The 55,129-nt window shown below is 31.6% G+C and carries 67 protein-coding genes, 1 tRNA gene and 1 pseudogene (1 of these 69 cut by a window edge); 38 read left to right on the forward strand and 31 right to left on the reverse strand.

Annotated features, from left to right (window positions below; all coding sequences use genetic code 11):
• Window positions 1-45: 45 nt before the first annotated feature.
• The 3 genes and pseudogenes from GFJ94_RS03060 to rpmH all read right to left on the reverse strand — a co-directional run bounded on the left by GFJ94_RS03060 (window position 46) and on the right by rpmH (window position 4,620).
• Window positions 46-1,154 (reverse strand): annotated as a pseudogene (locus GFJ94_RS03060) (IS3 family transposase).
• A gap of 237 nt (window positions 1,155-1,391) precedes the next feature.
• Complete coding sequence (gene carB, locus GFJ94_RS03065) at window positions 1,392-4,247, reverse strand: carbamoyl-phosphate synthase large subunit (protein ID WP_153200124.1); 2,856 nt, start codon at window positions 4,245-4,247, stop codon at window positions 1,392-1,394.
• Window positions 4,248-4,458: 211 nt separating this feature from the next.
• Window positions 4,459-4,620, reverse strand: a complete 162-nt coding sequence (gene rpmH / locus GFJ94_RS03070) for a 50S ribosomal protein L34 (RefSeq protein WP_007136275.1) — start codon at window positions 4,618-4,620, stop codon at window positions 4,459-4,461.
• A gap of 168 nt (window positions 4,621-4,788) precedes the next feature.
• On the opposite strand from rpmH, the gene GFJ94_RS03075 reads away from it, so the two are divergent.
• Together GFJ94_RS03075 and GFJ94_RS03080 are read left to right on the forward strand one after the other, a co-directional pair.
• Window positions 4,789-5,304, forward strand: coding sequence for a DUF2892 domain-containing protein (locus tag GFJ94_RS03075; RefSeq protein WP_153200125.1), 516 nt, complete (start codon window positions 4,789-4,791; stop codon window positions 5,302-5,304).
• A gap of 139 nt (window positions 5,305-5,443) precedes the next feature.
• A complete protein-coding gene (locus GFJ94_RS03080) occupies window positions 5,444-6,142 on the forward strand; it encodes a redoxin domain-containing protein (protein ID WP_153200126.1) in 699 nt (232 codons plus the stop codon).
• A gap of 102 nt (window positions 6,143-6,244) precedes the next feature.
• On the opposite strand, the gene GFJ94_RS03085 is transcribed toward GFJ94_RS03080, so the two are convergent.
• From GFJ94_RS03085 to GFJ94_RS03095, 3 genes are read right to left on the reverse strand one after another with little or no spacing between them, the layout of a single operon-like run.
• Window positions 6,245-6,613 (reverse strand): sulfite exporter TauE/SafE family protein, encoded by a 369-nt coding sequence (locus GFJ94_RS03085; protein WP_153200209.1) that lies wholly within the window; start codon window positions 6,611-6,613, stop codon window positions 6,245-6,247.
• A 7-nt stretch (window positions 6,614-6,620) separates the two neighbouring features.
• A complete protein-coding gene (locus GFJ94_RS03090; protein WP_153200127.1) occupies window positions 6,621-7,514 on the reverse strand; it encodes a lytic transglycosylase domain-containing protein in 894 nt (297 codons plus the stop codon).
• A gap of 2 nt (window positions 7,515-7,516) precedes the next feature.
• The gene (locus tag GFJ94_RS03095) at window positions 7,517-8,179 is read right to left on the reverse strand and encodes an alpha/beta fold hydrolase (RefSeq protein ID WP_203228640.1); all 663 of its coding nucleotides are present in this window, start codon (window positions 8,177-8,179) and stop codon (window positions 7,517-7,519) included.
• A 51-nt stretch (window positions 8,180-8,230) separates the two neighbouring features.
• On the opposite strand from GFJ94_RS03095, the gene GFJ94_RS03100 reads away from it, so the two are divergent.
• The gene (locus GFJ94_RS03100; protein ID WP_153200129.1) at window positions 8,231-8,512 is read left to right on the forward strand and encodes a GNAT family N-acetyltransferase; all 282 of its coding nucleotides are present in this window, start codon (window positions 8,231-8,233) and stop codon (window positions 8,510-8,512) included.
• A 48-nt stretch (window positions 8,513-8,560) separates the two neighbouring features.
• On the opposite strand, the gene GFJ94_RS03105 is transcribed toward GFJ94_RS03100, so the two are convergent.
• Both GFJ94_RS03105 and GFJ94_RS03110 read right to left on the reverse strand, forming a co-directional pair.
• Window positions 8,561-8,794: a hypothetical protein gene (locus tag GFJ94_RS03105; protein ID WP_153200130.1), complete on the reverse strand. Its 234-nt coding sequence runs from the start codon at window positions 8,792-8,794 to the stop codon at window positions 8,561-8,563.
• A 120-nt stretch (window positions 8,795-8,914) separates the two neighbouring features.
• Complete coding sequence (locus tag GFJ94_RS03110) at window positions 8,915-10,078, reverse strand: class I SAM-dependent RNA methyltransferase (protein WP_153200131.1); 1,164 nt, start codon at window positions 10,076-10,078, stop codon at window positions 8,915-8,917.
• A 110-nt stretch (window positions 10,079-10,188) separates the two neighbouring features.
• Between GFJ94_RS03110 and GFJ94_RS03115 the strand changes: the two genes are divergently transcribed.
• From GFJ94_RS03115 to GFJ94_RS03145, 7 genes are all read left to right on the forward strand, one after another.
• Window positions 10,189-10,932: a cyclopropane-fatty-acyl-phospholipid synthase family protein gene (locus tag GFJ94_RS03115; protein ID WP_153200132.1), complete on the forward strand. Its 744-nt coding sequence runs from the start codon at window positions 10,189-10,191 to the stop codon at window positions 10,930-10,932.
• The gene (locus tag GFJ94_RS03120) at window positions 10,932-11,666 is read left to right on the forward strand and encodes a ZIP family metal transporter (RefSeq protein WP_153200133.1); all 735 of its coding nucleotides are present in this window, start codon (window positions 10,932-10,934) and stop codon (window positions 11,664-11,666) included. Before GFJ94_RS03115 ends, GFJ94_RS03120 begins: the two co-directional genes overlap by 1 nt.
• A 64-nt stretch (window positions 11,667-11,730) precedes the next feature.
• The gene (gene murQ / locus GFJ94_RS03125; protein WP_153200134.1) at window positions 11,731-12,549 is read left to right on the forward strand and encodes an N-acetylmuramic acid 6-phosphate etherase; all 819 of its coding nucleotides are present in this window, start codon (window positions 11,731-11,733) and stop codon (window positions 12,547-12,549) included.
• 7 nt (window positions 12,550-12,556) lie between these two features.
• The gene (locus GFJ94_RS03130) at window positions 12,557-13,024 is read left to right on the forward strand and encodes a hypothetical protein (RefSeq protein WP_153200135.1); all 468 of its coding nucleotides are present in this window, start codon (window positions 12,557-12,559) and stop codon (window positions 13,022-13,024) included.
• Window positions 13,024-13,260, forward strand: coding sequence for a DUF6095 family protein (locus tag GFJ94_RS03135; protein ID WP_153200136.1), 237 nt, complete (start codon window positions 13,024-13,026; stop codon window positions 13,258-13,260). Before GFJ94_RS03130 ends, GFJ94_RS03135 begins: the two co-directional genes overlap by 1 nt.
• Window positions 13,261-13,284: 24 nt before the next feature.
• Complete coding sequence (locus tag GFJ94_RS03140; RefSeq protein ID WP_153200137.1) at window positions 13,285-13,671, forward strand: DNA topoisomerase IV; 387 nt, start codon at window positions 13,285-13,287, stop codon at window positions 13,669-13,671.
• Between the two features lie 32 nt (window positions 13,672-13,703).
• A complete protein-coding gene (locus tag GFJ94_RS03145) occupies window positions 13,704-14,474 on the forward strand; it encodes a TerC family protein (RefSeq protein WP_153200138.1) in 771 nt (256 codons plus the stop codon).
• Between the two features lie 50 nt (window positions 14,475-14,524).
• Here the strand turns inward: GFJ94_RS03145 and GFJ94_RS03150 are convergent, their stop codons facing one another.
• Both GFJ94_RS03150 and GFJ94_RS03155 read right to left on the reverse strand, forming a co-directional pair.
• The gene (locus GFJ94_RS03150) at window positions 14,525-17,242 is read right to left on the reverse strand and encodes a DNA gyrase/topoisomerase IV subunit A (protein WP_153200139.1); all 2,718 of its coding nucleotides are present in this window, start codon (window positions 17,240-17,242) and stop codon (window positions 14,525-14,527) included.
• Window positions 17,243-17,316: 74 nt separating this feature from the next.
• Entirely contained in the window at window positions 17,317-19,173 is a 1,857-nt protein-coding gene (locus tag GFJ94_RS03155; protein WP_153200140.1) for a DNA topoisomerase IV subunit B, read from the reverse strand.
• 258 nt (window positions 19,174-19,431) lie between these two features.
• Between GFJ94_RS03155 and GFJ94_RS03160 the strand changes: the two genes are divergently transcribed.
• From GFJ94_RS03160 to GFJ94_RS03195, 8 genes are all read left to right on the forward strand, one after another.
• Entirely contained in the window at window positions 19,432-20,319 is an 888-nt protein-coding gene (locus tag GFJ94_RS03160; RefSeq protein ID WP_238989429.1) for a WG repeat-containing protein, read from the forward strand.
• A 20-nt stretch (window positions 20,320-20,339) separates the two neighbouring features.
• Entirely contained in the window at window positions 20,340-21,071 is a 732-nt protein-coding gene (locus GFJ94_RS03165; RefSeq protein ID WP_153200142.1) for a hypothetical protein, read from the forward strand.
• A gap of 43 nt (window positions 21,072-21,114) precedes the next feature.
• The gene (locus tag GFJ94_RS03170) at window positions 21,115-21,855 is read left to right on the forward strand and encodes a hypothetical protein (RefSeq protein ID WP_153200143.1); all 741 of its coding nucleotides are present in this window, start codon (window positions 21,115-21,117) and stop codon (window positions 21,853-21,855) included.
• Between the two features lie 20 nt (window positions 21,856-21,875).
• Window positions 21,876-22,232: a hypothetical protein gene (locus tag GFJ94_RS03175; protein ID WP_153200144.1), complete on the forward strand. Its 357-nt coding sequence runs from the start codon at window positions 21,876-21,878 to the stop codon at window positions 22,230-22,232.
• 21 nt (window positions 22,233-22,253) lie between these two features.
• Entirely contained in the window at window positions 22,254-23,036 is a 783-nt protein-coding gene (locus GFJ94_RS03180; protein ID WP_153200145.1) for a hypothetical protein, read from the forward strand.
• A gap of 12 nt (window positions 23,037-23,048) precedes the next feature.
• Window positions 23,049-23,801: a toxin-antitoxin system YwqK family antitoxin gene (locus GFJ94_RS03185; protein ID WP_153200146.1), complete on the forward strand. Its 753-nt coding sequence runs from the start codon at window positions 23,049-23,051 to the stop codon at window positions 23,799-23,801.
• A 64-nt stretch (window positions 23,802-23,865) separates the two neighbouring features.
• On the forward strand, window positions 23,866-24,225 hold the full coding sequence (locus tag GFJ94_RS03190) for a hypothetical protein (protein WP_153200147.1): 360 nt from the start codon (window positions 23,866-23,868) through the stop codon (window positions 24,223-24,225).
• Complete coding sequence (locus GFJ94_RS03195) at window positions 24,225-24,641, forward strand: hypothetical protein (protein WP_153200148.1); 417 nt, start codon at window positions 24,225-24,227, stop codon at window positions 24,639-24,641. Before GFJ94_RS03190 ends, GFJ94_RS03195 begins: the two co-directional genes overlap by 1 nt.
• Window positions 24,642-24,692: 51 nt before the next feature.
• Here GFJ94_RS03195 and GFJ94_RS03200 read toward each other — a convergent pair whose 3' ends face one another.
• The 3 genes from GFJ94_RS03200 to GFJ94_RS03210 form a co-directional block, all read right to left on the reverse strand.
• Window positions 24,693-25,358, reverse strand: coding sequence for a hypothetical protein (locus GFJ94_RS03200; RefSeq protein ID WP_153200149.1), 666 nt, complete (start codon window positions 25,356-25,358; stop codon window positions 24,693-24,695).
• 116 nt (window positions 25,359-25,474) lie between these two features.
• Window positions 25,475-26,569, reverse strand: a complete 1,095-nt coding sequence (gene ychF, locus GFJ94_RS03205) for a redox-regulated ATPase YchF (RefSeq protein WP_153200150.1) — start codon at window positions 26,567-26,569, stop codon at window positions 25,475-25,477.
• A 152-nt stretch (window positions 26,570-26,721) separates the two neighbouring features.
• Window positions 26,722-27,072 (reverse strand): 4Fe-4S dicluster domain-containing protein, encoded by a 351-nt coding sequence (locus GFJ94_RS03210; RefSeq protein WP_008253861.1) that lies wholly within the window; start codon window positions 27,070-27,072, stop codon window positions 26,722-26,724.
• Window positions 27,073-27,209: 137 nt separating this feature from the next.
• Between GFJ94_RS03210 and GFJ94_RS03215 the strand changes: the two genes are divergently transcribed.
• The 6 genes from GFJ94_RS03215 (at window position 27,210) to GFJ94_RS03240 (ending at window position 32,031) form a co-directional block, all read left to right on the forward strand.
• Window positions 27,210-28,268, forward strand: coding sequence for an acyl-CoA reductase (locus GFJ94_RS03215; RefSeq protein WP_153200151.1), 1,059 nt, complete (start codon window positions 27,210-27,212; stop codon window positions 28,266-28,268).
• Between the two features lie 234 nt (window positions 28,269-28,502).
• Window positions 28,503-29,573, forward strand: coding sequence for a 3-phosphoserine/phosphohydroxythreonine transaminase (gene serC, locus GFJ94_RS03220; RefSeq protein ID WP_153200152.1), 1,071 nt, complete (start codon window positions 28,503-28,505; stop codon window positions 29,571-29,573).
• A gap of 62 nt (window positions 29,574-29,635) precedes the next feature.
• Window positions 29,636-30,592, forward strand: a complete 957-nt coding sequence (locus GFJ94_RS03225) for a D-2-hydroxyacid dehydrogenase (RefSeq protein ID WP_153200153.1) — start codon at window positions 29,636-29,638, stop codon at window positions 30,590-30,592.
• Between the two features lie 38 nt (window positions 30,593-30,630).
• Window positions 30,631-31,185, forward strand: a complete 555-nt coding sequence (locus GFJ94_RS03230) for a DUF937 domain-containing protein (RefSeq protein WP_153200154.1) — start codon at window positions 30,631-30,633, stop codon at window positions 31,183-31,185.
• A gap of 78 nt (window positions 31,186-31,263) precedes the next feature.
• Window positions 31,264-31,695: a DUF6146 family protein gene (locus GFJ94_RS03235; protein ID WP_153200155.1), complete on the forward strand. Its 432-nt coding sequence runs from the start codon at window positions 31,264-31,266 to the stop codon at window positions 31,693-31,695.
• Between the two features lie 3 nt (window positions 31,696-31,698).
• On the forward strand, window positions 31,699-32,031 hold the full coding sequence (locus tag GFJ94_RS03240; protein WP_153200156.1) for a DUF6787 family protein: 333 nt from the start codon (window positions 31,699-31,701) through the stop codon (window positions 32,029-32,031).
• A gap of 10 nt (window positions 32,032-32,041) precedes the next feature.
• On the opposite strand, the gene GFJ94_RS03245 is transcribed toward GFJ94_RS03240, so the two are convergent.
• From GFJ94_RS03245 to msrA, 3 genes are read right to left on the reverse strand one after another with little or no spacing between them, the layout of a single operon-like run.
• Window positions 32,042-32,356 (reverse strand): hypothetical protein, encoded by a 315-nt coding sequence (locus GFJ94_RS03245; RefSeq protein ID WP_153200157.1) that lies wholly within the window; start codon window positions 32,354-32,356, stop codon window positions 32,042-32,044.
• Window positions 32,357-32,403: 47 nt separating this feature from the next.
• Window positions 32,404-33,072, reverse strand: coding sequence for a GTP cyclohydrolase I FolE (gene folE, locus GFJ94_RS03250; protein ID WP_153200158.1), 669 nt, complete (start codon window positions 33,070-33,072; stop codon window positions 32,404-32,406).
• A 15-nt stretch (window positions 33,073-33,087) separates the two neighbouring features.
• A complete protein-coding gene (gene msrA, locus GFJ94_RS03255; protein ID WP_203228642.1) occupies window positions 33,088-33,615 on the reverse strand; it encodes a peptide-methionine (S)-S-oxide reductase MsrA in 528 nt (175 codons plus the stop codon).
• 280 nt (window positions 33,616-33,895) lie between these two features.
• Between msrA and GFJ94_RS03260 the strand changes: the two genes are divergently transcribed.
• Both GFJ94_RS03260 and GFJ94_RS03265 read left to right on the forward strand, forming a co-directional pair.
• Window positions 33,896-34,561, forward strand: coding sequence for an ABC transporter ATP-binding protein (locus GFJ94_RS03260; protein WP_153200160.1), 666 nt, complete (start codon window positions 33,896-33,898; stop codon window positions 34,559-34,561).
• Window positions 34,562-34,664: 103 nt separating this feature from the next.
• The gene (locus GFJ94_RS03265; RefSeq protein ID WP_153200161.1) at window positions 34,665-35,429 is read left to right on the forward strand and encodes a TIGR02757 family protein; all 765 of its coding nucleotides are present in this window, start codon (window positions 34,665-34,667) and stop codon (window positions 35,427-35,429) included.
• 31 nt (window positions 35,430-35,460) lie between these two features.
• On the opposite strand, the gene GFJ94_RS03270 is transcribed toward GFJ94_RS03265, so the two are convergent.
• Window positions 35,461-35,534, reverse strand: a tRNA-Ala gene (locus tag GFJ94_RS03270).
• A 92-nt stretch (window positions 35,535-35,626) separates the two neighbouring features.
• Between GFJ94_RS03270 and GFJ94_RS03275 the strand changes: the two genes are divergently transcribed.
• From GFJ94_RS03275 to GFJ94_RS03295, 5 genes are all read left to right on the forward strand, one after another.
• A complete protein-coding gene (locus GFJ94_RS03275; protein WP_153200162.1) occupies window positions 35,627-36,199 on the forward strand; it encodes a pentapeptide repeat-containing protein in 573 nt (190 codons plus the stop codon).
• Window positions 36,200-36,325: 126 nt separating this feature from the next.
• Window positions 36,326-36,904 (forward strand): cytochrome b/b6 domain-containing protein, encoded by a 579-nt coding sequence (locus GFJ94_RS03280; RefSeq protein ID WP_153200210.1) that lies wholly within the window; start codon window positions 36,326-36,328, stop codon window positions 36,902-36,904.
• Between the two features lie 174 nt (window positions 36,905-37,078).
• On the forward strand, window positions 37,079-37,615 hold the full coding sequence (locus tag GFJ94_RS03285; RefSeq protein ID WP_153200163.1) for a DUF2975 domain-containing protein: 537 nt from the start codon (window positions 37,079-37,081) through the stop codon (window positions 37,613-37,615).
• A 3-nt stretch (window positions 37,616-37,618) separates the two neighbouring features.
• The gene (locus tag GFJ94_RS03290) at window positions 37,619-37,825 is read left to right on the forward strand and encodes a helix-turn-helix transcriptional regulator (protein ID WP_153200164.1); all 207 of its coding nucleotides are present in this window, start codon (window positions 37,619-37,621) and stop codon (window positions 37,823-37,825) included.
• A gap of 88 nt (window positions 37,826-37,913) precedes the next feature.
• On the forward strand, window positions 37,914-38,228 hold the full coding sequence (locus GFJ94_RS03295) for an HPF/RaiA family ribosome-associated protein (protein WP_153200165.1): 315 nt from the start codon (window positions 37,914-37,916) through the stop codon (window positions 38,226-38,228).
• A 40-nt stretch (window positions 38,229-38,268) separates the two neighbouring features.
• On the opposite strand, the gene GFJ94_RS03300 is transcribed toward GFJ94_RS03295, so the two are convergent.
• The 8 genes from GFJ94_RS03300 to GFJ94_RS03335 form a co-directional block, all read right to left on the reverse strand.
• Complete coding sequence (locus tag GFJ94_RS03300) at window positions 38,269-38,763, reverse strand: hypothetical protein (protein WP_153200166.1); 495 nt, start codon at window positions 38,761-38,763, stop codon at window positions 38,269-38,271.
• A 152-nt stretch (window positions 38,764-38,915) separates the two neighbouring features.
• The gene (locus GFJ94_RS03305) at window positions 38,916-39,203 is read right to left on the reverse strand and encodes an antibiotic biosynthesis monooxygenase (RefSeq protein ID WP_153200167.1); all 288 of its coding nucleotides are present in this window, start codon (window positions 39,201-39,203) and stop codon (window positions 38,916-38,918) included.
• A 207-nt stretch (window positions 39,204-39,410) separates the two neighbouring features.
• On the reverse strand, window positions 39,411-40,184 hold the full coding sequence (gene mazG / locus GFJ94_RS03310; RefSeq protein ID WP_153200168.1) for a nucleoside triphosphate pyrophosphohydrolase: 774 nt from the start codon (window positions 40,182-40,184) through the stop codon (window positions 39,411-39,413).
• Between the two features lie 140 nt (window positions 40,185-40,324).
• Window positions 40,325-40,756, reverse strand: a complete 432-nt coding sequence (locus GFJ94_RS03315) for a DUF5606 domain-containing protein (RefSeq protein WP_153200169.1) — start codon at window positions 40,754-40,756, stop codon at window positions 40,325-40,327.
• 115 nt (window positions 40,757-40,871) lie between these two features.
• Entirely contained in the window at window positions 40,872-41,459 is a 588-nt protein-coding gene (gene def / locus GFJ94_RS03320; protein WP_153200170.1) for a peptide deformylase, read from the reverse strand.
• Window positions 41,460-41,553: 94 nt separating this feature from the next.
• Entirely contained in the window at window positions 41,554-41,964 is a 411-nt protein-coding gene (gene ruvX, locus GFJ94_RS03325) for a Holliday junction resolvase RuvX (RefSeq protein WP_153200171.1), read from the reverse strand.
• Between the two features lie 31 nt (window positions 41,965-41,995).
• Window positions 41,996-42,451, reverse strand: a complete 456-nt coding sequence (locus GFJ94_RS03330; protein WP_153200172.1) for an META domain-containing protein — start codon at window positions 42,449-42,451, stop codon at window positions 41,996-41,998.
• Between the two features lie 160 nt (window positions 42,452-42,611).
• The gene (locus GFJ94_RS03335) at window positions 42,612-44,093 is read right to left on the reverse strand and encodes a malate:quinone oxidoreductase (RefSeq protein WP_153200173.1); all 1,482 of its coding nucleotides are present in this window, start codon (window positions 44,091-44,093) and stop codon (window positions 42,612-42,614) included.
• 222 nt (window positions 44,094-44,315) lie between these two features.
• Here GFJ94_RS03335 and GFJ94_RS03340 point away from each other — a divergent pair, with 222 nt between their 5' ends.
• Both GFJ94_RS03340 and GFJ94_RS03345 read left to right on the forward strand, forming a co-directional pair.
• On the forward strand, window positions 44,316-45,131 hold the full coding sequence (locus GFJ94_RS03340; protein ID WP_153200174.1) for a 2,3,4,5-tetrahydropyridine-2,6-dicarboxylate N-succinyltransferase: 816 nt from the start codon (window positions 44,316-44,318) through the stop codon (window positions 45,129-45,131).
• 4 nt (window positions 45,132-45,135) lie between these two features.
• Window positions 45,136-46,188, forward strand: coding sequence for a glycosyltransferase family 9 protein (locus GFJ94_RS03345; RefSeq protein WP_153200175.1), 1,053 nt, complete (start codon window positions 45,136-45,138; stop codon window positions 46,186-46,188).
• On the opposite strand, the gene GFJ94_RS03350 is transcribed toward GFJ94_RS03345, so the two are convergent.
• The 4 genes from GFJ94_RS03350 to GFJ94_RS03365 are packed head-to-tail and all read right to left on the reverse strand — an operon-like array spanning window position 46,178 to window position 49,571.
• Entirely contained in the window at window positions 46,178-47,122 is a 945-nt protein-coding gene (locus GFJ94_RS03350; protein ID WP_153200176.1) for an NAD(P)-dependent oxidoreductase, read from the reverse strand. The genes GFJ94_RS03345 and GFJ94_RS03350 overlap by 11 nt on opposite strands.
• A 5-nt stretch (window positions 47,123-47,127) precedes the next feature.
• On the reverse strand, window positions 47,128-47,946 hold the full coding sequence (locus GFJ94_RS03355) for a glycosyltransferase family 2 protein (protein WP_153200177.1): 819 nt from the start codon (window positions 47,944-47,946) through the stop codon (window positions 47,128-47,130).
• A 23-nt stretch (window positions 47,947-47,969) separates the two neighbouring features.
• Window positions 47,970-48,782, reverse strand: a complete 813-nt coding sequence (locus GFJ94_RS03360) for a glycosyltransferase family 2 protein (protein WP_153200178.1) — start codon at window positions 48,780-48,782, stop codon at window positions 47,970-47,972.
• Window positions 48,783-48,806: 24 nt separating this feature from the next.
• Window positions 48,807-49,571, reverse strand: coding sequence for a Kdo domain containing protein (locus tag GFJ94_RS03365; protein ID WP_153200179.1), 765 nt, complete (start codon window positions 49,569-49,571; stop codon window positions 48,807-48,809).
• A gap of 216 nt (window positions 49,572-49,787) precedes the next feature.
• Here GFJ94_RS03365 and GFJ94_RS03370 point away from each other — a divergent pair, with 216 nt between their 5' ends.
• Window positions 49,788-50,228, forward strand: coding sequence for a hypothetical protein (locus GFJ94_RS03370; protein ID WP_153200180.1), 441 nt, complete (start codon window positions 49,788-49,790; stop codon window positions 50,226-50,228).
• Between the two features lie 337 nt (window positions 50,229-50,565).
• The gene (locus GFJ94_RS03375; protein WP_370513787.1) at window positions 50,566-51,333 is read left to right on the forward strand and encodes a class I SAM-dependent methyltransferase; all 768 of its coding nucleotides are present in this window, start codon (window positions 50,566-50,568) and stop codon (window positions 51,331-51,333) included.
• 20 nt (window positions 51,334-51,353) lie between these two features.
• Here GFJ94_RS03375 and GFJ94_RS03380 read toward each other — a convergent pair whose 3' ends face one another.
• Both GFJ94_RS03380 and GFJ94_RS03385 read right to left on the reverse strand, forming a co-directional pair.
• Window positions 51,354-52,232, reverse strand: coding sequence for an ATP-grasp fold amidoligase family protein (locus GFJ94_RS03380; RefSeq protein WP_162523782.1), 879 nt, complete (start codon window positions 52,230-52,232; stop codon window positions 51,354-51,356).
• A 7-nt stretch (window positions 52,233-52,239) separates the two neighbouring features.
• Window positions 52,240-53,346, reverse strand: coding sequence for a glycosyltransferase family 4 protein (locus GFJ94_RS03385; RefSeq protein ID WP_153200183.1), 1,107 nt, complete (start codon window positions 53,344-53,346; stop codon window positions 52,240-52,242).
• Between the two features lie 95 nt (window positions 53,347-53,441).
• Here GFJ94_RS03385 and GFJ94_RS03390 point away from each other — a divergent pair, with 95 nt between their 5' ends.
• The 3 genes from GFJ94_RS03390 to GFJ94_RS03400 all read left to right on the forward strand — a co-directional run.
• The gene (locus tag GFJ94_RS03390) at window positions 53,442-54,311 is read left to right on the forward strand and encodes an ATP-grasp fold amidoligase family protein (RefSeq protein WP_153200184.1); all 870 of its coding nucleotides are present in this window, start codon (window positions 53,442-53,444) and stop codon (window positions 54,309-54,311) included.
• Between the two features lie 8 nt (window positions 54,312-54,319).
• The gene (locus GFJ94_RS03395) at window positions 54,320-54,886 is read left to right on the forward strand and encodes an L-threonylcarbamoyladenylate synthase (protein ID WP_153200185.1); all 567 of its coding nucleotides are present in this window, start codon (window positions 54,320-54,322) and stop codon (window positions 54,884-54,886) included.
• 65 nt (window positions 54,887-54,951) lie between these two features.
• Window positions 54,952-55,129: the start of a CCA tRNA nucleotidyltransferase gene (locus GFJ94_RS03400; protein WP_153200186.1), read on the forward strand. Its footprint extends 1,238 nt past the window's final position; 178 of the gene's 1,416 nt are visible here — the first part of the coding sequence; the start codon lies at window positions 54,952-54,954; the stop codon falls past the right edge of the window.

Below are 55,129 nucleotides of genomic sequence, written 5' to 3' on the forward strand. Positions count from 1 at the left end.
TGAGTTGTCCTATAAAAGGTTGACTCGTTAATAATTCAAATATAGTTAAATCGTAACAGAATTAATTCTGTTACGATTTATTTTTTTCCATTGTTTTAAATGGATTGTTTTTTGTTGATGTGCTTGGTTTGGAGTTATCATATTAATTGATATATGTATTCTAATATTGTTTTTCTTTAACAAATCGGTATACTCGTTACTGCAATATTGTAAACCTCTATCAGAATGGTGAATGAGTTGATTTTTAGTTTTTCTGTCAATAAAAGCCATTTCTAAAGCTTTTACTGTAGTTGAACTCATTAAATTATCTGATAGTTGATAACCAACAATTTTCTTGGAACAAGCATCTGTGAGTAAATGCAAATAATATGTTTTCTCTTTTGTTCGTAAATAAGTTATATCAGCAACCCAAACTTGCTCAGATCTGTTAAGTACTAAATTGCTAATTAAATTTGGATAGCGATTCATCCAATGTCTTGAGTTTGTTGTTTTGTAATATCTTCGAACTTTAGGAACTTGTAAATATTCCAATTTTAAAAAATCTAAAAAATTATCTCGACCAATTGATATATCATATTTTATAAATTCATCCTGTAACATTACATGAAGTTTTTTACCACCTGTTCGGGGTAATTGCTTACGAATATTAACTACTAAACTTCGTAATAATTCTGAATTGTATTTAGGTCCTTTTACCTTTGACTTTCGCTTGTAAAATGCTTGTTTTGTGTATCCAAATAGTTCGCATAACTCATAAGTAGTTAATGAACTATTTACATTTATTTCTTCGACTGCTTAGAACCAGACTTTTTTACAATATCAACTTTAAGTTCACGTTCGGTTATTTCAATAAATCGTTTGAATACTTTTAATTATTCTTCTTTTTTTGCCAATTGAGCTTCTAACTCTTTTATACACTGTTGTTGAGGATCTTTCATAGGACGACCAATAGTTAATTTATCTTCATAGGTAAATTTACCATATTTTTTTTTCCATCTTGGTATACAACTACTACCTAAAATAGTGTAGCGTCTTCGAAGCTCGGCTTTTGTGAATAAACCCCTTTCAAATTCACTTACAACTTGACGTTTAAATGCTTCGTTATAAATTTGTGGGGTACTCGGAATTTTTGAAATTTTCTTTTTTGTTGACATATTAAGTAATATTTAGTCAACTTTTTTCAGGACGAGACAACACTAAAAGACCTCATTTTAGTTTAAATATGAAAACACCTAACTTTGTATACGAAAAAACCAGTGAAGTTAACGTCACTGGTTTTAATTAATTTATTGTAAAATTTGTCAACCTATTTTAGGACGACTCAAAAACAAGATATCTATCCTTCATTATTAGGTACAGCCATGTTAGTTTTTGTAAAATTGGATGGCATATTACTTTGTTAAGTACATTTTTCTTCGAGCATACAAATCATAGAATTGATCGTCTTTTAAATCGTCTATGAATAAGATGCTTTCTCCGGTTGATTTCATTTCTGGTCCTAATGCTTTGTTTACATTTGGAAATTTACTGAAAGAGAATACCGGTTGCTTAATCGCATATCCTTTTAATTGTGGATTGAAATCAAAATCGGTTACTTTATTGTGACCTAACATTACTTTTGTGGCATAATTTACATACGGTTCGCCATATGCTTTTGCAATAAACGGCACCGTACGAGAAGCTCTTGGATTGGCTTCAATAATATAAACTGTATCGTCTTTTATCGCAAACTGAATATTGATTAAACCTACTGTTTGTAGAGCTCTTGCGATTTTTTCCGTGTGGTCTTTAATTTGTTGCATTACAAATTCACCCAAGTTAAATGGTGGCAAAGTCGCATTACTATCACCCGAGTGTACTCCACAAGGCTCAATGTGCTCCATAATTCCTATGATGTACACATTTCCATCAGCATCACAAATGGCGTCTGCTTCTGCTTCGATAGCGCCATCTAAATAATGGTCTAACAGTAATTTATTTCCTGGAATCGATTTTAATAAATCAATTACGTGTTCTTCTAATTCTTGTTTGTTGATTACGATTTTCATTCCTTGTCCACCTAATACATACGAAGGACGAACTAATAATGGGAAGTCTAACGAATCTGCTAATACCGAAGCTTCTTCCGCACTTTCTGCAATTCCAAACTTAGGAAATGGAATGTTTAATTTGGTTAACAAATCTGAGAAACGTCCTCTATCTTCCGCTAAATCCAAAGCATCGAATGAAGTTCCTAAAATTTTGATTCCGTATTTGGCTAATTTTTCAGCTAATTTTAAAGCTGTTTGTCCACCCAACTGAACAATTACACCTTCTGGTTTTTCGTGTTGGATAATGTCGTAAATATGCTCCCAAAAAACAGGTTCGAAATATAATTTGTCTGCCGTATCAAAATCGGTAGAAACCGTTTCTGGATTACAGTTAATCATGATAGTCTCATAACCACATTCTTTAGCAGCTAAAACCCCATGAACACAAGAATAGTCGAATTCAATTCCTTGTCCAATTCTATTTGGTCCCGAACCTAAAACTACTACTTTTTTCTTATCAGTAACTATACTTTCGTTGTGAACGTATTTAGTTCCGTCTGCTTTTTCAATTTCGGCTTCAAAAGTCGAGTAGAAATAAGGTGTAACTGCTTTAAATTCTGCCGCACACGTATCTACTAATTTATAAACACGTTTGATATTTTGCTCTTCACGCAATTTGTGAACTTGACTTTCCAAACAACCCATCATATGAGCAATTTGACGGTCACCGTAGCCTTTTTGTTTTGCTTCTAAAAGCAATTCTCTTGGTAACGTATCAACTTTATAATTCGAAATTTCTCTTTCTAAGTGAAATAATTCTTCATATTGCTTTAAGAACCACATGTCTATTTTAGTAATCTCATGAATTCTGCTTAATGGAATTCCCATTGCAATTGCATCATAGATTACGAAAACACGGTCCCAACTCGCGAAAGTTAATTTTTCGATAATTTGTTCGTAGTTTTTATAACCTTTTCCATCTGCACCTAACCCGTTGCGTTTGATTTCTAACGACTGAGTAGCCTTATGAAGCGCTTCTTGGAACGAACGTCCAATTCCCATTACTTCCCCTACCGATTTCATTTGAAGTCCTAACGTACGGTCTGAACCTTCAAATTTGTCGAAGTTCCATCTTGGTATTTTTACGATTACATAATCTAACGTTGGTTCAAATAAAGCCGAAGTTGATTTTGTAATTTGATTTTGTAACTCATCTAAGTTGTATCCTAAAGCTAATTTCGATGCGATTTTAGCAATTGGGTAACCCGTAGCTTTTGACGCTAATGCCGAAGAACGCGATACACGAGGATTGATTTCAATCGCTACAATATCTTCTTTATCATCAGGTGAAACGGCAAATTGAACGTTACAACCTCCAGCAAAATTTCCGATAGAGCGCATCATTAAAATCGCCATATCACGCATTTTTTGGAATGTGGTATCTGATAATGTCATAGCTGGCGCAACTGTAATCGAATCACCAGTATGAATTCCCATTGGGTCCATATTTTCAATCGTACAGATAATAACCACGTTGTCATTACTATCGCGTAATAATTCCAACTCATATTCTTTCCAACCCATTAAAGCCTTGTCAATCAATACTTCGTGAATTGGTGATGCTTCTAAACCATAGGTTAAGGCACCGTCAAAATCTTCTTTTTTGTAAACAATTGCTGCTCCAGTTCCTCCTAAAGTAAACGAAGGACGGATTACTAATGGAAAACCAAATTCCTGAGCTATTTCTTTTCCTTGTAAGAAAGAATTAGCCGTTTTAGCAGGTGCTTGCGGAATTCCGATTTTATTTAATAGATTTTTGAATTGTTCTCTATCTTCGGTAATATTGATGGCATTGATATCTACACCAATTAAACGCACTCCAAAATCTTTCCAAATTCCTTTTTCATCTGCTTCAATCGCTAAATTAAGTGCAGTTTGACCTCCCATTGTTGGTAAAACAGCATCAATTTGCGGATGTGCTTTTAAGATTTCGATGATTGATTTTGTAGTAAGCGGTTTTAAGTAAACATGATCGGCCATTGATGGGTCGGTCATGATGGTTGCAGGATTCGAGTTAATTAAGATAACTTCAATTCCTTCTTCACGAAGTGAACGAGCCGATTGAGAACCTGCGTAGTCAAATTCGCAAGCTTGACCAATAACAATAGGTCCTGATCCAATAATTAATACCGATTTGATTGTTGTGTCTTTAGGCATTTTTTGTTGTTTTAATTCCGCTACGCTCCATTCAGTTCGGCGCGCCTCGGGTGTTGTTGTGGGTTGTAGTTATATTTCGATTATAAAATTACTAATTTCCAAAGAGTTGCATTAAATTGAACATCAAAACTTATTCAAATTTTATAAACAGTTTAAAAAAAAGCCGCTACTAATAAAAGTAACGGCTGATATATTGTTTTAAGCTAAAACATTATTTTTTGTGTCTTGGTTCGCAAGAAACAGTTAACTTATGTCTTCCTTTAGCTCTTCTACGAGCAAGCACTTTTCTTCCATTAGCAGAAGCCATTCTATCCATGAAACCGTGCTTATTTCTTCTTTTTCTTTTTGATGGTTGAAACGTTCTCTTACTCATTGTAGTATCTTTTAAAATCTATAAATAAAAATCTTTTTTAAAACTCATAGGTTTCCTATCCTGAAAACCGAGTGCAAATATACAAAGACTTTTTTCATTCGCAAGTACTTTTTTAAAAATATTTTTAATTCATTTTATTATCTTTGCAGTCAACAAATATACACTATAATGTTTCATAAAAATATCAAATTAGTTCTTGCCGCTTTAATTATAGCATTTGGAATTTATCAATTTACAGAAAGTAATATCGGAAATGGTATCTTTTTGTTGTTATTCTCTACTATTTTTATTTTCTTATACTTTAAAAATGAGTTTATTTTATTGGCGTTTTTAAAATTAAGAAAACAAGATTTCCCTGGCGCACAAAAATGGTTGTCTTACATTAAAAACCCTGAAGCTGCTTTAGTACAAAAACAACAGGGTTATTTTAATTACCTTCACGGATTAATGGTTTCGCAAACAAATTTAAACGAAGCTGAAAAATATTTCAAAAAAGCTATTTCATTAGGATTATCAATGGATCAAGATTTAGCTTTGGCAAAATTACAATTAGCAGGAATTGCAATGACACGTAGAAGAAAAATTGAAGCTACTAATTTATTGAATGAAGCCAAAAAATTAGACAAGCAAAATATGCTAAAAGATCAGATTAAAATGATGAAAGAACAAATGAAAAAAATGTAACTATTTCATTTTCAACACACAAAAGCACCTTAAAAGGTGCTTTTTTTGTTGATTTAACGAGTATTTTGTGCTTTTGAACGAGTTTTAAATAGTTAACTAATTAGATTTCATAACTTTATGTTGGAAAAATATAAAAGCTATGAAAAAATTATACTTACTTCCGCTATTAATATTTTATTCTTTGAGTTGTTTTGCAACAAAAGATTCTATTGTTACATTCTCAACAGCTATTAAAAAAAATATTAAACAATATATTAGCTATAGCAACAAAGCTTATTCAAAAAAAGAATACTCAAAAGCTACATTTCTATATGACTCATTAGTTTCTAATACATTAATTGGAACAAAATTCGATGATTTTTCGTTTAAAAGAATTGGAAAAAAGAGATTACAATTGAGTTCAATTAAAATTCCAAGTTTAATTTTTACTTATGCCTCATGGTGTGTTATTGAAAAAGGAGAAATTTCGGCATTGAATAAAATGGCACAAGACTATAAAGGAAAAATTAAAATTGTTGTTATTTTTTGGGATAAAAAGCAAAATATGAAAAAGATAGCTCAAAAATTTAATAATCAAATTGAAGTTTGCTATGCTCATGAATGCTATACCAAAGATCAATTAGCCATAAAACTATTAAAAAAAACACTAGGATTTCCAACATCTTATTATTTAGATGCTACAAAAACCGTAGTTTCTATTAAAAAAAGAAGCTCAAAACCATTGTATAAAATAGATTTTAAAAGTTCATTTGATAATTGTTTGACAGCTTTGAATACAGACATAAATTCATTATTGGTTGCCAATAGTTTAAACGAAACAAGATTAGCTACGCATTAATAATTTTATTTTCTTCCACATAGAAAACAGTTTAGAGACATTACAATGTTTTCATAGTCTCATCCTTTAATTACAATACAACTGACTTTCTATGTGGATTTTTTATTTTTCTAAAAGCATTTTTCCAGCGATCAAAAGCAAGATAACACCAAATATTTTCTTTAACATTTTTTGATCTAATCCAATAGCTATTTTACTTCCAAAAAAACCACCAATTACAAAAAATACTGCAATAATTGCAGCATAACGCCAATCTATGTGACCTTCTTTATAGTAAGTATAAACCGCAACTGCTGTAACAGGAACGACTAAAACCGCTAAACTAGTTCCCTGTGCTTGATGTTGATTAAATCCTAAAAGTAAAACCAACAAAGGCACCATAACTACACCGCCTCCTACTCCAACCAATCCGCTTAAGATTCCTGCTAAAACACCTATTAATACTAAAGATAGAACTACTTGAATATCCATTGGGCGCTTATTGTTTGTTATATCCTGAAGTTGGGATTTCGATTTCATATTTTTTACCTGTTGTAACCGTTAATTTTTTATCTCGCAACCAAGGATTGTGAATTTTTAAAATCTTATAATTCACACCTTGTGTTTTGGCAAATTTTGCTAAATCAGTTATTGTTGTATCAATTACAATTTTTTTAGTTGGAATAGCGTAATATAACGCTTCATTAGGGATTTTAAATCCGTATTTATCTGAATTTTTCATAATTTCTTTCAGAGCTAAAATTCGGAAAACATAACGCGAAGTTTCTTCTGTAAGCAATAAATCATAGTAATTATCTACTTGTTGTTCTTTCATTTTATTACTAATTCCTGCCATTCCACCATTATAAGAAGCTGCAGCTAATGTCCAAGAACCAAATTTTTCTTTAGCACTTAATAAATATTTACAAGCTGCTTCAGTAGATTTTTCCAAATGATAACGCTCGTCTACATCAGCGCGAACCTCCATACCAATTTCTTTTGCAGTTGCAGGCATAAATTGCCAAACCCCTCTTGCTCCAGCGGGCGAAACAGCATTTACCAGACTACTTTCAATTACTGCCAAATATTTAAAATCATCGGGAATTCCATATTTTGTTAAAATAGGTTCAATAATAGGAAAAACTTTATTCGCACGTTTGATAACCAAAGTAGTATTGGTATGATAATTCATATTGGTAATCATTTCTTTATCCAAACGCTCCTGAACATCAGCAATGAATGTTGGTACCTCCTCTCCAGAAAAATCCATTTTCAAATTATATCCTACAGGAGAAAACTTTGCTTTATCTGAAACTACTCCATAAATAAGGAAACTTGCCAATGCAGCAACCATTCCAATAATTACGCCCTTCTTCGTCATATACTTTTTCATCTTTATTCGTTTAGAATTAATTTAGGCAATTTTTCGTTCAACCACTTGAACTTATTAATTATCATAATATGTGTTCCGCCTTTAATCACAATACAGTTTAGAATGTGTTTTATTGGAAAAACTTCATCTGCATCACCATGAATATGAATTACGGTTTCGTTTACCTCTTTTTGTTTCCAACACAATATAGTCTCAATTGCCCAATCTAAATATTTCTTATCTCGAACCGATAGATATTTTTCATATAACTTCAATCGTTTGGCTACAATATTATCACCAAATGCATATTTAACCAATTTTTCAATATCTGCCAAGAGTTGGGTTGGAATTAACTTATACGCTTTTGTCGTCTTCGCGACTTTAAAACGAGGAGGAAATTCGGTATTTGATTTAACGCTTGAAATAATGATTACTTTTCGCGTTTTAATATGCTTTGCCATTTCCTGAACTAAAACACCACCAAAAGAAACTCCAACTAAAACCGGATTTTCATCTTGAATTTTCTCAGTCATTCGGAGCGCGTAACTTTCGATACTTTCTTTATCATTGGGCAAAAACCATTCCAAAAAATGCATTTCAAATTGGTCTTCTGGTAATTTTATGTTTTCAAAAATTGTTGGACTTGCCGCCAAACCTGGCATGAAATAAACTGGAATCTTACTCATTACCATTATATTAAAAAAGTTTCGTAAATTTGCACTCTAATTGAAGTTTTCATGGAAATCAAAGATAATGAACTTTTAAGACAATTTGAAATTATTACAGAAACTGGTTTGGTTGCAATTGAGTACTCTGTACAAGAACGCAAACTGTTTTTAACCAAATTTTGCAATAACAATAATGAAGATGAAGAGTTGCATCATGAATTTATTAAAACCGTACTAGAACTAGCTGAAGAACGAAAACTAAAAGTGGTGCCAACGCACGCAAAGTTCATAAGTTTCTTTAGAAAAAACAGAAAATATCGAGAGCTTTTGCCTCCTGGTATTAAAATTTAATTTTTTATTAAAAACAAATAAAATCACTTCCCTTATTAGTTTTTTTTACTATTCAATTTCTTTCACACCTTTAATAAAAAACCACTTCATGTAGATTTTTTCACCGTTGTGGGTTTTAATCGCTTGGAACTTAGGAGCTAAAATTAAAGCTACCATAAAAGCGGTCATTGGTATCCAAAGTCCATTCAAATGCGTAAATTCATCTACCAAATATAATGTTGGTAAATAAATCACGACAAATCCTAAGAAGTTATATAAGAATGATTTTACTTTTTTGCTCATTGTTTATAATGTTTAATTGTTAAATCGATAAATTGTTGAATCGAAAACGTATCTGTCATTCTGAACTCGTTTCAGAATCTATCTAAAGAAGCTGAAACGAGTTCAGAATGACAAAAAATGTTACTCTTCAGTATTCATATACTTTCCTTTCTTACTGCCTTCGTACATTTCGTATTTCACCAAACGTGCTTCAAGCTTTCCATTGAAAAGTTTAATTTTTCTACTTGGTTTTAAGCCTACGAATTTCAAAGCTTCTAAATTGGCTGTGATGAACCAAGCGTTGGTATTTGGATAATTTTGTTTTAAAGTGTCACCAATTTCTCTGTAAAAACGCTCCATATCTATATCCAAACGCTCACCATAAGGCGGATTGAATACCATGTATAATGGTCCTTCGGTTTCTTTTTTAGAATCGAAGAAGTTTTCGTTGGTAATCGTAATATATTCGTCTAAATTGGCGTTTCTAACATTGTCTTTTGCTTTAGCAACCGCACTTGGCGCTTTGTCATAGCCTGTAATCGTATAATGAAATTCGCGTGTTTTCTTTAATAACGATTCCATAATATTATCAAATAATTCCGCATCCCAATCTTTCCATTTTTCAAAACCAAATTCCTTACGATTAATATTCGCTGGTACGTTACAAGCAATCATTGCAGCTTCTGCCAAAATAGTTCCTGAACCACACATTGGGTCTAGGAAATGGCTTTTCCCTTCCCAACCCGATAAAATCAACATTCCTGCTGCTAAAACTTCGTTTATTGGAGCAATATTCGTAGCCGTACGATAACCTCTATGATGCAACGAAGCACCCGAAGAATCTAAGGAAACCGTCACATTATCTCTATCAATATGCACATGAATTTGTAAATCTGGAAAATCTTTATCAATACTTGGACGCTTTCCGTTCAAATCTCTAAATTGATCCACAATCGCATCTTTGGTTTTCAAAGCCACAAACTGACTGTGATTGAAGTTTTCAGAATGCAACGTAGTATCTACTAAAAACGTATTGTGTTCAGTCAAATAATCCGACCAATCAATCGCTCTAATACCTTCATACAAGGCTTTGTCGTTATGCGCTTTAAAGGTTTTGATAGGTTTTAAGATTTTTAAAGCCGTACGAAGCGCCAAATTGGCTTTGTACATAAATCCTTTATCGCCTTTAAAACTCACCACACGTGTACCGATTTCCACTTGTTGTGCGCCAAGAATTTGCAATTCTCTAGCTAATATTTCTTCAAAACCAAAGAAGGTTTTGGCAGTCATTTTATAATTTTCCATTCTTAAATTTCAAGTTCAATTGCAAAAAACAATTGCAATAGCAATAATTAAGGTATTCTTTTGCAAAAATACATTAAATTTGCAAGATTAATTTGCCAGAAAAAGAATAAATGTCAGAAATTCAAAAGCCTGTATCGGAAAATTGGTTCGAATCTTGGTTTGATACCGAATATTATCACATTTTATATAAGGAACGCAACGACGAAGAAGCGCAATTGTTAATGGATAATTTGACGCATTATTTAAACCTTCCAGAAGACGCTAAAATCTTAGATTTAGCTTGTGGAAAAGGTCGTCATGCGATTTACTTAAATTCGTTAGGTTTTGATGTTACTGGTGCTGATTTATCTGAAAACAGTATTAAAGAAGCATCTGAATTTGCGAATGAAAAACTGCATTTCAAAGTGCACGATATGCGCGAAACGTGTAACGAAAAGTACGATGCTATTTTCAATTTATTCACCAGTTTTGGTTATTTTGAAGACGATGCCGACAATTACAAAACCATCAAAGCCATTCACAATAGTTTAACTGAAACAGGTTTTGCAGTAATCGATTTTATGAATGTGGATTATGTTTTGGAAAATTTGGTTGCAGATGAAGTAAAATCGGTAGACGGGATTGATTTTCACATCAAACGTTATTTGAAAGACGGACATATTTATAAAGAAATTGATTTTGAAGATAAAGGTGAAAAGTTTCATTTCACCGAAAAAGTGCAAGCACTTCGTTTAGAAGATTTTGAAAAAATGATGGAAGAAGCTGGCATTTATCTTTTGGATATTTTTGGCGATTATAAATTGCGAAAATTCTTTAAAACACAATCTGAACGTTTAATTATGATTTTTAAATAATGCAATATATCATCACCTTTTCAGCCGTTATTTTAGGGTTTTTAATCGCTTTGTTTTTAAAACCTCAAAAGAAAAAAAACATCAAGTTATTGTTGGCATTTAGTGGTGCGTTTTTACTTTCGCTTACTGTTTTACACTTACTTCCCGAATTATTTAGCGAAGGACATAATCACAATCACGAAGGAGAAGAAGCGCATGCCACATTACCGGTTGGTGTATTTATCATGATTGGTATTTTGTTCCAAATCTTATTGGAATTTTTCTCAAAAGGTGCTGAACATGGTCACGTTCACGTACACACCGATGAACATAACGAATTGCATCACATTCCGTGGTTGTTGTTTATTAGTTTGTGTATTCACGCCTTGTTAGAAGGTTTTCCAATTCACGAAAACAACAATTTAGCCTACGGAATTGCGGTTCACCACTTCCCTATCGCAATTATTTTGACTTTATTTTTCGTCAATGCGAAGATGAATAAAATGATGATTTTTGCTTTTATGTTTTCCTTCGCATTAATGACACCGCTTGGAACTTTATTAGCGGAAAAAATGCATTTTGCCCAACATTACTCTAAAGAAATTTCGGCTGTGGTAGTTGGGATTTTATTTCACATTTCGTCTACTATCATTTTTGAAAGCAACGAAGGTCACAAATTCAATTTAGCAAAAATTACCATGATTGTCTTTGGTTTTGTTTTGGCTTACATTATTGAAATGGGACATTCTCATTAATCGTTGACCAATTCAAAACATTTGAAAATAACTTTGTAACTTAGCTACTTTGTAACTATAAAACATGAACTTTACCAAAACCACTGAACAAGCTTCCAAATACGAACATTTAGAAAAAATGTCGGTTACTGATTTGTTGACGAATATCAACAACGAAGACAAAACAGTTCCGTTAGCTGTAGAAAAAGCATTGCCACAAATTGAAAAATTAGTGACTGAAATCGTTTCGAAAATGAAACAAGGTGGTCGTTTGTTTTACATTGGAGCAGGAACTTCAGGACGTTTAGGAATTGTAGATGCTTCAGAATGTCCGCCTACGTTTGGAGTTCCGTTTGATTTGGTTATTGGAATTATTGCTGGTGGTGATACTGCGATTAGAAAAGCAGTAGAATTTGCCGAAGACGACAGAGAACAAGCTTGGAAAGATTTACAACATTGGAACATCAATGAAAATGATATAGTTGTTGGAATTGCAGCTTCAGGAACGACACCTTATGTAATTGGTGGATTGGAAATGTGCAATCAAAATAACATCAGCACCGGAAGTATAAGTTGCAATGCCAAAAGTCCTTTATCAAAAACAGCACAATTTCCGATAGATGTGGTAGTTGGACCTGAATTTGTAACAGGAAGTTCACGCATGAAAGCTGGAACGGCTCAGAAGTTGGTTTTGAATATGATTTCGACTGCAACTATGATTCAATTAGGCAAAGTAAAAGGCAACAAAATGGTCGATATGCAATTGAGCAACACCAAATTAATTGATAGAGGCACGAGAATGATAATGGAGGAAATTCCAGTAAGTTATGAAGAAGCCAATCAATTATTAACCACACATGGAAGTGTTAGAAATGCAGTAGAATTTTATAATAACAACAAATAAAAACATCATGAAACAATTCTTTTTAATCGTAGCAATATTAGGTTTTTCAATATCTTTTGCTCAAAAATTAGAGTATACAAACGGCAAAATCTTTCAAGATGGAGAGCAATTATCTTCATTTGAAACCAAAAATATCATGAAAACCGATTTAAAAGCGTTGCATTTATTCAAAAAGGCAAAAACTAAAGAATCGCTTGGAGGCTTTATTTTAGGATTAGGAATTGGAGGAACTGTTGCCGATTTAGTAATGGGATTAACATCTGAGAATAAAAAATATCCTTCAGCAATTACATATGCTGGTGTTGGATTAATGGCAGTTTCAATCCCTATTTTATCTGGAAGAAAGAAAATGATTGAGAAAAGTATTGATACATATAATAGCGGTTTACAAGAACAACAAAAAACATTAGGCGATAATTTTGAATTAAATATTGTAAATAATTCTAATGGTGTTGGACTTCGAATCAATTTCTAATGGCAACCGATAAAAACATATTAGCAAAAGGAGTAAAATACCTTTCAGGCGCTTTGCCTTTATTATTTCTTGGGCCAATAATTATAAATAGTGCTTTTAAAAACCAAGAAAGCCCATTGTATCCTTATGTTTTAGGATTAGGAATCATAATTGCATTAGCTGCTATGCTTTTAATTTTTAAAGGAATTACAACTTTGGTAAAAAGTATGTTTGATGGAGATAAACAAGGGCAATAACAAATTCAATATCAAAAATCAAATATGAAATTCAACTTACAATATTCTATTTGCAGTTTTTTACTAATCACTTTGCTAACTTCTTGCTACAATCAAGAACGAAATTGTACTGATTTTAAAACCGGTAAATTTACTTCAAAAACTGAAATTGAAGGTAAAAAATATACCAGTACTTTTGAGCGAAACGATTCGATTCAGATAGAAACATACGAAGGTAAAATAGATACTTTTAAAGTACGATGGACGAACGATTGCGAATATATAATGCAAAACGTACATCCAAAAAACAGGGAAGAGAAAAAAGCGGTTCAAATGAAAATTTTGACAACAAACGGAAACTCATACACTTTTGAATATTCATTTGTTGGCGATTCAAAAAAGCAACGTGGTACTGTAACAAAACAAAATTAATAACGTATAACAAGTTTTAAACTATAACATAAATGGAAGTTTTCTTAAACCCAGATGCTTGGATAGCACTTTTAACTTTAACTTTTTTAGAAATCATTTTAGGTATCGATAACATCATTTTTATTTCAATTGTTACCGGAAAATTACCTCAAGAAAAACGTAAAAGAGCAACCCGAATTGGATTATTTTTAGCCATGTTCATGCGAATAGCCTTACTTTTTGGAATTACAATTTTAATTGCTATGAAAGCGCCATGGTTTAGCTTTGATTTTGGTTGGTTCTCTGCTGAAATTACTGGTCAAGCATTGATATTACTACTTGGAGGATTGTTTTTAATTTATAAAAGCACCAAAGAAATTCACGAAAAAGTTGACCACAAAGGCGAAGAAGAAAAAGAAATGAAAACTACGGCAACCAAATCATTTGCAAGTGTGATTGGTCAAATTTTATTAATTGATATCATTTTCTCTGTAGATAGTATCTTAACTGCCGTAGGTATGACAAACGGCATAGAAGGTGCATTAGTAATTATGATTACAGCAGTAGTAATTTCTGTAGGAGTCATGATGTTATTTGCTGTCCCTGTTGGAAATTTCGTTAATGCCAATCCATCTATCCAAATTTTAGGATTAGCTTTCTTAATCTTAATCGGATTCATGCTAATTACCGAAAGTATGCACTTATCTCATGCTGAATTAGCTGGGCAACATGTTGGTGCTGTTCCAAAAGGATATTTGTACTTTGCAATTGCGTTCTCTTTAGCTGTAGAATTCATCAATATGAAAATGCGTAAGAAAAATTAATTATAAAAAATGTCCCTAAAATTTAGGGACATTTTTTTTATTATCACTTATTAATCTAAGCTCAACGTGATTTGACCATCATCGTCTAACTCTATATTAAAGTCTTGAATATCTACACCATCCGATTCCTCCGATTGTGAAGAATTTATAGCTTCAGGTTCATCCAACACTTCTTCGTAAGGCAACGGATCTAATAAATTGATTTGTTTCAGTTTATCTGTAGTTAATTGGTTACCCAAAGCCTTGATTCCTTTAACCGCAATAAATTGTTCTAAATCAATTGTTTGATTTTCTTTCTGAACTCCTTTTACTTTGGCAAAAATGACTTCAGCAACTGGACGCCAATCAGTAGAAACAATTTCTAATTGCGATTTTTCGTGTTCGGTGATGAAAATTTCCTCTTTATTTTCGTTTTCAACCAAGAAACGTTTTACAAAATAACGGTCTTTGTCGCCACAATAATAAATACACGAAACAGGTTTATTTGGATTCCATTTTTCCAACACAATCATGTCTTCGTCGAAATGTGTTGTCAATTCTGGAATAATGGTTTTCAATTTTCCGGATTGATTTACAATCAACAAGCGATCATTTGGACGGAATTCGCCTAACAACTCACCTCTTCCATCTACGTTTAAGCGTTGTACAGTATCATCAAACCAAACTTTTCTTGGTCGCAAAGTTGAAATTCCTTTCTCTTTTAACTCGATTTTTTTGATTGGATATTTGGTTACAGTATTTCCACGTGAAGCTCTTCCTTTGATTGCAATATCCGAGAAATCGACATCCCATTTCAGTTTTTTCACGCTTCCTACTTGACGTAATAAAATCGTAACTACTTCTGCTTCTCCATTTGGATTCGCTGAAAAATACGACACCATTGAACCTGGCTTTTCTTGTGTTAAATCGTAAAATTTATCACGAGTCACACCTGAAACATTGAAACGTTTGATGAAAGTCGAACCGTTTTTACCATCACGATACATCATGTTGTAAATGGTTCGTTTGTCGTTTTTATCAAAAACCGCGATGTGAATAATATCTTTTCCAACGAATTTTTTATCATCTACTTTTGCCACCATCATTTTTCCATCGCGAAGGAAAACAATTACATCATCAATATCTGAACAATCAGCAACGTATTCGTCTTTCTTTAAACCGGTTCCAAAGAAACCTTCTTCACGATTTACATAAAGTTTTGTGTTTCGTAAAACCACTTTTGTAGCTTCAATAGTATCAAAACTTCTTAATTCGGTTTGACGTTCGCGCCCTTTTCCGTATTTGTCTTTTAGTTTTTGGAAGAAATCAATGGTATAATCAATAATATGATCCAAATGATACTTCACTTGTTCCATTTCGGCTTCCAATTTCGAAATCGCTTCATCCGCTTTATCCGAGTCGAAACGCGTGATACGAATCATTGGAATTTGCGTCAATTTTTGCAAATCATCATCGTTAATTTCACGAACAAATGATTTTAAAAACGGCTCAAATCGGTCATACATATATTTATACAACGATTCTCTGTCGGAATACAATTTGAAGTCGATGTACATTTCCTCACGAATGAAAATCTTTTCTAACGTAGAGAAATGCCATTTATTTTCTAATTCGTCTAACTGAATTTCTAATTCGCGTTTTAGCAAATCAACCGTTCTATTGGTCGAAATCTTCAGCATATCCGAAACCCCAATAAACAATGGTTTGTTATTCTCAATTACACATCCTAATGGAGCAACTGATGTTTCACAAGCTGTAAAAGCATACAAAGCATCAATCATTTTATCTGGAGAAACACCTGCCGGCAAATGAATTAAAATTTCAACCTCAGCAGCTGTATTGTCTTCAATTTTCTTGATTTTGATTTTCCCTTTTTCGTTGGCTTTCAAAATACTATCAATCAATGTTGACGTATTGGTTGAAAACGGAATTTGGGTAATCACCAAAGTTTGTTTGTCTAATTGACCGATTTTTGCACGCACACGCACACGTCCACCACGTAATCCATCATTATAATTGGAAACATCAGCAATACCTGCGGTTGGAAAATCAGGAAATAAGGTAAAAGGTTTCCCTTTTAATATTTTTATAGAAGAATCTATTAATTCGTTAAAATTGTGAGGTAACACTTTGGTCGATAAACCTACGGCAATACCTTCTGCTCCTTGCGCTAACAACAAAGGAAACTTTACCGGAAGATTAATTGGTTCGGCACGACGACCATCGTATGACATTCCCCATTCGGTAATTTTTGGCGAATACAACACATCGTGACCAAATTTTGAAATTCGGGCTTCGATGTAACGGGAAGCTGCGGCACTATCTCCTGTTAAGATATTTCCCCAGTTTCCTTGCATGTCGATGATTAGGTCTTTTTGTCCAATTTGCACCATGGCATCGCCAATACTCGCATCTCCGTGAGGGTGATACTGCATGGTGTGACCCACGATATTCGCCACTTTATTGTAACGACCGTCATCTAACTCTTTCATGGAGTGCATAATACGACGTTGCACGGGTTTAAACCCATCTTCAATCGCAGGAACTGCACGTTCTAGAATTACATACGAAGCATAGTCCAAAAACCAATCTTTGTACATTCCTGTAACTTTGGTAATGGTGTCTTCTGGGTTTTCGTTGTTTTCGTAAAAATGATGTCCCGTTGAAACACGAATATCGTCAAAACCTTCCTCGTTAGTGGATTGGTCTTGGTTCTCGAAATTTTCGTCTTCGTTTGGAATAATGTTATCTTCTTCTTCGTCTTTCATTTTTATGCTGAATTATTTTCAGTATACTTTTTTAAATTCAAAATCACTGCTCACTATAAACTGAACACTGAACACTAATTTTTCTCCACTACATCCAACTCTACTTTCAAATTATTGATAATAAACTCTTGTCGGTCAGGGGTGTTTTTACCCATGTAAAACTCTAACAAGGTTTCAATTGAAGTGGCTTTATCTAACATGACTGGATCTAATCGAATGTCTTGACCGATGAAATGCTTGAACTCATCTGGCGAAATTTCTCCTAATCCTTTGAATCGTGTGATTTCTGGTTTTGGTTTTAGTTTTTCAATGGCGTTTACGCGTTCTTCTTCGCTGTAGCAATAAATCGTTTCTTTTTTATTTCGCACACGGAACAAAGGCGTTTGTAAAATATACAAATGGCCGTCTTTAATCAACTCAGGGAAAAACTGCAAGAAAAACGTAATCAACAACAAGCGAATGTGCATACCATCGACATCGGCATCGGTTGCAATTACGATATTGTTGTAACGCAAATCGCCCATGTCTTCCTCGATGTTTAATGCGGCTTGTAATAAATTGAATTCCTCGTTTTCATACACAATTTTCTTGGTCATTCCATAAGAATTCAAAGGCTTACCACGTAAACTGAACACCGCTTGTGTATTCACATCACGACTTTTAGTAATGGAACCCGAAGCCGAATCTCCCTCGGTAATAAAAAGAGTACTTTCTAAACTTCTTGGGTTTTTAGCATCGGTTAAATGCACACGACAATCGCGTAATTTTTTATTGTGAAGACTGGCTTTTTTAGCTCGGTCTTTGGCTAATTTTCTAATACCTGAAAGTTCTTTACGTTCTCGTTCAGCTTGTAAAATCTTACGCAATAACGCATCGGCAACTTCTGGATTTTTATGTAAAAAATTATCTAACTTCGTTTTGATGAAATCATTTACAAATGAACGAACCGAAGGTCCATTCGGACCAATATCGGTAGAACCTAATTTGGTTTTAGTTTGCGATTCGAAAACAGGTTCTTCCACTTTAACAGCAATAGCGGAAACAATAGATTTACGAATATCCGAAGCTTCAAAAGGTTTGTTGTAAAACTCTTTGATGGTTTTTACAATCGCCTCACGAAAAGCACCTAAATGCGTTCCTCCTTGCGTAGTATTTTGTCCGTTAACAAACGAATGATATTCTTCTGAATATTGCGATTTACTGTGTGTAATAGCCACTTCGATATCGTCGCCCAACAAATGAATCGTTGGATACACCATATCGTCTTCGTGAATGGCTTCTTCTAATAAATCTTTTAAACCGTTATCTGAAAAATACTTTTCACCATTGTAATAAATGACTAATCCCGTATTTAGATAACAGTAATTTTTGAGCATCTTGATGATGTACTCATTACGGTATTTGTAGTTCTTGAAAATCGCCTCATCAGCAATAAACGAAACTTTGGTTCCTTTACGCTTGGTTGTTTCTTGAACGTCTTCTTCTAAGGTTAGATTTCCGGCAGAGAATTCCGCTGCTTTTTGTTGGTTATCACGTACCGATTCTACTCGGAAATAATTGGAAAGTGCATTTACGGCTTTTGTTCCGACACCATTTAAACCTACGGATTTTTTGAAGGCTTTGGAATCGTATTTTCCACCTGTATTCATTTTGGAAACTACATCAACGACTTTTCCTAACGGAATGCCTCGACCATAATCGCGAACGGTTACCAATTTATCTTTGATTGTTACCTCAATAGTTTTACCTGCACCCATAACGAATTCATCGATACAGTTGTCCATAACTTCCTTTAACAGAATATAAATACCATCATCTGGTGACGAACCATCACCTAGCTTTCCGATATACATACCAGGACGCATACGAATATGTTCTTTCCAATCGAGGGAACGTATATTGTCTTCGGTATATTGATTTTGCTCTAACATAGACAGAATTTGGATTTTGTGCAATATAACATATATCTCGAAATTTTAAAAGTATCAATTTGAGAAGTTATTGAGAAGTTATTGACAAGTTGTTTTTTTATATTTAAATTGTTTTTTTTTATATTTGATATAGTTTATTGATTAAAAACGTAATAAAATATGACAAACTCTTTTAAAATCAAAATTTTATTTTTGTTGACTCTGTATTCTGGATTTATATTCTGCCAAGAAAATTTCAATACAGAAATCTTGAAAAAATTGAAAGCAAAAAAAATTGAATGGGGCTATTTTGGAGGTGACGAAGTAGCTAAAATTTATAAAAACAAAAAGTGGGGATTGTATGCTATTTCTGCATATGATAAAGATAATATCGAAATAAACACAATTATTCAACCCAAATTTGACTCCTTAGGTTGGTTTGACGATAAACCTTTTGCTATTGTAAAAAACAAAAATAAATACGGAATACTTCTAAATCCGTATGAAATTGAAAATGCAGCAAATAAAGTAGAATGCAAATTTTCTAAAATTCTCATAAAAAAAAAAGAAGCATATTACACACTGGTTAAAGAGAATAATCTTTGGGGATTAGCCGATTGGTTTGAGCAAGAAATTATTATAGACTGCATATACAAAACACCTGATGAAGTGCCACTTCAAAATGTTTCTCCTTGGGAAATTGCCATAATTAAAAGAGCAAAAAAACAACTAGAGTGCGATGTAATTCTATTTGATTCGGGCAACGGAGATGGCGTTTTTAAAGGCAGAAATAAAAACACCAAAAAATGGGGAATGTATCAAGATTTAGAGGGCGCGGAAATTAAAACATTAATTCCTGCAAACTACGATGATATAACATTCTTCTCATGGAATGGAAAATTTACCGCTGTAACTCAAAATGGTAAAATTGGCTTCTACTTATCTAAATTTAGCTATGGCGAACAAACCAAACAATCGGTTTCTTGTATGTATGACGATTACAAATTATACGATCATAATAATGTAATTAAACTCGCTTGTTTAAGAGACGATAATTGGGGTTGGGTAGATTGGCTAACTGGCGAAGAACGCAGCGAATTCAAATACAAAACCCAAGAAGCATTACCCTACCCTGCTTATGTGCAAAAAGAATGGATTGAAGAATAAATTATTAGAAAATCAAGACAATGAAAACACTTAAAATTTTATTTATTATACTTGGACTTGCCACTTTTAGTAGCATGCAAGCAACTACACCCACGAAAGCAAACCAAGCACCGCACATTATTTTACTACAAAACCTGCAAACAGCGCTTGCTTCTGTTGAAAACAACCCTAACGACTGTGGCTGTAAACTAAAAGAATATATAGAAGAGTTTATAGCACTTTATCCTACACAAGCCTTATACCAAAACCCAGTGCAGGAATACACCCCTGAGCAAATTATAAATGCTGCGAAAGCTGCTTGTTATTATTTAGAACATTCTGTTACAAAAGGATTTAATGCTAGTAAACTTAAAGAAGAAATTGCAACACAAATCGGAGTCAATCCAAACAATGAGGACATTAACTCAATACTTTCAGATTTTTTAAATCAAAACAAAAATAAAATGATTTGTGCCAAGGATCCAAAAAGTACAACTAGTCGAGAAATGCATATCTTTAAATATGCAATTTTTAGAGGCATAATCGACCTCTATGACGACGTTTTATTTGATGATGAAGAGTTTGAGATAGATTTTAACGCTTTAGAAATTGTAAACGGCAAGCCTGAAACCCTCGTTGATTATATTGACAAAAAAATTGCTTCTGGTGACGCCAGCTCAAATACATTGAAGGGCATTCGAATGGATGTTGTTGACCTTGGTGGTAAAACCGGTCAGCAATTGATTGATAGCGGTGCATTTAAGATGAAATAATACCACAGCATTTGAAAATTATTAACTTAAATTTTAAACAGATATGAAAAAAAAACAAGTATTATTACTATTTATTTTACTTTTCTTTACCTTTTTTGTTAGAGCCATAAACCTGAAAGAAAAACCTTATACGTTGCAATTTCACAATAGCGCACTTCTACAAAACCTACAAACAGCGCTTGCCTCTGTTGAAAACAACCCTAACGACTGTGGCTGTAAACTAAAAGAATATATAGAAGAGTTCATAGCACTTTATCCTACGCAAGCCTTATACCAAAACCCAGTGCAGGAATACACACCTGAGCAAATTAAAAATGCGGCGAGTGCTGCTTGTGCATATCTTGAAGCTTCATTAAGAGAAGGTTTTAATGCAGGAAAATTCAAAGAAAAAATTGCAAATCAAATAGGACTAGATATAAACGATAAAGATTTCAATAAAAAGTTTTATGGATTTTTAAATCGGTATAAAAACAAAATGATTTGTGCCAAAGATCCAAAAAGTACAACTAGTCGAGAAAGGCATTTTTTTAAATATGCACTTTTTAGGGGAATTATTGATCTATACGATGATGTTTTATTTGATGATGAAGAGTTTGAAATTGATTTCAATGCCGTTGAAATGGTGGATGGTAAACCAGAAACTCTTGTTGATTATATCGATAAAAGAATTGCAACAGGAACTGGAATAGCAAATACACTCAAAGGTATTCGCATAGATGTAGTTGACCTTGGTGGTAAATCCGGGCAGCAATTGATTGATAGCGGTGCATTTAAGATGAAATAAAATGCTTTATAATAAATTTTATGATAGAAACGTTTCTTAAAAATAATTCCGAATCTGATGTAATGGAATGGCTAAAAAAGTTATATGCTAATGATGCGAAAATTTCAGAATACGATAAAATAAAATTACAGGAATACGAAACAGCTGATTATGCTCTTTTGGGTATAATTGGTTTAATCCTTGATAATAAAGCCAGAATTTTACTCGGCAAAAAACAAGTATATGATAAGGAAATTCAAGAAAAATGCAATCAGTATTCAATTTCGCAAAACGATTTAGCTGAAATAGCAAATAAGTATTTAGAAGATGATTTTAGCGAAGAAAGTGAATTTATTTTACGAAAAGTAATGCTTGAATATCCTAAAAACCAGAATTAGATAACTAAAAAAAGATTAAATATGAAAAAATTATTTTTATTATTAGTTTGTTTTGTTTTAACAATTGATTTAAATGCCCAATCTGCAGATGATTATAACTTAGAATATGACTTATCCAAAACAGGTTGTATCGAAGGTGATTGTGAAAATGGTTATGGAGTATATGTTAACGAAAAAGGAAAAGTATTTAAAGGTATTTGGAAAGAAAAAGCATTAGAAGGTGTCGCGCAAATTATTAACTATACATCTGGTGACCGTTATATTGGAGAAACTTCAAGAGGATATTATCATGGAATAGGAATTTATCTAAAGTCAAATGGATATGTATACTTTGGCAGTTGGAATTGGAATAAGAGCCAAGGAATTGGAGTTGCTTTTAAAGATGGTCAAGTAAATAAAGGGTATTTTAAAGATGGAACTTTTGTAAAAGACCAAATTCAAGGTGCTGTAGCTGGAATAGCGAATATAGATTTGTCAAAAAAGGGTTGTATATCAGGAGATTGTGTTAACGGATATGGAATTTTTGTATTTGATGATGGAGCAGTTTATTTTGGCACATGGAAAAATAAGCAATTAGAAGGAATTGGTTCATTTTATTTTAATTCGGGTTCTGTTTATTGCGGAGAATTTAAAAATGGAACATTTTATGGGTTTGGAGCTATAATGTACAATCCAGGACCTTCATTAGAGGCTTACATTGGAAATTGGATAAACAACAAAAAAAGTGGAGAAGGACTCTATATTTCTAAAGATGGAACTTATAAAAACGGTCAATGGAATAATGATGAATATAAGTCTAATTAAAACAAATAACATATGAAAACAGCAAAAATAACATATTTACTAATTTTTATTTCAGCTTTTTATAGCTCAGCACAAGAAATAAAAAATGATACAATTGTTGAAAAAGGAACATTTTCTATCGGAAAAAAAATCAATAATGAAAAAGAAGGATTGTGGAAAATTTACTTTGGTTATTCAAAGAATAATCTAATACTTTATCAAGAAGGCTCATATAAAAGTGACGAAAAAACTGGAAAGTGGACAACATACAAAGAAAATAAAGTTTTAAAAATTGAAAACTTTAAAAATGATGAATTGAATGGTGAAGAAATTTATTACTATGAAAATGGTAAAACACAATCCAAAGGCAGTTATCTTAACGATGAACCAGATGGAGAGCATATCTCGTATTACAAAAGTGGCAAAGTAAAATCTATTGCAAATTATTCAGAAGGTACAGAAAACGGTCAGTTTTTAGATTTCTTTGAAAATGGTAAAATAGAGTTTTCAGGTAATTTTATTAATGGTGTTGAAGAAGGCGAATTTGAGCACTTCAATAAAGATGGAAAAATACTAAACAAAGGTTCTTTTAAAAAAGGAGAAAAAATTGGAATTTGGACTGAAACGGAAGAAAAAAAAGGGGGTTTAGGCATTCCTGAAACAATTCGTGTTAATACGAAAAACTATTCCACAAACGAAGAAAACATAAAAATATATGATAAATTAACTGGCAAATTAGTTAGAACTGAATATTATAAAGATAGTAAATTATTAAAATCTAACTAATATTAATTAAATGACAAAGAAGATTTTGAACAAATTTTTAAATAATACACCATACTAGAAAAGAATGAAAAAAATAATTATTATTACAAGTTCCCTTTTATTAGCAATCCTTTTTTATGGCTTTAATAAAAAAACAGAAAACGTTGGTCCATCAGGTCCTGCCTATGTTGTCACTTGGCAAAATAAATATCAAAAATGGAATGCTGCTGGTCCTACGCAACATTTGCAATTTGCAGAAGATACAGAAGAATTGGCGATAGGTAGAGTTGCTAGCAAAAACAGAAAAGGATATAAATTAACCTTTTTTAAAGAATGTGGAAAATTTAGAGTTTACACCGTAGGTTTTAAATATGCAGGTTATGATTTTGATGCTATGGCCTATGTAAGAAATAAAGAAGGTTACTCATGTGACACTCCAAGATAGTGAAAATAAAAATAAATAATAAAGTTATTCCTTTATATGACGTATCATATAACGACGGCCTAAATTTTGGAAGAATCAATCAAATTGAAAATCAATTTACTGACTTTGTTTTAGAGCTTTCGTTTGAAGAGTTTACAAAATTAATACAGGAAGAATACAATATTTTAAAAAATGAAATAAAAGAAGATGACGATTTGTATAACGACTCATCTTCTTTTAAAGAAATTAATTATAAAGAATTGAAAGAAGTTTTGTATCACAATTCAGGTTTAGAACAAATTATAAAAGATTACTTAGACCGTATTATTTATGATAAATTATTCAAAACCATTGAACGAAAAACATATACTATTCAATCAACTCATTTTGTTGAAATTAACAATGACAAAATTATTATAGTCGGACAATGTTTTTAAAAACAAAAAAATACACTTTTATTTATCCTTTTTAATGATTTTCATAGCTTCTTATTTAAACAAGTAATTACTTTCGTACTCAAATCCTTCTTTTCGTAATAACTTTCTAAAATCGGCACGAGAAGGTGTTAAAACTACGTGAAGTGTGTCGTTTTCTTTCATTTCGGTTACAAAAGGAATTTTTAATTCATCCTTTAATTTTGTAAAATCTTTTTTGGTTCCAAGTTGAATATGTTTCATCCCTAAACTCGAAACTTTAATAATGCTTGTCACATAATTTTCATCCACTTTTTTATTCAAAACCAAAGAAGATTTATATTCTTTAGCGATTTCGTTTTCGGCAAAGGAAAAAATGGTATCCAAACGTTCTACTTCAAAAGCAACTGTATCGCCTTTAATAAATGTTTTATAACTTTTATTTTCTGATTTATCAAAAACTTGATTATTGCGCAATTCAAATTCGGGAATAGAATCTAATTCAGCTTTTAAAGCAGTTATGGTTTCAATTTCGTTGATGCATATATATTTTGGCGCAATAACTAATCGGTGAGAATAATCCATAGCATAGCTCCCTACAAACTTTTTAGGAAATTCGGTTATAGCATCAACATTTGTGGGCTGGGCTTCCGAAAAATAGATAAAACTATTATTTAAAGCAGATTTCTTACACGAAGTAAAAAAAAGGGTTGCTACTAAAAGGATTAGAAGATTTTTCATGGTAGTTTAATAGTTTGTTTTATTTTGCAAATACAAATGTTGTGCCACAAAAAAACCGCTGAATTGCTTCAACGGTTTTGTCTATTTTCTATATTCTGTTTTCTATATTCTCAACATTATACATTAAAACGGAAATGCATCACATCGCCATCTTTTACGATGTATTCTTTTCCTTCTACTCTTAACTTTCCAGCTTCTTTTACTTTAGCTTCTGAACCGTAGTTTGAGAAATCTTCAAATGCAATCACTTCGGCACGGATGAATCCTTTTTCAAAATCGGTATGGATAACTCCAGCTGCTTTTGGTGCTGTATCTCCGATGTTAATAGTCCAAGCGCGAACTTCTTTAACTCCAGCCGTGAAATACGTTTGCAATTTTAATAATTTGTAGGCGGCACGAATTAACACTGCCGAACCTGGCTCAGTTAATCCCATATCTTCTAAGAATACTTGACGCTCTTCGTAGCTTTCTAATTCGGTAATATCTGCTTCTGCTCCTACTGAAAGAATGATTACTTCTGCTTGCTCGTCTTTTACTAATTCACGAACTTGGTCTACATATTTGTTTCCGTTTACAGCTGAAGCTTCGTCAACATTACAAACATATAAAACTGGTTTTGTAGTGATTAGTTGGAATTCTTCCATCATATCCACCTCATCTTGATTTTGAGGAACCACAGTACGAGCCGATTTTGCTTCCATCAAAGTCTGACGAATTCTATCTAACAATGCTTTTTCAGCTTGTGCTTCTTTGTTTCCAGTTTTTGCTGCACGATTGGTTTTTTCCAAACGTTTTTCAACTGTTTCTAAGTCTTTTAATTGCAATTCGATATCAATGGTTTCTTTATCGCGAATTGGATTTACATTTCCATCAACGTGAACAATGTTATCGTTATCAAAACAACGTAAAACGTGAATAATGGCATTACATTCTCTAATGTTTCCTAAGAATTGATTTCCTAAACCTTCTCCTTTACTTGCTCCTTTTACCAAACCTGCAATATCTACGATATCTACTGTCGCCATTTGAACACGCTCAGGTTTAACCAATTCCTCTAAACGAGCAATACGTGGATCTGGAACGTTTACCACACCAATATTTGGCTCAATAGTACAAAACGGAAAGTTCGCACTTTGCGCTTTAGCGTTTGACAAACAATTAAATAAAGTTGATTTTCCAACATTTGGTAATCCTACAATTCCTGCTTTCATATCTATTTGATATTTTTTTTAAGTGATATGTAACGCAAAGCGTTTCATTCTGAATGTAATTTTTAAAAGTGTGCAAATATACTTCTATTAATCGAAAAAAATAATAAAATCAAAAAAGACAAAAAAAATCCCGAAATAAATCGGGAAAAATTTTATTCATTATGTAAAAACGATTGTCTGTTTAACAATGTTTCTTCGCTTTCTACATGATTATCATCTGGCACACAACAATCTACTGGACAAACCGCTGCACATTGTGGTTCTTCATGAAATCCTTTACATTCGGTACATTTACCTGGAACGATATAATAAATATCATCTGAAACAGGCGTTTGTGCTGCATCTGAATCAACTTCTGTTCCATCTGGTAAAATTACTTTACCGCTTAATTTTGTACCATCTTTCCATCTCCAATCATCTGCACCTTCATAAATTGCTGTATTTGGACATTCAGGCTCGCAAGCTCCGCAGTTGATACATTCGTCAGTTATAATAATTGCCATTACTTTAAGTTTAATTGTTTATAAGTTGAATTATTTAAAAGTTGCTAGTCTTATTAATTCAAACTTTTGGCTAATGCCTTTTCACTTCCTATCTTTGTGCAAAAATACAACGTATACTAAATAAAAACAAGTTACAAATGTTACAATTTGAAATAAAATCGAGTTTTGTTGAATTAGGGAATTTCTTACGTCAATTTTCTGAAGAAGGAAACGTTAAATCGGCATCGATTTTACACAACGATTTGTTCTTTGATGGCTTTAAAAATTTGATTGCACTTTCGCAATCTCACAACGGTTGGTTTACACCTGAACACGTTTTGTTTAGCATACAATCTTGGGCAAAAGCCTTAACAGAAGACAACCTAAATAAGTGGCTTTCCAACTATGATTTCTCAAAAATTGAACCTAAAAAAGTAGGCTTAATTTTAGCAGGAAATATCCCGTTAGTGGGTTTTCATGATTTTCTATCGGTGTTGATTTCTGGTCATGATGTATTGGTAAAAACCTCATCAAACGACCAACATTTATTAAAATTTTTAGCGAATTATTTAATTGCAGTTCAACCAAAACTTAACTCAAAAATAACGTTTGTTGAAGGAAAATTAGAAGGTTTTGATGCTGTAATTGCCACCGGAAGCAACAACACAGCTCGTTATTTTGAATATTATTTCAAAGACAAACCAAGTATCATTCGTAAAAACAGAAATTCGGTTGCCGTATTAAATGGAACGGAATCGCATGAAGATTTAGTAGGTTTAGGTGAAGATATTTTTAGATATTTTGGTTTGGGATGCAGAAATGTTTCTAAACTTTTTGTTCCAAAAGGGTACAATTTTGATAATTTCTTTAAAGCTATGTACGAATATCGTGATGTCATACAGTATGAAAAATACGCGAACAATTACGATTACAACAAAGCGGTTTTCTTGATGAGTAATTTCCAATTATTGGATAATGAGTTTTTAACGATTAAAGAAGATTCAAGCTACTCCTCGCCTATTTCGTCTGTGTTTTATGAATTCTATGAAAGTTTAGAAGACATCAAAAGTCGATTAGAAAATGATTCAGAACAAATTCAATGTGTGGTTTCTAATAATTTAATTCCAAATTCTATAGCTTTTGGTCTAACCCAACAACCAAAACTTTGGGATTATGCGGATAATGTAGATACATTGGCATTTTTAAATAGTTTGTAATATGAAAATTTCAAAAATCATCAAAATTCAAAAAGAAAAAGAAATACACAAACACGAACCCAATTTTAATTTGGAAGCAAAAGTGAATTCCAATCGTAAAACGTTAAAAAAGAAGAAATAAAATTGCGAAAACGTTTTTGTTAATAACCTCTTATAATTATTAGTAAATTGTTTTAAGTTATTTGTTTAAGAATTCCGAAATTTGCTTTTTTAAATAAAATAACTACAACTACAATGAAAAAACACAACTACAGTGCAGGTCCTTGTATACTACCACAAGAAGTATTCGAAAAATCGGCACAAGCTATTTTAGATTTCAATAATTCAGGATTATCTATTTTAGAAATTTCTCACCGAAGTAAAGATTTCGTAGCCGTTATGGACGAAGCTAGAGCTTTAGTTTTAGAGCTTTTAAACTTAGAAGGCAAAGGATACGAAGTATTATTTTTAGGTGGTGGAGCCAGTTTAGAATTTTTAATGGTACCTTATAATTTAATGAAAGTTGACGGAAAAGCAGCTTACTTAGATACAGGAACTTGGGCTAGTGGAGCAATTAAAGAAGCCAAACATTTTGGAGAAACAGTTGTAGTTGCCTCTTCAAAATCAGAAAATTACAATCATATTCCAAAAGGATATACTATCCCTGCTGATGCTGATTATTTTCACTGTACTAGTAACAATACTATTTTTGGAACCCAAATGAAATCGTTTCCTGAAGTAAATGTTCCTTTAGTGTGTGATATGAGTTCAGATATTTTTTCACGTGTATTAGATTTTTCAAAATTTGATTTAATTTATGCCGGAGCACAAAAAAACATGGGTCCAGCAGGTGCAACATTAGTGGTTGTAAAAACTGAAATCTTAGGAAAAACGGGTAGAACAATACCAAGTATTTTAGATTATAAACAGCATGTAGATAAAGAAAGTATGTACAATACGCCACCTGTATTCCCAGTATATGCTTCTCTTTTAACGTTACAATGGTTGAAAAAAATAGGTGGAATTGCTGCAATTGAAAAAATCAACGAAGCAAAAGCAAATTTACTTTACACTGAAATCGATAGAAATCCATTATTTAAAGGCGCAGCAGTTAAAGAAGATAGAAGTAACATGAATGTAACTTTCTTATTAAATGATGATGCACATCAAGAAAAATTTGATGCTATGTGGAAAGCGGCTGGAATTTCTGGATTACCAGGACATCGTTCTGTTGGTGGATATAGAGCTTCAATGTACAATGCTTTACCATTAGAAAGCGTTCAAGTTTTAGTTGATGTAATGCAAGAATTAGAGAAAAATATTTAATAAAAATTACGGTTTAGATTTTCTTTTAAACTTCTAAACTATAAACTCATAAACATTAAAAAATGAAAGTTTTAGCAAACGACGGAATTTCTAAAAGCGGAATAAAAGCTTTAGAAAAAGGTGGATTTGAAGTAATTACAACAAAAGTAGCACAAGAGCAAGTTGCTAACTACATAAACGAACATGATGTAAAAGTAATTTTAGTACGTAGTGCAACTAAAGTTCGTCAGGATATTATTGATGCTTGTCCAGGATTAAAAATCATTGGTCGTGGTGGAGTAGGAATGGATAATATAGATGTTGATTATGCTCGTAGCAAAGGATTACATGTAATTAATACGCCTGCTTCTTCATCTGAAAGCGTTGCAGAATTAGTATTTGCACACCTATTTACGGGTGTTCGTTTTTTACATGATGCCAATAGAAACATGCCATTAGAAGGTGATACTAATTTTGACGGATTAAAAAAAGCTTATGCTAATGGAATTGAATTAAGAGGAAAAACATTAGGTATTATTGGCTTTGGAAGAATTGGTCAAGCTGTTGCTAAAATGGCCTTAGGACTTGGCATGAAAGTTATTGCTGCAGATAAATATGTAAATGAAGCTGTAATTAGAGTTGATTTTTACAACGGTCAGTTTATTAATGTTGATATTATAACTGAGCCTTTAGAAGATATTTTTAAACATTCAGATTTTATTACTTTACATGTCCCTGCTCAAGATGGTTATGTAATTGGCAAAGAAGAATTTGAAATTTTAAAAGACGGAGTAGGAATTGTTAACTGTGCACGAGGTGGAGTAATTGATGAAGTTGCATTATTAACAGCATTAGATAATAACAAAGTATTATTTGCAGGATTAGATGTTTTTGAAAACGAGCCAAATCCTGAAATTCAAATTTTAATGCATCCAAAAATTTCTTTAACTCCACATATTGGAGCAGCAACTGGTGAAGCTCAAGATAGAATTGGAACTGAACTAGCAGAACAAATTATAAGCCTTTTAAAAAACAATTAATTTTTGTACCTTAGTTGTCCAACTAAAATCAAAAAAATATGTTTGATCAACTCTCAGAATTAGTAAATCAATTTGGTGGCGAAGCTGTCGTAAACAATCCAGCAGTGCCAAATGAACAAAATGATGCTGTAATGCAAGAAGCCGGAGGCTCTATCCTTTCGGGTTTACAAGATATGGTTGCTAATGGTAACATTGGTGATTTAACAGGAATGTTAACTGGAAAAAACCCAATTGATGGAAACAACTCAGTTGTAAAACAATTGTCTGAAAAAGTTACTGGAAACTTAGGTGAAAAATTTGGTTTATCATCTGATGCTGCTGGAAGTGTTGCTAGTGGCTTAATTCCTCAAATTTTAGGAGGATTAGTTAATAAAGCTAAAGATCCAAACCAACCTGGATTTAACATGAACGACTTAGTAAGTGCAATTTCTGGTGGAAATGGTGGCGGATTAATGGATGCTGTTACTAAATACGGAGGTCAATTTGGTTTAGATCAAAATAACGATGGAAAAGTTGATATGGGTGATGCAATGTCTGCCGTTACAAAAAAAGGCGGATTAGGTGGCCTTTTAGGAAAATTATTCGGAAAGTAATATCTTTTATATAATAGTTAAAAGCATCGGCAATGTCGGTGCTTTTTTTTATCTTTATATTTTTAAAACTAATTTGCTATGAAACGAATTCTTGTTGTTTTATTTGCTGTTTTTTCTTTTCTATTTGCATGTAATGTTTCGCAGGATAAAAAAAGTTTTGATGATAAACCAAAACTAGAAAGCGATACAATTCGTATATCAAACAAAGAATTAGAATATGATATAATTATAATTGATCCTGGTTTTACCAATTGGTTTAATACCTTTGCAAAACCCAGAAATTATTACTCTCAGGCTTATATGGAAGCTCGGAATATAATTTGGGTTTTAGAATGGAACAGAAGATTTCAATTACCAAATCAATATAATCGTGATTTATATGAAATGCGAATTGATTATGACACAAGCACAAATTACGGTTACGAAGTAAATTATATGCTTTATAACTATTTGATATATTTTCAATTAACCTACAAACAACAATTAGGAGGCTATTCTCCAAGAATTTAATTTATGAACAAACTAAAAAAACGTTGGAATGTAACCTCAAATTGGCAATTGGTTATCATTTTTATAGTATTTGCTATTACTGGCTCAACAGCTGCTTATTTATCCAAACCTGTAACTTCTGCGTTAGGAATTACAAAAGAAAATTTATCTCTTTGGTTATATTGGCCTTTAAGACTATTAATTATTTTTCCTGTTTATCAAGTAATGTTAGTCTTTATTGGAGCCATCTTTGGACAATTTGCATTCTTTTGGGAATTTGAAAAGAAAATGCTAGATAGAATGAAATTAGGTTTTATAGGAGAATATGTAGATTCAAAATTAAAAAAGGAGCAATAAAGCTCCTTTTTTAATTTTGTCCTTTTCCGTCTTTGATGACGTATGTGTAAAACCAAGTTATGGTAAATGTTGGTACAAAGTCTATAAACGGAACCAACTCTTCAATAAAGCCAAAAACTCCGGCTAATTTCCCAATAGTTCCTTTATACATTGTTATTAATAATATTCCTGAAATAGGTGCCCAAACTAAATCGGTTACTTCTGCAAATACAGGAACTACATAAGACAACATTCCTATTCCATCAAACAACAAACTCAAAATTAATTTCGAAGTTTTATCGCTTTTTACGGGTTGAACTGGATTATTAATTGCTTTTTCTATCATTTCTTATTTTGTAAATTCTATTACGAATATACAAAATAGATGCCAAATTATTCTTTGTGAATCATTTTATAAAAATCGTCACGGAATTCTTTCTGATTAAAAACACCACCATACTGCAAAGTTGATGTATAACTGCTTTCGTCTTTAATGCCACGACTCGAAACACATAAATGCGTTGCTTCCATCACCACAATCACATTATCAGTTTCTAAAACCGTTTTCAGTTCGTTGAAAATTTGCATAATCATTCGTTCTTGTACTTGTGGGCGTTTCGCATAATAATCTACAATACGATTCAGTTTAGATAAACCAATTACTTTTCCCGAAGAAACATAACCAATATGCGCTTTTCCAACAATCGGCAAAAAGTGATGCTCGCAAGTTGAGTTGAAACTGATATTCGCTTCCACCAACATTTTATCATACTGATACGAATTATCAAAAACCGAAATCTTTGGCTTATTCGCAGGATTCAACCCTGAAAATATTTCTTGCACAAACATTTTTGCCACACGATGCGGCGTTCCTTGCAAACTGTCATCAGTTAAGTCCAAACCTAACTCTTTCATGATGATTTCAAAATGGTGTTCAATAACTTCCATTTTTTGAGCATCTGATTTATAAAAAGCATCTGGTCGTAAAGGCGTTTCTGCAGATGTCATTTGATGATTGTCACCAATAATGTCGAATATTTCTTTTTCAATAGTAGTGTTCATAGCAATTTTCCCCTTCTATTTTAATTTCGATTTATAATACTTGCGTAATTTTTCTAATTTTGGTGCAATCACCATTTGACAATATCCTTGACTCGAGTTTTGATTGTAATAATTCTGGTGATACTCTTCTGCATTATAAAAAACAGTAGCCGAAGAGACTTTCGTTACAATCTTCTTATCGTATAACTTTTCTTTTTCTAATAATTGAATATAGTTTTCTGCTTTCGCTTTTTGAGCTTCCGAATGATAGAAAATCTCACTTCTGTATTGCGTTCCCACATCAGCACCTTGACGATTTAATGTTGTTGGATCGTGAGTTGCAAAGAAAACTTCTAATAAATCTTCATAGGCAACTTCATTCGGATTAAAAGTAATTTGAATCGCTTCTGCATGACCTGTTTCTCCCGTACAAATATCCTTGTAGGTTGGATTTTTAGTCTTTCCTCCAATATATCCCGAAACCACTTTCTCTACTCCTTTTATTTCAAGGAATACTGCTTCGGTACACCAAAAACAGCCTCCAGCAAATGTTGCAACTTCCATACCTTCTTTCACTTTTGTTTTAACAGGTTCTTTAAATTCTTCTTTTACGATTGGTTTTTCTTTAGCGGTACATGAACCAAAAAACAAACCCAAAACTAACGATAACCCTTTTAAACTATTTTTCATAAATTACATTCGTTTATTTTGTTTAACAAATTTAAACAAAAATTAAACATAAAAACTATTTTAACTAAACTTTATTATTTGAGATACGTGAATAGATTTAGAATAGTTTTTTTATTCGCAAAAAATCTTTGTTTCTTTGTAGAAATGTTCCATTATGATTACAGCTAAAAGTCTACATAAATATTACGATTCGCTTCATGTTTTAAAAGGAGTGAATTTGCACATCAAAAAAGGAGAAATCGTTTCTATTGTGGGTGCTTCGGGAGCAGGAAAAACGACTTTGCTACAAATTTTAGGTACTTTAGATTTACCTGCTAAGCAAAATGATACGATTTTAGAAATCAATGGAGCATCGGTTTTGAATTTAAAAGACAAAGAACTTTCTAAATTTAGAAACCAACATTTAGGTTTCATTTTTCAGTTTCACCAATTATTACCTGAATTTACAGCATTAGAAAATGTTTGTATCCCCGGATTTATAGCCAATCGCGATAAAAAAGAAGTGGAAAGCGAAGCTAAAAAACTCCTTTCTTATTTAGGTTTAGGCGAAAGAACGCATCACAAACCAAGCGAACTTTCAGGCGGAGAACAACAACGTGTTGCGGTTGCCAGAGCTTTAATCAATAAGCCTGCGGTTATTTTTGCCGATGAACCATCTGGAAATTTAGATACACATACAGCCGAAAACTTACACGATTTGTTCTTCAAATTGCGTGATGAATTTGGACAAACCTTCGTAATCGTTACTCATAACGAAGAATTAGCCAACATGGCAGATAGAAAACTAACGATGGTGGATGGGAATATTGTAAGTATCTAAATTGATAAACATATAAGTCACATAAGCTTAAATGAACTTTGAAAAGTTATTAAAAGTACATTTAAGTTTTTTCAGAACTTATATGACTTATATGTTAAAAAACATGACACAATCCGAGTTAAAAGATTTTCTAGACGAAAAAGTTGAATTATACAACAATCCTAATTTCATTGAAAGCGATCCGATTCAGATTCCACATTTGTATTCGGTGAAAGAAGATATTGAAATTGCAGGATTTCTTGCGGCTACTATCGCTTGGGGAAATCGAAAAATGATTATCAACAACGCCAAGAAGATGGTGGATTTGATGGGAAATTCGCCTTACGATTTTGTCATGAATCATTCGGAAACGCAATTAGAAGCGTTAGAAAATTTCGTTCATCGTACTTTTAACGGAAAAGATTTTGTGGGATTCATTAAAGGTTTACAACACATCTATCAAAACCATAGTGGATTAGAAGCGGTTTTTGACAAATACCAAGAAGAGGATTCTATGCAGAATTCAATTACAGAATTCAAAAAAATATTTTTTGAAATACCACATCTAACTAGAACTCAAAAACACGTTTCAGACCCAAGTAAAAATTCATCAAGCAAGAGAATAAACATGTGGCTTAGATGGAATTGCAGACAAGACAATAAAGGTGTCGATTTAGGCATTTGGAAAAACATTTCTCCTTCAAAACTATCTTGTCCGTTGGATGTGCATTCAGGAAATGTGGCTCGGAAATTAGAATTGCTAAGTCGCAAACAAAACGATGCCAAAGCTTTAGCGGAATTGGATGAAAATTTAAGAAAACTCGACCCGAAGGATCCTGTAAAATACGATTTTGCTTTATTTGGATTGGGCGTTTTTGAAGGGTTTTAAAACAAAAAATCCTGCCGAAACAGGATTCTTGTGGAGAAGATGGGGCTCGAACCCACGACCTCTTGACTGCCAGTCAAGCACTCTAGCCAACTGAGCTACATCCCCAAAATTTTCACGAATATAGTTTTTTTAAAGACATAAGTTTCTTTTTGAATCGATAAAAAATTAAAGTAGTTTTACATTTCTAAACTAAAACCATGCACGCAGATTACATTATCGACCAAAATTTCTCTGATATTACTTATGCTGAAAGCGATGTAAAATACAAAGAATACGAGAATTGCACGTTTACGAATTGCGATTTTAGAGCGTGTTCGTTTATTGCGGTAACATTTATAGATTGCAACTTTATCGATTGTAATTTTAGAGGTACAAAGATTAACCATGTGTCTTTGCGTGATGTTTGGTTTACGAAATGCGATTTTACTTCGGTGAATTTTGCTATGACGGATCAAATTTTATATGAGTTTCACTTCAAAGACAGCTTACTTGATTACGCACAATTCTACAGTTTGAAACTGAAGAAAATGCAATTCATCAATTGCAGTATGATTGCTGTTGATTTTATGGAAAGTGATTTATCGGAAGCCATGTTTGACAATTGCAATTTAAGACATGCTGTTTTCATAGGCACAACAGCTCACAAAACCGATTTTTCAACGAGTTATGATTTCATCATTGACCCTGAAAAAAACAAACTAAAACGCGCTGTTTTTTCTTCAGATAATTTAGCTGGACTTTTGAAAAAATATGATTTGGTGATTAAGTAATTTAAACGCAAAGACGCAAAGGATTTTCGCAAAGTTAACAAAAGTTAAATGCCTTTTTTGTTTCAATAAAATAGTTTAAAACTTTAAAACTATTCCCTACATTTGGGTAACATTAAACCTTATATTATGGAAACCCGAAATTATTCTAAAGTCTACCGTATTTTACATTGGTTGATAGCTTTTACTTTTCTTTTGTTGTTGCTGACTATTTTTTTACGCAAGACATGGATGGAAAAAAATCATGTGGCTGGAATAATTCAGGCGTTTTTAGCAGATAATGGTTATGCTCCTTTATCGCAAGATGATGCTATTGTATTGGCTAAAAAAATTAGAAAACCCATGTGGAACTGGCATATTTATTTTGGTTATGTATTAACCGGATTGTATTGTATTCGTTTAGCAGTGCCATTTTTTGGAGAAATGAAATTTTCTTCTCCTTTTAAAGTTGGATTAGATGCAAAAACCAAATTTCAATTTTGGGTTTATATTGTATTTTATATATGTACTTCTATTTCATTAATTACTGGTTTGTTTATTGAATTTGGCCCTAAAAATCTAAAAGACCCAATGGAAGAAATACACGTACTTTCGTTATACTATTTACTTGGATTTATGGTATTGCATTTTGGTGGTGTTTTATTTGCTGAATTTACCAACCAAAAAGGATTGATTTCAAGAGTGATTAGCGGAAGTAAAAAAGAATAATAATTACATTGATAGTAAAATGAAACTCCCAAAGTTAATTTTTGGGAGTTTTTTTATTCCCAAAGCCCAGTAGACACAACATTTTTAAAAATATTTATCTAAAATAACTAATTTTTTATTGTTTTTCAATAAATTTTTATTGAAATTTGTAATGTAATTTTAAACTTTGTAGTTATGTCAAAAACAAACAACTTCGTATTTTGGTTCTTATATGCTATAGCTTGGCTTATTTTTGTGGGCTTGTCTATTGAAGCGGGAGGCTTACTTGTTAATTTCTTTTTCAGCCATTATAATCCAGAAATTATTCAAAATCTGTATCAAAAGTTAGACTTAATGGCTATGTATAACGAGAGTAAATTAACTTTTTATGGTGTTTATAGCTTTATACTTATCATTTCTATTTTAAAAGCGGTACTATTTTATGCCGTAATTCATCTTATGCACAAAATGGATTTATCAAAACCGTTCAACACTTTTGTGGCAAAACAAATTTTACTTATTAGTTATTTCACCTTATCGATTGGAATATTAAGTCACATTGCCAGACAGATAGTCAATGGTTTAAAGCATCACGGTTTTGTTCCCTATAACTTAAACCAATTTTGGGCAGACAGCGGGGCTTTTATTTTAATGGGAGGTGTTATCTATATTATCGCGATTATCTTTAAAAAAGGGATCGATATTCAAAACGAAAACGACTTAACCGTATAACGTATGGCAATTGTAGTAAACTTAGATGTGATGATGGCGAAACGCAAAATGTCACTCAACGAACTTTCGGAAAAGGTAGATATTACGTTGGCTAATTTATCGATTTTGAAAACCGGAAAAGCAAAAGCCATACGTTTCAGTACGCTGGAAGCTATTTGTAAAGTGTTAGATTGTCAGCCGGGTGATATTTTGGAATATGTAGAAGATTAGCATTATGACTTTTTTAACGCAATTGAATTTGTAAAACTGAAAGAATATTCGTAACTTTAAGTAATTATTAATTTAATCCCTTAACGCTATGTTAGTTCAAATTCACACCGACAAAAATATTGAAGGCGGAAGCCGTTTTTCAGAATTCTTTACCAACGAAATTAAAAATGAATTAGCACGATTTGACGAAATTGTAACCCGAGTTGAAGTTCACATTACCGATGAAAACGGAAATAAATCTACTCCAAACGACAAAAAATGTGTCATTGAAGCCAAAGTAGAAAAAAAACAACCGATAGCCGTTACCGCAACTTCCGATAGCCCAGAAAAAGCTTTTTATGATGCATTAGAAAAAATCCAACGTGTTTTAGATACAACGGTAGAAAAAATTAAAGAACATTAAAATTAAAAAATCCCGAGCTCACACTCGGGATTTCTTGTAATTACTTTTTATTCTTCTTTTTTGCTTTTGACTTTTTCTTTTTGTCTTTTGCTTTCTGTTTTTTTGCTTTTTGAAGTGCTTTTTTCTTTTTCGCTTTCTTTTTTGCTTTTAATTTTGCTTTCTTCTTCGCTTTTTTCTCTTTTGCTTTTTCTTCGTCTTTCTTACTCATTTTGTCTTTTTTAGATTTATTTTTAAGTTTTTTACTTTTTTCTTTTTTCTCTTTTGGAGAAACAATCTCAGTAATTGGTTCTTCAACCGTTGTTTTTGCTACTGGAGCTTTTTTTACTTCTGGAGTTATTGGATTAACCAACTTTATTTGAGGTTCTTTAACAGCAACAATTGGTTTTTCAACTTTTTCTACTACTTTTTTAACAGGCACTTTTGGAGTAGTTGTTCTTTTTACAGGTGCTTTTTTAGCCGCTTCATTTAAGGGTGTTACAATTTCTTTTATATCTGAAGCGTCAGAATTAGTAATTTCTTTGTTATCTTTTATCATTTTATATATGTTTAATTATTGTTATTGTAATGTAAATTAATTGTTAACAAAAATAAACATTAAAACCATAAGTCAATGTTAAGTTTTCATTTCAACGAAAAACTTAACATTGGAAACAAAAAAACATAAAGACTCAGAATTTCATTTTTATTTTAAAACTCGTATTCTCGTTCTACTTTTGCAATTCTCACTTTATAATTTTTGTACCAAATAGTTTTGCCTTTTTCTTGCGCTTCTAAATGTTCCATATTTTCTTTCCAGTTTTTTATGGCTTTCAAGCTTTCCCAATACGAAACGGTAATTCCAATTTCGCTTCGTGCGCTATCCATACCTATAAATCCAGGTTGAGCTTTGGCTAATTCCACCATTTTTGTTGCCATTTCGGCATAACCGGCTTCTACTTCGGTTCTTGTAGAAGTAAAAATTACTGCGTAATACATGATTAAATTTTTAAATTATCGAATCGCTAATGTGTTCTTTGCAAAGTGCAACATCCAAAGCTTCGGACTAAAATTATAGACAACGTATTTCTATTGTGCCTATGTATTTAAACAAAAGATGCTTAACAGCATGACAAACTAAACGTTTAAACTAAACACTGAACACTAAACACTGAACACTAAACACTAAACACTGACCACTGAATACTACAACTTCTTCGCTTCTTCCCAAAAAACATTCATTTCTGCTAACGTCATGTCCATTAAAGGTTTGCTTAATTCGGTGGCTTTGCTTTCTAGATATTGGAAACGTTTGATGAATTTCTTATTCGTGCGTTCTAAAGCGTCTTCTGGGTTTACTTTTAAGAATCGAGCATAATTTATCATGGAGAATAAAACATCGCCAAATTCGGCTTCTATTTTGTCTTGATTGCCAGCTTGTACCTCAACTTGGAGTTCGTTTAGTTCTTCTTGCACTTTGTCCCAAACTTGGTGCGGTTCTTCCCAATCAAATCCTACGCCTTTTACTTTATCTTGAATGCGACTTGCTTTTACTAACGCAGGTAAACTTTTCGGCACACCTTCCAAAACTGATTTTTTGCCTTCTTTTAGTTTTAGTTTTTCCCAATTTTGCTTTACTTCTTCTTCGTCAGCCACTTCAACATCGCCATAAATATGCGGATGGCGATCGATTAATTTATCGCAAATGGAATTCGTTACATCGCCAATATCAAACGCATTGGTTTCGCTTCCAATTTTTGCATAAAACACAATGTGCAACAATACATCGCCCAACTCTTTCTTGATTTCCTGCAAGTCATTATCTAAAATGGCATCGCCTAATTCATAGGTTTCTTCAATCGTTAAATGACGTAGACTTTCAAATGTTTGCTTTTTATCCCACGGACATTTTTCGCGTAAATCGTCCATGATATCTAAAAGTCGGTTGAAAGCTTGAAGTTGTTGTTGGCGTGTGTTCATGATGTTGTTTTTTGTTTCAGGCTTCAAGTTTGAAATTGTTCTTGAAATTGAATTTGATTTTTGCACTTGTTCTTGCTTCTGTAAAAATAAAAAATCCCACGTGGAAAACGCAGGATTTTAAAGTATAATTTTTCCAAAGCTTATTCAGCAGCTGGAGTTTCTTCTTCTTTAACTTCTTTAGATAACGCTTCTAATGAAACGAAACCTTTAGGTTGTAACAAATTGTACCAGTTTAAGATTTTTTTGATGTCAGACGTATATACTCTGTCTTCATCAAATTCTGGTAAAATTTCTCTGAAGTATGCTTTTAATTTTGCATCGTCTTCTTTGTGAGACATTGCTAAACCGTCGTTTTCTTTGGTAGCAATTGCTTTGAAAACTTCTGCTAAACGTACTTCTTCTGAATACGTGTATACTGCAATTTCTGATAACAAACTTACGTTAGCTCTCATTCCTACAGTTATTTTTTTTCCGTCTAATAATGATTCGGCAACAAATCCTGTACGTGTTTGAATTTTTAATTCATATAAACCTGGTTTCCCAGAAATAGCTAATATTTTTTGAATGCTCATGTTTCTTAATTATTAAGGTTGGCAAATATATTATTTTAAAGTAAAAAGTGAAACGTAAAAAGTAAAAAGTTTAGTTAAAATAGCTATTTACTTTTCACTATTCACTAATCTCTAATTAACGTCCTTTTTTGTTTACGTATTTCATTTTATAATCGGGTCTTGCTTTACCATCCATAATGTTTTGCAATTTTTTCCCAATTAACTTCTTTTTCAACATCGACAAGTGATCGGTAAATAAAATTCCTTCGATGTGATCGTACTCATGTTGGATAACACGCGCGATTAAACCATCATATACTTCTGTCTTCTTATTGAAATCTTCGTCAAAATATTCAATCGTAATCGTATCATGACGAAAAACATCTTCACGCACATCTGGAATACTTAAACAACCTTCGTTGAATCCCCAAATATCGCCTTCTTCTTTGATGATTTTTGCATTAATGAACGTTTTTTTGAACTCTTTCATTAAAGCTGCTTCTTCTTTAGAAACGTCATCACTATCGCTAAAAGGTTCGGTATCTACAATAAACAAACGAATTGGCATACCAACTTGTGGAGCAGCCAAACCAACGCCATGCGCATGATACATAGTGTCATACATATTAGCTATTGTTTCTTTAAGATTCGGATATTCAGGAGTAATGTCCTCACAAACTTTGCGTAAAACTGGTTCTCCGTATCCGTATATTGGTAAAATCATAATTTATTTTTTTGTTTCAAGTTTCAGGTTTCAAGTTTCAAGTTTCAGGTTAAAACTTCCATCTTCCATCACCCAGCAATAAAATGCAAAAGTACTATTTTTTATAACGTAAATAATCTTGAAGTATAATTGTTGCGGCAATTTCGTCAACCATGGCTTTATTTTGGCGTTGTTTTTTATTTAAACCGCTATCAATCATGGTTTTAAACGCCATTTTAGAAGTAAAACGTTCATCTACTCTATTAACTGGGATTTCTGGAAAAGCTGCTTGGAATTTAGTAACAAAAGCATTGATAATTTCAGCACTTTGTGATGGTGTTCCGTCCATTTGTTTGGGTTCGCCAACAATTACACAAGCTACTTTCTCTTTCGAAAAATAATCTTTTAAAAACGCAATTGCCGTTTCGGATGGAATTGTGGTTAGCCCAAAAGCTATCATCTGGATTTCATCGGTAACGGCAATTCCTGTTCGTTTGATTCCGTAATCTATGGCTAAAATTCGCATTGTTGTTTATTTTCAACAAATATACGGTCATTTATCTGATAATTTCAAATTCGGCTAAAGGAGCCATTCGAGCTTTATTTAGTTTTAGCGTTTTACCATCGAAATTATAATTATCAGTCATTTCTAAAATTTTGGCTAATTCTTGTTCGGTTTCCATATCTTGACAAGCCATCATTGTTGAAGCTACTTTTGAGAATTTAATACGACTTACATCTTCCTGTAATTCAAAACTTCCTGCCATACTGTTACAACCTGCATAAGCGGAAAATCTTCCTTCTGGATTGAATGTAATTCCGTATTCTTTTTCAATATTTGGATCTTTCTTTACTACTTTACCGTTCATTTTAAGCAAGCGCCATTTAGAATTTTTAAGTTCTAAATTAACAACTTCTTCAGTTTTTGTTTCTTCTTTCACTTTTCCAGTTGCTATTTTGCAAGAAATAAAACTGAAAGCTATTATTCCTAAAATTAGAATACTTTTTTTCATGTTGTTTGCTTTTTGTGATTCATGTAAATTTACGATTTATTTATTAAATCAAAAAGAATTCCAAAATTCCAAATGCACATGCTTTTTTAGAAATATTTAAAATCACAACTACTAAAATCTAAATTAGTAGTAATAAAATCATAGTATACTTTTATATTTTTTATTCTTCTAATTGTAATATTTTCGCTGCATGAGTCTTAACTTGTTCAAATAGAGATTCGTTTTCATTTAATTGTTCTCCATATGAAGGAATCATTTGTTTGATTTTGGATTGCCATTCTTCTGAACTCATTTGTTTACAAAAACATCTCTCTAACAATTCAATCATAACAGATACGGCAGTTGAAGCACCTGGAGAAGCTCCTAATAATGCAGCAATTGAACAATCTGCAGACGACACAATTTCAGTTCCAAACTGTAAAACACCTTTTCCGTTTTCGTCTTTCTTAATAATTTGTACTCTTTTTCCAGCATGTTCTAATACCCAATCTTCCGCTTTTGCATTTGGAAAATATTCTTTTAATGCCTCAACACGCTCTTCATGTGATTGCATTACTTGCTCAATTAAGTACTTAGTTAACGGTATATTGTGTGCACCAGCATATAACATTGGCCAAAGATTACTTGTCTTTATAGATTTTAATAAATCAAAATAAGAACCTTTCTTTAAAAATTTTGTTGTAAATCCGGCATAAGGGCCAAATAACAATTCTTGCTTTCCACTAATAACTCGAGTATCTAAATGAGGGACAGACATTGGAGGTGCTCCAATTGCAGCTTTACCATACACTTTTGCATGATGCTTATTAATAATTTCTTCATTTGTGCATCGCAACCATTGCCCACTTACAGGAAATCCACCAAAACCTTTTCCTTCAAATATTTGAGATTTCTCTAAAAGGGGTAATGAACCGCCTCCAGCACCAATAAAAATAAATTTAGTTATAATTTTTCGGGTCTTTCCAGTATTTAAATCTTTAACTTTAACAACCCATTCGTTATCTTTGTTCTTTTTTAATTTAGATACTTCATGCTGAAAATACATGTTGATATTTTCTTGATTTTGTAGATATCTAAACATTTGACGAGTCAAGTTACCAAAATTCACATCGGTACCCCTCTTCATAAATGTTCCTGCAACTTGTTCGTCTTCATTTCTTCCTTCCATTACAAGTGGCATCCATTCCTTTAATTCTTTATGATCAACAGAAAATTTCATTTCTTTAAACAAAGAACACTCTGTCATCAACTTATATCTTTTCTTTAAAAAAGAAACATTATTTTTTCCCCAAACAAAACTTAAATGAGGAACCGTTTTAATAAATTTTTCTGGAGTTTTGATAAGGTCTTCTTTAACTAAAAAAGACCAAAATTGTCTCGAAACTTCAAATTGTTCTGCAATTTGTATGGCTTTTGAAATATTTACATTGCCCTTACTATCTTGTGGAGTATAATTTAATTCGCAAAAAGCAGAATGCCCTGTTCCTGCATTATTCCAAGCATCGGAACTTTCAGTTGAGGCAGCATCTAATTTCTCAAAAATTTCAATCGAAATATTGGGTTGTAATTGTTTTAACAACGTACCTAATGTAGCACTCATTATTCCTGAACCCACTAATACAATATCCGCTTTAACTTCCATAATTAAATGTTTTGTAAATTAAAAGCACAAAGATATTTCATTGAATTTAACCAATTAATAACGATTTTAAATAAATATGATAAAGAAAACGTTATCGTTAATAACTATTTCAATTTGCTTCAATATTTTTTAAAAAAAACGTAAAATATTTTATTTTGTAATGGATTGAGCTGTAATAATTCTGTAATTTTTACAAAAGATTTTATATTTGCAGAAAAAAAAATGAATAGTTTACAATCTACAATAGAACAAGCTTGGGAAAATAGAACTTTGCTTCAAGAAGACTCAACTCAAAAAGCCATAAGAGAAGTTATTGAATTATTAGATAATGGAAAACTTCGTGTAGCTGAACCAGTTGAAAATGGTTGGCAAGTAAACGAATGGGTCAAAAAAGCAGTGGTGATGTACTTCCCTATTCAAAAAATGGAAACTTGGGAATCGGGTATTTTTGAATATCACGATAAAATGTTGTTGAAACGCAATTATGCAGAAAAAGGAATTCGTGTAGTTCCGAATGCAGTGGCAAGATATGGTGCTTATATTTCTTCGGGAGTAATTTTGATGCCAAGTTATGTAAACATTGGTGCTTACGTAGATGAAGGTACGATGGTAGATACTTGGGCAACTGTGGGAAGTTGTGCACAAATTGGAAAACATGTTCATCTTTCAGGTGGTGTTGGAATTGGTGGTGTTTTAGAACCATTGCAAGCAGCTCCCGTAATAATTGAAGATGGCGCATTCATCGGTTCAAGATGTATTGTGGTCGAAGGTGTTCATGTAGGAAAAGAAGCTGTTTTAGGAGCAAATGTATGCTTAACAGGCTCTACCAAAATTATTGATGTTACAGGTGATGAGCCTATCGAATACAAAGGAGTTGTACCAGCACGTTCGGTTGTAATTCCTGGAAGTTATACAAAAAAATTCCCAGCTGGTGATTATCAAGTACCGTGTGCAATTATCATTGGTCAAAGAAAACCTTCAACGGATTTAAAAACTTCGTTGAATGATGCATTGAGAGAATATAACGTAGCGGTTTAGATTAATGAAAGTACTTGTCATACAAATTAAAATGATTGGTGACGTACTGGCAAGTACTGTCATTTGTGAAGCTATTAAAAAACAGCATCCAAACTGTGAAGTACATTATTTGATTCAAAAAAACACTTTCCCGGTTATAGAAAACAATCCTTTTATTGACAAAGTCTTGTTTTTTGAAGAAGAAAAATACAAAGGCTTAAGTGGATTATTTAGATTAGGAATCGAATTAAAACTAGAAAAATACGATACGGTCATTGACGTTTACGGAAAATTTCAAAGTTTAATTCCAACGTATTTAAGTGGTGCAAAAAAAAGAATTGGAACCTATAAATGGTATTCTAAACTCTTCTTAACAGAAACCGTTATTCCAGACACAGAATGCAATGGAACAGCGAATGCTTTCCGAATTTTATTAGCCAAAACGGCTATCAAAAAAGAAATTCCGCAAATTTTTCCAAAAATTCATTTGACTCCATCTGAAATTGAAAACGCTAAAAATCAAATTATAAGTCAATTAGACGTTACGAAAAAAATTGTAATGATTAGTGTTTTAGGAAGTGGTAAAAACAAAAGTTTACCTGATGCTTCTATGGCAACCGTTTTGAATAAAATAGCCGCAACTGTTGATGTGCAATTGGTTTTTAATTATATGCCAAACCAACAAGAGGAAGCCAAAGCAATTTTTGATTTGTGTGATGCCAATGCACAATCTAAAATTATATTTGATTTTTATGTAAAAGGATTACGCGGATTCTTAGCTGTATTATCGCAATGTGATGCTTTGGTAGGAAATGAAGGCGGTGCCACTAATATGTCTAAAGCCTTAAACATTCCTACTTTTACTATTTATGCCCCTTGGATAAACAGAACATCTTGGAATATTTTTGAAGAAACAGGTTTACACGAAATTGTTCACTTATCCGATTATTTTCCAGACTTATATAAAAACAAACACCCCAAAAACTTTAAAGAAAAAGCTTTGGAGTGGTATGATAAATTGAATCCCGAATTGTTTACCGAAAAATTACAACGATTTGTAAAAAAGATTAGTCAATAAACTTCTCTTTATACCATTTTACTTGTTCTTCAAGTCCTTGTTTTAAGGTTACTTTAGGTTCGTAATTTAATAATTTTCTAGCTTTATCAATAACTGCTGCTGTACGTTGCTGATCGCCTTTTCTTGGAGGTTTGTTATCAATAATTAAGGTTTTATGCATGATTTGCTCTACTGCATTAATTCCGTCTTGCGTAGTATTCACTTCATCAGTACCTAAGTTGATGATTTCGCCATTCACTACATCTTCTTTTCCTATTATAGCTGCTAATCCTTCTACAATATCACCAACATAGGTAAAACTTCTTTCGTGTTTAACGCTACCTTCAAATAATGGAAAAGGTTTATCGTTGTATAGGTTTTCAATTAATTTCGTGTATAATTTTTCTGGACGTTCTCTTGGCCCAAAAACCGAATACAATCGAATGGAACATGCTTTTAATTTCCCTAAACGTTGTAACCCTAATACCAATTGTTCGGCTGCTAATTTTGTAGAACCATAAAAAGAAACAGGTTGTGCCGAAATCTTTTCATCTACTGTAGCTTCAATTCCATATACAGATGAAGTAGCAATATTTACAAACGATTTTAGATTAGGATTATAAGCTAAAACTGTATCTAATAAATTTTGAGTAGCATAAATGTTATTTCTAACATATTCCTCTAAAGTAGTATCGGATGAAATTCCAGGTTGGGCAGCCAAATGATAGATATAATCATATGGTTTTTCGAATACTTTTGACAAGTCATCGTTTAAATCTACTCTAAAGATAGAAACTCCTTTTACTTCTATATCTTTAGCATTCATTTCCTTTAAAGCTGGACTATAATAATCGTTAAAATTATCTAATCCTACTACTTCATGACCTAATGCTACTAATTTTTCACATAAGTGTGATGCTATAAATCCTGCAGCTCCTGTTACTAATATTCGCATACTTATTATTTTTCTTCTCTCTTAATTCCGAAAGGTGTCCATTTAATTTTTTTATCGCGCACTTCTTTTCTAATAGCTAAATTAGCGGCTAACGATTCTGGTGTTTTATATCCACGTGCATGATCTAAGTGTAAAACAATCGCTTTGTGGCGAATTTGTTTCCCTTTAACTCCATAATTCTCTAAACGTTCTCCAAATTCTCTATCCGGTCCACCGTATTTCATTCTTTCATCATAACCGTTGATTGCAATCATATCATCTTTAAATCCAGAAGAATTACAATTGTTAAAAGAAGGTGTTGTAGGCGAAATAATGTCTAAAAACTTAGCAATGATTCCGTCAGATCCTAATTTTAACGAATTAGAAAAATCTAATTTTTCAATTTTATTTAACCATTTCACATCAAAACATCTTTGTGAAACAATATCATCTCTTGTAATATCTTTACTTGTTTTCATTGGAAGTTTGCAATATCCTCCCGATAAAAATTTTCCTTTTTCTGCTTGTTTCGCGTGCACTTCTACGAAATCAGCTCTTGGAATACAATCACCATCAGTCATGATAATATATTCATTAGCAGCTTCTACAATGGCAACATTTAAAATTTCTTGTCTTCTGTACCCTAAATCTTCATGCCATAAATGACGTACTGGAACTGGATAATCTTTAGCATAAGAATCTATTAATTCTTTTGTTGAAGGTCGAGAACCATCATCGGCAATTATTAATTCAAAATCTTTATAAGTTTGTACGCTATAACCTATAAGGACCTTTTCAAGCCATTCCTCTGCATTATAAGTACTTACTACTACTGTTATTTTCATTCTTTATATTTTTTAGAAACGGTTTATTCTGAAACAATTCCGTTTTTAATTCTAATGATATTATGTTTTATATTAAAACGTCTAATTTCTATATTTGCGGCAATTTTTTCTTGATCTGCATATCCTCTTTCATGATGCAAATGTAAGCAAATTGCGTCGTATCTTATTTGTTTTGCTAAGATTCCTAGATTAAACAAACGCTCACCCACTTCTCTATCCAATCCGCCGTAATGCATATCTTGATTAAAACCATTGATAGCTAATAAATCTTCTTTAAAAACAGAAGAATTATGTCCGTTAAAAGTTTTCTTAGTTGTTGTGACCCAATTCATAAAACTTGCAAAATATTTATTCTTTGAAAGCTTAGATACTTTAAAACTAAAATTTAATCCATTACTAACCAACCATTTAATCGAAAAACAATTTTGATTTATGATATCATTTTCAGAAATAAAAGTAGATAGATGCAAAGGTAATTTAAAATATCCACCTGATAAAAAATATCCTTTTTGTTGGTGTTTTAAATGTGCTTTTACAAAGTTTTCTCTTGGAATACAATCACCATCGGTAAAAAGAAGATAATCAGCAGTAGCTTTTAAAATTGCTTTATTTAAAATTTCAGATTTACGAAATCCATTATCCTCTTGCCATACATGTAAAATTGGGTATTTAAATTTAGAAGAAAAACTTTCAATAATTTGTTGGGTTTTTATAGTAGAACCATCATCTGCAATTACTAATTCAAAATCTGTTTCAGTTTGAACACTGTAACCAATTAGCACTTTACGTAACCAATCTTCCGAATTGTATGTTGTAATTATTACAGATAATTTCATCTAATATTATAAAAAGTGAAAATACTACTTTTTCCAGAACTTTAATTTCTTTTTAAGTCTTTTTTTTCTAAAATGTTGTTGTTGAAATTTTTGAGTAGCATTCCACATTTCATCAAAGACTAACTCATTATTTTCTCCAGACAATTTTGCATATTCTTCACTCATTATTTGTACAATATCCTTTCTGGAAGTAAGTTTAGAAAAATTATTCATTCGTTCAATAAAAGTCATTTTTTTATTAAAATTGGTTCTGTTCAAATCAACTAAATAAAAATCATAATTTCCATCTCCTAAATCTTTTATCAGAGTATTGCCTGAAGAATGATCGATAAATTCAATATTTGATTGATGTAATTTATAAGTAAAAGCAACAAACTGTTTTAAAATTGCTGTTTTTTTTACCTCATCATCAATATCTAATAATTCACGAAATCTAAAGTCGGTTTTTAAAAACTCACAAACATAATAGCTTTCATTTAATCCAATTGTATCAAAATTTTCATAATAAGCTATTGGTATTGGAGTACCAATTCCTTTTTGTAACAAAATATTCGCAAATTCAAAAGAACGTTTTGCTTTACTTTTTCTGAAATAAGTATAAATTATTTTATTAAAAATATGAGGCTTTTTAAATGCTTTAACACAAATCGTTAAATTGTCTATTTCAAAAATTTTTAAACTATTTCTGTTTCCTTCATAGATAAAAGTTCCTTGGCGGTAATAATTAACTATGCAATTATAGACAACTTCATTTCTTTTTTCGAAATCGGGATTAAAAATACTTTTCATAGTGCGAAAATAAAACAATGTTGGCTATTTACGTTCAAATATAAATTATTTTATAGATTTGTATAATAAAAAAAACTTAAATGAATATATTCAAATCTATAAAAAGAAATATTACAAAAAGAAATGTTATCCATTCTATTTTAGAAAAAGATCAACAAAACATTGATGTTGTAAATATTCACAGAATAAACTTGAATAATGTAGGGGATTTTTATTGTGCTCCTCATCAATTATTTTGATGTTTTAAAAGGAAAAAGTTTAGATATTTTTGATTACAAAAGTGAAGATAAAACAATTCGCACGCATTTTATAAATGAAATTTCAAATCGTTCCATAATTCTTGGTGGTGGAGGTTTGTTAAATAGAGAAGGATTTGCCTTACAAATGAAAATGTTTGAAAAACTTACCAATAAAGAAAAAAAAATAGTGCTTTGGGGTGTTGGTCACAACGAAAAATCGCCAAAAACCTATGGTAAAGTTTCAAAATACAACATAGACATCAACAAATTTGGATTGGTAGGAACAAGAGATTATAGTATGCCTGGAGAATATGTTCCATGTGTAAGTTGTTTACATCCAATTTTTGATTTAAAAATTGACAACAATAAAGAAATAGGTATAGTATTACATAAGGATACTATAAAAAAGGCAGCATAAATGACAAATTTAAGAATTTTGCAACATTGTCAAATTCTACAAATTTTGAAGATTTAATAAATTTTATTGGAAGACCAAAAAACATAATTACTGATAGTTACCACACCATGTATTGAGCAATGATTATGAAAAAAAGGTAATTACAATTCCTAATTCATCTAAATTTTACGATTTTAAATACAAACCAATTATTTCAAATTTTGAAGATACTTTAAGTAATTTAAATAAAGAAATAATTTATGAGGGCTTTTAGATGAGTGTCGAGAAATAAACTACAAATTTTCGGAGAAAGTTTTTAACAATTTAAATTTGTAATTATTTTTTTAAATTAAGTAAAATCAATACAAAGTTATACCTTTGCATTTTATTAAAACAAACTAAAACCATGAACGATTATAGGTTAATATTTCAAAAAAGAGCAAACGATTACCATTTTGCAATGCAGAAATACCCTAAAGCAAGAATATATGAATTTAATAGCTTAATAGGTACAACTGATTTTTCAAAAGCGATTGAAATTTTAGATATTCCATCTGGAGGGGCTTACTTAAAAAATTTCTTACCTAAACATATTAATTTAACTTCTTGTGATTTTTCGGAAGGATTTACTAATAACGAAATTAAACTTGCTAATCCTGAAAATCTACCGTTTGAATCAAATACTTTTGATTGTATTTTTTCACTTAGCGGTATGCATCATTTAAATAATGTCCCTTTATTTGTAGAAGAATCTTTGAGAATAATTAAAAATGATGGAGAATTTATTTTTGCAGATGTAAAAAAGGGAACTTCTGTAGATGTTTTTTTAAATCAATTTGTTAATGAATATAATTCATTAGGACACCAAGGAAATTTTTTCTTTGAAGATTATTTTATTAATTATCCTACTATACAAAATAAAATTATAGAATGTAAATACAACCAATATCCATTTCTATTTGAAAACAAAAGTGATATGATAATTTTCTTTAGATTATTCTTTGGTTTAGACAAAGCTACTGACGATATTATTTATGATGGTGTAAGAGATATTCTAGGAATTCAAAATACAAAAAACGGTTTAGAAGTAAATTGGGGATTAATACAGTTTAAATTAAAAAAATAATTTAAACTGTATTAAATAAATTATTGAGGCAAATGCATTAAATCACCAAACTCTTTATTAAATCTTTCGATTGAACTTCTAACCAATCCGCCATTGGAAAAGAAGGTTAGTTCACCAAATATAATTTTATTTCCAATTGAATATAAATCAACCCTTAAGAAAACAAACCCCTCAGATAATTTTTCAGCAACCATAATCATTTCATCAAAATTATCTGGTTTTTTAAAATCCGCCTCATAAAATGAAGAAATGTAATCTTCAGGTAAAATTTGATTCCATTCTAAATCATAAAAACTCTTTCTTATATCTTTAGATTTATTTTTTTGAACATAGACATACGTAGGTTTACCATGGAAACAGTGAAACTTATAATCTATTAATTCATCATTATCAATTTCAGAAATATATTTTTCTACTAATATTTTAGGCTTCAAATCTTTATAAATTTTTTCACAAAACTTATAATAATAATTTTCAGCTAAAAACGCATTTAATTTTTTCTTAGTATGCTCAATATTTAATTTAGATTTGTCTTTAACAATTATATTATACCCAGAACCGTGTGTACCTTTTAAAACAAACTGATTTGGTAAATCAATAAAATTTATATCTGAAACCGATACATAAACACCAAAAATGTCGCTTAAATAAGATTTACCAATTTTTTCTTCAACGTAGTTTCTTACCTCATATTTATCAGCAAACTTACCATATTGCTCAGTATATAAATTAAGCTTTAGCCAAAGTAATTTCTCCATAAACTCTTTTGGATTAACTAAATCTGGCTTTACTCCATTTTTTAAATAATATTGATAAATTGTGATTTTAAAATCACTTGCTCCTATTAATTTTAGGATTCCAATATAAGATTTAACTAATTTCCTTTGTAAAAAAAACATATTATCTTTAGTTTGAAACAACAACTTCATTTAATTCTGCAAACATTTTTTTTGCGATTACCTCTTTTGTAAAATTGTCTATTAAAAATTGATGACCATTTGTTGTGCATTTCATTTGCAAATGTTCATCATATAACATTTGTTCCACTTTATCAGCAAATGAGATAGGATTTCCTACTTCAGCTAATAATCCTGTCTCATTATCTATAACTACTTCTGGAATTCCTCCAGCTTTTGCAGCTACAATTGGAACTCTACAAGCATACGATTCTAAAAGAACACCACCAGTTGGTTCATTATTAGAAGTAAATAAGAACAAATCAAACTCTGGCAAAATTTCTGGAATATCTTTTCTAAAACCGGCGAAAATTATATCATTTTGCAATCCTAAAGAAGCTACTTGATCTCTAACTTCCATTTCTAAAGAACCTTTTCCTATTAAAATATATTTTGCTTTTATCCCACGTTTAACCAATTCTGCAACAGTATTTACCCATGTTTTATGATCTTTAAATCCAGTGAACTCAGCAATATTTCCAATAATTTTATAATCGTCTGGTATATTAAACTCTTTATGTAATATTCCTGATTTATTCTGTTTGCTAAACTTTTTAATATCCGTAACGCTTCCAACAACACAAAGCTTAGAATGATCTTTGACAGCAAATTTTAAAACATCTACAACTGGCCCAGAAACACAAATTATTTTCTTAATTCCACTATAGTTATATTTCCATTTTCTAAGCAAATTCGTATCTACACGTCTAATTAAAGTTCTACATAAAACTAAAGGTGTTTTCAATCCATAAAAAAAAGCAGAAAGAACTGCCATAGTATGAGATTGACTATTATGAATAAAAATAACATCTGCATTTTTATCCTTTGAGATTTTAGCAAATTGTTTAGCAAATTTAAAATCATATTCAGACTTATATGGAAACGAAATAACATTCATTCCTTTTTCTATAGCAACTTTATGAACTTCAGAATTTTCAGGACACACAATCCATTGATCTTCTACATAGCCATATTCTTTGAATGCTTCGTATAAATAAATTATTTTTTGCTCGTGACCTCTCCAACCTAATGAGGCCGTTAACTGAATTAACTTCATTTTTAAAAAAATTTAAACAAATATAGTTCCGTTATTTAATTTATACTAGATTATTTAATTAAAAAATAGTTTATATTTACAATCATTTAATTTTCATGAAAAAATATAAAAGAATAATTTTAAGATTATTAAAAAATTTTAAGTTTTTACCGCCAAGCATTTTTATTGCCATCCAATATGAATATGCATTGGAAAAAAAATTAAACTTAAAAAATCCAATAACTTTTACTGAAAAAATTCAATGGTATAAATTATACTACAAAAACCCAATTCTAAAAAAACTTGTAGATAAATTTCATGTTAGAGAATATGTTGAAGTAAAAATTGGAAAGAAATATCTTAATGAATTATATGGAGTATATGAAAGTCCGAAAGAAATTGATTTTGACAAACTTCCCGAAAAATTTGTTTTAAAATGTGTTCATGGAAGTGGATTTAATATTTGTGTAAAAGAAAAATCAATGTTAGATATTAATTACACCAAAAGAATTATTAAAAAGTGGCAAAATAAAAATTTCTATAATAAAGGAAAAGAATGGGCATATAAAGGAATAAAACCAATAATAATTGCTGAAAAATTTCTTAAAGAATTTGACAAAGAAGTAATTAATGATTATAAATTTTTTTGTTTTAATGGCGAAATTAAATTCATACAAATTGACTTAGAACGAAAAACAAATAATTATAGATGTTATTACGACACAAATTGGAATAAACTTTCCTTTTGTACCAAAAACAAAATTATTCATCCAGGTAAAATCGATAAACCGATCAAATTTGAAGAAATGAAAGAAATTGTTCAAAAATTATCACAAGATTTTCCTTTTGTTCGAGTTGATTTATATGTAATTGAAAACAAAATCATATTTGGAGAATTAACATTTTATCCAGGAAATGGAACAATAGAACTTACCCCTTACGAAATGAATTACACAATAGGTGACTATTTCAAACTACCTAATTAATTATTATAATGGACATTAATACCGAAGTACACAACGCATTCGAAGTAATCAAAAACGGAGGCATCATTTTATATCCTACCGATACGGTTTGGGGAATTGGTTGTGATGCTACTAACGAAGAAGCTGTCAAAAAAATCTATGCTTTAAAACAACGTGAAGAAACCAAAAGCATGATTATTTTAATGAATGGCGAACGTATGATGTACAACGTTTTCAAAGAAATTCCAGAAGTGGCTTGGCAAATTTTAGATTTATCAGAACGACCAACGACTTTAATTTTAGACAATCCTCGAAATATCGCCAAAAATATAGTAGCTGAAGATAATACTTTAGGTGTTCGAATTGTTACGGAACCTTTCTGCTTCAAACTAATGGAACGCATGAAAAAACCATTGGTTTCTACTTCCGCAAATATATCAGGAATGTTTACACCAAAAACTTTCAAAGAAATTAGTCCCGAAATTATAAAAGGTGTCGACTATGTAGTAAATTTGCACCACGATAAAGTTTGCAAAAATCCTTCTACAATAATTAAATTAGGTTTAGATAGCCAAGTAAAAGTGATTCGCAAATAATTTCGTTTTGAGAACAAAGTATCCAACAACTTGAAACTTTGAACTTGAAACTTGAAACAAAAAGCATGAATTACAAACAACATATAGAACACAATATATTCAAAATCATTTCGCAAGCAGCGCAAGAACTTAACTTGGAATGCTACGTAATTGGTGGTTTTGTACGCGATATTTTACTGGAACGAGACCATAAAAAAGACATCGATATCGTTGCTGTTGGTAGCGGAATTGAATTGGCTATAA

The organism is Flavobacterium sp. LMO8 (assembly GCF_009495755.1).
In the GTDB taxonomy this organism is placed as follows: Bacteria; Bacteroidota; Bacteroidia; order Flavobacteriales; family Flavobacteriaceae; genus Flavobacterium.

What these genes read in the sequence shown, in the direction of transcription:
- carB (WP_153200124.1), bottom strand. Translation starts at nt 4,247, where the DNA reads ATGCCTAAAGACACAACAATCAAATCGGTATTAATTATTGGATCAGGA.
- rpmH (WP_007136275.1), bottom strand. Translation starts at nt 4,620, where the DNA reads ATGAGTAAGAGAACGTTTCAACCATCAAAAAGAAAAAGAAGAAATAAG.
- GFJ94_RS03075 (WP_153200125.1), top strand. Translation starts at nt 4,789, where the DNA reads ATGTTTCATAAAAATATCAAATTAGTTCTTGCCGCTTTAATTATAGCA.
- GFJ94_RS03080 (WP_153200126.1), top strand. Translation starts at nt 5,444, where the DNA reads ATGAAAAAATTATACTTACTTCCGCTATTAATATTTTATTCTTTGAGT.
- GFJ94_RS03085 (WP_153200209.1), bottom strand. Translation starts at nt 6,613, where the DNA reads ATGGATATTCAAGTAGTTCTATCTTTAGTATTAATAGGTGTTTTAGCA.
- GFJ94_RS03090 (WP_153200127.1), bottom strand. Translation starts at nt 7,514, where the DNA reads ATGAAAAAGTATATGACGAAGAAGGGCGTAATTATTGGAATGGTTGCT.
- GFJ94_RS03095 (WP_203228640.1), bottom strand. Translation starts at nt 8,179, where the DNA reads ATGAGTAAGATTCCAGTTTATTTCATGCCAGGTTTGGCGGCAAGTCCA.
- GFJ94_RS03100 (WP_153200129.1), top strand. Translation starts at nt 8,231, where the DNA reads ATGGAAATCAAAGATAATGAACTTTTAAGACAATTTGAAATTATTACA.
- GFJ94_RS03105 (WP_153200130.1), bottom strand. Translation starts at nt 8,794, where the DNA reads ATGAGCAAAAAAGTAAAATCATTCTTATATAACTTCTTAGGATTTGTC.
- GFJ94_RS03110 (WP_153200131.1), bottom strand. Translation starts at nt 10,078, where the DNA reads ATGGAAAATTATAAAATGACTGCCAAAACCTTCTTTGGTTTTGAAGAA.
- GFJ94_RS03115 (WP_153200132.1), top strand. Translation starts at nt 10,189, where the DNA reads ATGTCAGAAATTCAAAAGCCTGTATCGGAAAATTGGTTCGAATCTTGG.
- GFJ94_RS03120 (WP_153200133.1), top strand. Translation starts at nt 10,932, where the DNA reads ATGCAATATATCATCACCTTTTCAGCCGTTATTTTAGGGTTTTTAATC.
- murQ (WP_153200134.1), top strand. Translation starts at nt 11,731, where the DNA reads ATGAACTTTACCAAAACCACTGAACAAGCTTCCAAATACGAACATTTA.
- GFJ94_RS03130 (WP_153200135.1), top strand. Translation starts at nt 12,557, where the DNA reads ATGAAACAATTCTTTTTAATCGTAGCAATATTAGGTTTTTCAATATCT.
- GFJ94_RS03135 (WP_153200136.1), top strand. Translation starts at nt 13,024, where the DNA reads ATGGCAACCGATAAAAACATATTAGCAAAAGGAGTAAAATACCTTTCA.
- GFJ94_RS03140 (WP_153200137.1), top strand. Translation starts at nt 13,285, where the DNA reads ATGAAATTCAACTTACAATATTCTATTTGCAGTTTTTTACTAATCACT.
- GFJ94_RS03145 (WP_153200138.1), top strand. Translation starts at nt 13,704, where the DNA reads ATGGAAGTTTTCTTAAACCCAGATGCTTGGATAGCACTTTTAACTTTA.
- GFJ94_RS03150 (WP_153200139.1), bottom strand. Translation starts at nt 17,242, where the DNA reads ATGAAAGACGAAGAAGAAGATAACATTATTCCAAACGAAGACGAAAAT.
- GFJ94_RS03155 (WP_153200140.1), bottom strand. Translation starts at nt 19,173, where the DNA reads ATGTTAGAGCAAAATCAATATACCGAAGACAATATACGTTCCCTCGAT.
- GFJ94_RS03165 (WP_153200142.1), top strand. Translation starts at nt 20,340, where the DNA reads ATGAAAACACTTAAAATTTTATTTATTATACTTGGACTTGCCACTTTT.
- GFJ94_RS03170 (WP_153200143.1), top strand. Translation starts at nt 21,115, where the DNA reads ATGAAAAAAAAACAAGTATTATTACTATTTATTTTACTTTTCTTTACC.
- GFJ94_RS03175 (WP_153200144.1), top strand. Translation starts at nt 21,876, where the DNA reads ATGATAGAAACGTTTCTTAAAAATAATTCCGAATCTGATGTAATGGAA.
- GFJ94_RS03180 (WP_153200145.1), top strand. Translation starts at nt 22,254, where the DNA reads ATGAAAAAATTATTTTTATTATTAGTTTGTTTTGTTTTAACAATTGAT.
- GFJ94_RS03185 (WP_153200146.1), top strand. Translation starts at nt 23,049, where the DNA reads ATGAAAACAGCAAAAATAACATATTTACTAATTTTTATTTCAGCTTTT.
- GFJ94_RS03190 (WP_153200147.1), top strand. Translation starts at nt 23,866, where the DNA reads ATGAAAAAAATAATTATTATTACAAGTTCCCTTTTATTAGCAATCCTT.
- GFJ94_RS03200 (WP_153200149.1), bottom strand. Translation starts at nt 25,358, where the DNA reads ATGAAAAATCTTCTAATCCTTTTAGTAGCAACCCTTTTTTTTACTTCG.
- ychF (WP_153200150.1), bottom strand. Translation starts at nt 26,569, where the DNA reads ATGAAAGCAGGAATTGTAGGATTACCAAATGTTGGAAAATCAACTTTA.
- GFJ94_RS03210 (WP_008253861.1), bottom strand. Translation starts at nt 27,072, where the DNA reads ATGGCAATTATTATAACTGACGAATGTATCAACTGCGGAGCTTGCGAG.
- GFJ94_RS03215 (WP_153200151.1), top strand. Translation starts at nt 27,210, where the DNA reads ATGTTACAATTTGAAATAAAATCGAGTTTTGTTGAATTAGGGAATTTC.
- serC (WP_153200152.1), top strand. Translation starts at nt 28,503, where the DNA reads ATGAAAAAACACAACTACAGTGCAGGTCCTTGTATACTACCACAAGAA.
- GFJ94_RS03225 (WP_153200153.1), top strand. Translation starts at nt 29,636, where the DNA reads ATGAAAGTTTTAGCAAACGACGGAATTTCTAAAAGCGGAATAAAAGCT.
- GFJ94_RS03230 (WP_153200154.1), top strand. Translation starts at nt 30,631, where the DNA reads ATGTTTGATCAACTCTCAGAATTAGTAAATCAATTTGGTGGCGAAGCT.
- GFJ94_RS03235 (WP_153200155.1), top strand. Translation starts at nt 31,264, where the DNA reads ATGAAACGAATTCTTGTTGTTTTATTTGCTGTTTTTTCTTTTCTATTT.
- GFJ94_RS03240 (WP_153200156.1), top strand. Translation starts at nt 31,699, where the DNA reads ATGAACAAACTAAAAAAACGTTGGAATGTAACCTCAAATTGGCAATTG.
- GFJ94_RS03245 (WP_153200157.1), bottom strand. Translation starts at nt 32,356, where the DNA reads ATGATAGAAAAAGCAATTAATAATCCAGTTCAACCCGTAAAAAGCGAT.
- folE (WP_153200158.1), bottom strand. Translation starts at nt 33,072, where the DNA reads ATGAACACTACTATTGAAAAAGAAATATTCGACATTATTGGTGACAAT.
- msrA (WP_203228642.1), bottom strand. Translation starts at nt 33,615, where the DNA reads ATGGAAGTTGCAACATTTGCTGGAGGCTGTTTTTGGTGTACCGAAGCA.
- GFJ94_RS03260 (WP_153200160.1), top strand. Translation starts at nt 33,896, where the DNA reads ATGATTACAGCTAAAAGTCTACATAAATATTACGATTCGCTTCATGTT.
- GFJ94_RS03265 (WP_153200161.1), top strand. Translation starts at nt 34,665, where the DNA reads ATGACACAATCCGAGTTAAAAGATTTTCTAGACGAAAAAGTTGAATTA.
- GFJ94_RS03275 (WP_153200162.1), top strand. Translation starts at nt 35,627, where the DNA reads ATGCACGCAGATTACATTATCGACCAAAATTTCTCTGATATTACTTAT.
- GFJ94_RS03280 (WP_153200210.1), top strand. Translation starts at nt 36,326, where the DNA reads ATGGAAACCCGAAATTATTCTAAAGTCTACCGTATTTTACATTGGTTG.
- GFJ94_RS03285 (WP_153200163.1), top strand. Translation starts at nt 37,079, where the DNA reads ATGTCAAAAACAAACAACTTCGTATTTTGGTTCTTATATGCTATAGCT.
- GFJ94_RS03290 (WP_153200164.1), top strand. Translation starts at nt 37,619, where the DNA reads ATGGCAATTGTAGTAAACTTAGATGTGATGATGGCGAAACGCAAAATG.
- GFJ94_RS03295 (WP_153200165.1), top strand. Translation starts at nt 37,914, where the DNA reads ATGTTAGTTCAAATTCACACCGACAAAAATATTGAAGGCGGAAGCCGT.
- GFJ94_RS03300 (WP_153200166.1), bottom strand. Translation starts at nt 38,763, where the DNA reads ATGATAAAAGATAACAAAGAAATTACTAATTCTGACGCTTCAGATATA.
- GFJ94_RS03305 (WP_153200167.1), bottom strand. Translation starts at nt 39,203, where the DNA reads ATGTATTACGCAGTAATTTTTACTTCTACAAGAACCGAAGTAGAAGCC.
- mazG (WP_153200168.1), bottom strand. Translation starts at nt 40,184, where the DNA reads ATGAACACACGCCAACAACAACTTCAAGCTTTCAACCGACTTTTAGAT.
- GFJ94_RS03315 (WP_153200169.1), bottom strand. Translation starts at nt 40,756, where the DNA reads ATGAGCATTCAAAAAATATTAGCTATTTCTGGGAAACCAGGTTTATAT.
- def (WP_153200170.1), bottom strand. Translation starts at nt 41,459, where the DNA reads ATGATTTTACCAATATACGGATACGGAGAACCAGTTTTACGCAAAGTT.
- ruvX (WP_153200171.1), bottom strand. Translation starts at nt 41,964, where the DNA reads ATGCGAATTTTAGCCATAGATTACGGAATCAAACGAACAGGAATTGCC.
- GFJ94_RS03330 (WP_153200172.1), bottom strand. Translation starts at nt 42,451, where the DNA reads ATGAAAAAAAGTATTCTAATTTTAGGAATAATAGCTTTCAGTTTTATT.
- GFJ94_RS03335 (WP_153200173.1), bottom strand. Translation starts at nt 44,093, where the DNA reads ATGGAAGTTAAAGCGGATATTGTATTAGTGGGTTCAGGAATAATGAGT.
- GFJ94_RS03340 (WP_153200174.1), top strand. Translation starts at nt 44,316, where the DNA reads ATGAATAGTTTACAATCTACAATAGAACAAGCTTGGGAAAATAGAACT.
- GFJ94_RS03345 (WP_153200175.1), top strand. Translation starts at nt 45,136, where the DNA reads ATGAAAGTACTTGTCATACAAATTAAAATGATTGGTGACGTACTGGCA.
- GFJ94_RS03350 (WP_153200176.1), bottom strand. Translation starts at nt 47,122, where the DNA reads ATGCGAATATTAGTAACAGGAGCTGCAGGATTTATAGCATCACACTTA.
- GFJ94_RS03355 (WP_153200177.1), bottom strand. Translation starts at nt 47,946, where the DNA reads ATGAAAATAACAGTAGTAGTAAGTACTTATAATGCAGAGGAATGGCTT.
- GFJ94_RS03360 (WP_153200178.1), bottom strand. Translation starts at nt 48,782, where the DNA reads ATGAAATTATCTGTAATAATTACAACATACAATTCGGAAGATTGGTTA.
- GFJ94_RS03365 (WP_153200179.1), bottom strand. Translation starts at nt 49,571, where the DNA reads ATGAAAAGTATTTTTAATCCCGATTTCGAAAAAAGAAATGAAGTTGTC.
- GFJ94_RS03380 (WP_162523782.1), bottom strand. Translation starts at nt 52,232, where the DNA reads ATGTTTTTTTTACAAAGGAAATTAGTTAAATCTTATATTGGAATCCTA.
- GFJ94_RS03385 (WP_153200183.1), bottom strand. Translation starts at nt 53,346, where the DNA reads ATGAAGTTAATTCAGTTAACGGCCTCATTAGGTTGGAGAGGTCACGAG.
- GFJ94_RS03390 (WP_153200184.1), top strand. Translation starts at nt 53,442, where the DNA reads ATGAAAAAATATAAAAGAATAATTTTAAGATTATTAAAAAATTTTAAG.
- GFJ94_RS03395 (WP_153200185.1), top strand. Translation starts at nt 54,320, where the DNA reads ATGGACATTAATACCGAAGTACACAACGCATTCGAAGTAATCAAAAAC.